Genomic DNA, 43,963 nt, shown 5'->3' with positions numbered 1-43,963 from the left:
GGGACCTCGCCGTCTCGCACGCGACCACCCTCGAACTCGTCGCCGCCAGCCTCGGCCACGACGACTGGAACACCGCTTCCGCCGCCCTCGACCGCCCTGCGGAGAACGTGCCACGATTCCTGGAGGCGGTGCCGATCTTACGTATCTTCGACGAGGCCAAAGCGCGCGAGTTCTACTGCGACTTCCTCGGCTTCGAGACTGGGTTCGAGCACCGGTTCGAGCCAAGTCTGCCCCTCTACATGGAGGTCGCCCGCGCCGGCTTACGGCTGCACCTGTCCGAGCACCATGGCGATGCCAGCCCTGGCTCGACGGTGTTCGTGCCAATGCGGGGTGTCCGTGCTTATCACCGCCAACTGACCGACAAGAGCTACGGCTATGCTCGGCCGGGCATCGAGCAGGCACCCTGGGGCGATGTGCTGGAGGTGGCAGACCCGTTCGGGAACCGGCTGCGCTTCTGCGAGCGCCGCGCCGGGTGACTGGAGAACCGGTCGCTTCGATCAGTCACTGACTGAAAGGAAGAGGGCAGCGATGGGCGTCAACATCGAACACGTGAAGACGCTCATCGCGACGCTTGAGGCGGTGACCTCTGGCCCACACTTCCACAGGACCGCGTTCCGGACGCCGCGCAAGCCATTCGCGACGCTGGTTGAGGCCGCCCTCGACATCAACCTGATGTTCGACCCGGATCATCGCGGTTTTTTCTGCGAGCTGGTGCCAGAGGCTTTCCGCCCGGTACCCGGCGGATGGGGGCGGATGGGGGCGACCAGATGCGATCTCTCTGCCGTCGATGAGGCGACCCTGCGCTCGGCTCTCGCAGCCGCCCATCGTCTGGCTGCCCCGAAGCCGCGGACGCGGCGCCGACGGGATGGCGGCGCGTGACGCCGTTGTCTCATCCCCGGAGGCCTTGGACGATATCATCCGTTGGGCAAACGCGAACTTGCAGGGGAAGAATGGTCCTGATGACATCGAAAGGAGCGTCAGATCGCAACTCCCGTTGTCACTGGCGATGGTCAGGCAAGCATGCCCCCCATCAACCAGCACTTCGGACCCGCCACGGTCAGCATCACGAATGATCGTAAAATCCCCATTCTCGTAGGAACTCGTGATAGCGCCTCTGCTCCGGCGTGAGCGGCGAAGCAAACACGGCATCCCGCCACATCATGACGCCGAAGCCGCTGATCATGATCCCACCGAACAGGCCGCCCCACCACAGGCTGTTGGACGCCCAGGCATCATCGGTCAGGATCAGGAAGGTTCCGCTAAAGAGCGTCCCCGTTGCTCCTACCGAAAGAAACCTTCGGCCCATCTTGCGAAGCTCATGACGGTTCTCGGGTAAATCCGGGTCGCACATGACGGAAGCTCTCCAGCGATCCGACTATGACTGCCGCTACGTCGCGGCACCTCAACGACAATCGAGATGGCTTTTTGAGACACGCCGAACGTCTTGCCTCACGCCAGGTAGACTGAAGCCTTTGGAACTGAACGCCGCAAACCGTGCCAAATTACCTGACGACCGAGAGTCCACCTTCAATTTTACCTCCTCAGAAGCAGACCGGCAAGAACCCACCCGACCCGGTCGTGCGGACGGTCAGGACCCGACCCAACTCAGCGGTGCGAGACGACATCCTCATGCCCGAGAAGCGGACGTAAGCCCCCGCTCACGCGGACGACAAGAAATCGCCGAAAGCCATTTGGCTGGGTTAGTAGCGCGATGTGCCAAAGCGGACACGCATGCATCGTCGCAACCACCATCCGAGACGCACGATCTGCCGACGTTTGAATAGCCGACGCGGGCTACCAACAGAGCTGCATCCGTTTTCGCCAGCGGAACTGCAACCTCGACGTGCCACACCAACCAGTCGATCTGATCGTCGCTACGCATGAGAGCTTGGGCGAGCCGCTCGGCATGTAGGCGCATCAGCGCTGCTTACGGCAGGGGATTACCCCTCAGATTGTGGACAATCTTCAGGCAGCCTCCCGCTCCTCGGGTTTGAGGACCGCCCTGGCGAGAGCGTCCACCATCGAGCGTTCGAGCTTGTCACCCATGCTGTAGAGGATACCGAAGGCGTCCTCGGGGCTCTTGGCGTCCTTGTACGGGCGCTTCTCGATGAGGGCCGCGTAGATGTCACAGATCGTCATGAGACGGACGGGATCGGCTATCCCGTCGCCGCGCAGCCGGTCGGGATAGCCGGTGCCGTCGAGCATCTCATGGTGGTGGAGGGCCGTGTTGAGCGTGAGTTCGTCCGTCACGCCGCCGCGGACGAGGATGTCATGGCCGATCTTGGCATGGGTACGCATCACGGCCCATTCGCCGTCGTCGAGCTTGCCTGGCTTGTTCAGGATTTTGAGCGGGATGCGCCCCTTACCGAGGTCGTGCATCAGGGCGGCGCGGATAAAGCGCTTCTGGTCGGCCTTCGGGAAGTACAGGTTCATCGCCACGGCGGCGGCCAGTCCCGCGACCTGGAGGGAATGCTGGTAGGTGGTGTCGTCGTGGACCCAGACGCTGTCGAGCCAGCGTGCGAGGCCGCCATGCCGGATGGCGTTGATGACGGGATCGACGCCTGCGTCGACGGTCGGCAGGTCGATGGCGCCGCCCGCATCGACGACTTTCAGGATGGCGCCCACCGCCAAGCCGGACTTGGCGAGCCCGCGGTTGACGATCCGATCTACGATGCTTTGATCGGGATGCGTCGTGTTCACGACCGCCGCCGCGAGTTTGCGCGGCGGCGTTGCCGCCGAGAGGCAGATCTTGGCGCCGACGGCCTTGGCGCGCATGAAGTTATTCTCGCCTTCGCTGCCGTCGACCTTGCGCAGCATGCTCATGAGCGGCGCCTCGCGCATGCCCTTGTTGCGCAGGATTTGACGTAGGGACTTGACTGAGGCCTCACGATTGAAGGCGATGTCCGTGACAACGCCCTCGCAGACGTCCCCTGAGAGGTCGCCGTGATCCTGGTTGTAGAAATCTGGCCCTGTCACGCGGACGTCCATGGCGATCCCAAGGGCCTCGGCAACTGCCTCGCCGCGGTCTAGTCGGTCCGTCACGAGCAGGATGTAGCCTTCCTTCGTCTCCATCACCGGTTGCCCCATCACAGCACCACATGTTCGTTGAAAGTGATCGGGCTGAAGGGGAGTTTGAACTGAACGGCGATCCCATCCGCGGTTTGTCGTACAACCGTAGCGAACCGCTTCCCCACCGTGACGGCCGACCCAAGATCAGGGCGTTCGCTCGTAGCGAGTGCTGCGCCAGACATCGAAAGATCAAGGATCTCAGCAACAATCGTCTGGCTGTTCGGAAGCCTTACGTTGACAGCCCTCTGAGCCGGTACGATCCGAGGATTACTTCGCTGGTCGGTCGTGTCGCCGGCACGGGCACGGAGCCACGTCAGTCGATCCTCAATCCTGGTCTGACGCTCTCCACTTGCTTCGACAAGCATCGTGAACCCGGCGGGGCTCACCTCACCAATCAGCCCAGGCACAACCCCGACTGCGTCAAGGTAGCAAGTCGCCTTCATGCCACGCCGAACCGGAAGCATTCCGCCGCGTCTTATTATCTCGAAGACTGAGCTTGGTGAGATCCGGGCAACGCAGAGTGCTTCGATGCCGTTCTCTAAAAGAAATCTTCCTTTAGTCTCAATCATTGAGGCTACAGCACGCAACTAGATTACTATCTGCACCCTATATAGCAGGCTATAGGTTTACAAACTATCTCAGGTTGAGAAAAATGCAAAATTCGCTAGGGAGCCAACCTTATTGTGGTGCCGGCATGGTGACCGTGACCGCGACGGCTCCGGCTCTGGCGGGATGCAACGGGGGCAACTGACTGGCCCCGGCGTTCTCTAGAGGCTGTTATGAACTGGCTGCCAGTCGAGCGGCTTGTTTGAGCATGAGGCAGACGAAGGCGACGATGTGGAGATCCGCGAGCGTGCTGGGATAGCGCTCGTAGTCCTTGACGAGGCGTCGGAAGCGGGTCGCCCAGGCGAAGGAGCGCTCCACCACCCAGCGCCGCGGCAGCAGGACGAAGCCGCGCTTGGCCTCGGGCAGTCTGACGACCTCCAGCTCGATACCGTGCGTGCGTGCGGCCTTAGCCGGCCTCTCCCCGGTGTAGCCCTGATCGACATAGGCGAGATCGACGGTGTCGCCGGTGGCGGCCTGGATCGCCTTGGCGAGCTGCCCGACCTGGGCGCGGTCGTCGGCGTCGGCGGACGTGACGTGCAGCGCCAGGAGGTGACCCAGGGTGTCGACGGCCAAGTGGACCTTCGAGCCCCGTCTGCGCTTGGCTCCATCGTATCCGGCCCGCTCGCCGCTCTCGGGCGTCGAGCGCAGGGTCCGACTGTCGAGGATCGCTGCGCTGGGCTCTAAACGACGCCCGGAGGCTAGGCGCAGCAGGGCGCGGAGGTCGTCGGCCAGTTGCTCGAAGCAGCCGGCCGCCAGCCAGCGTTGGGACTGCTGGTAGACGGCTTCCCAGGGTGGCAGATCGTTGGGCATCCACCGCCAGGGTGCCCCTGTCTTCACGACGTAGCGCAGGCCATTGAACACCTCGCGCAAGCTATGCTCGCGCTGCCCCGCATCCTCGCGCAGCAGGGTCAGATAAGGGGCGACCAGCACCCACTCATCATCGGAGACGTCGGATGGGTAGGATCTGCGCGAAGGGGTCATGCCCCCTCATCTGGAATCCCCAAGCCACGGGTCCATAACAGCCTCTAGAGAAGTGCGAGGCCAAGTTCCTCAGCGCTTGATCAGCGTGAGAGCGTTGTTCCCTTATGCGGAGGGCCGCCGCAGCCGCCACGTTGGGCGTCCGTCATTGAGGGTCGACTCCGGCTTCTTGGATTACCGAGATGGCGCGAAGCAGTCGACTTCTCCATTTCGCGCGAAGGTCTGCTTCCTCAATCACACGTCCCTAAAGCAGACCGGCAACAATCCACCCTTCTCGGACGTTCATGGAGAGGTGCCGAACGTCAAGTTCCTACCGCCAAGCTGCAGCGCCGTCTCCAATCTCTGGTCTATGAAGACAGATAATATGGCCTCTACGAGCAAGCTCACGCTCAATCAAATCCAACGAATCATGCTTAAAAATAGGTCGGGACCGGGTGGTATCAGCTGTTGAGACATGGCCACCCGGCCCCTGTCGAAGCGGGATCCTCGGGAAGGAATTCGCTTCGATATCGGTCGCGCCTGACTTCACTGCAGCAGCAGGGCCAGGGTCGCGAATTCGGTGATCAATACTTGCGCACCAGCGGCGTCGGAGCCGGAGCCGCAGCGGCGACCGAGTAGAGCGGTGCGATGATCCGGACGAAGCCGTCAGTGGACTCCGTCCCGCTCTGGCGGACCGCCACGTCGCGCGCCACCATCAGCTGCGCGGTGAAAGGTCCGAAATCGTAACCAATCAGGCCGCCAACGGCGAAGCGGCCGCCGCGCGCAGTTCCCTGCCCGGCGGCGATGGCCCGCAGAGCGTCGCGTCCTCCGAGCCCAAGGTCAGCCTCGCCGTAGGCGACGGCACCGATCTCGAACTTACCGAACTTCTTCGTCGCGGTCAGGTCGAGGAGCAGCGCATCCTGAAGGTAGAACGGCCCGAGCGCGGTGCCGACCCTGCCGCCGAACCGGCCGGGCGAGTCGTAGAAGTTGTGGGTCAGGTTGGCCGTGAGGTTCAGGCCGTCTCCGGTGTAGCTGATGGCGAAGCCCTGGCGATAGGTGTTCGAGGAAAGCTGCGGCAGCACTGGCGTTGCACCGAGCAACGAGCCACGGTCGCCGTCGAGGTCGTTCAGGTGGACGGCGGCGAGGTAGCTGACACCGACGTTGTTGCCGAGGTCCCAAGCGAAGATGGAGCCGACGAGGGTACCGACGTTGATGCTGATGTCCTGGTTCGGCCTGCCGGCGGGGCTCCGGCTGAAGCCGAACACCGTCGGCTGCGCGATTAGTGGCTCGATATTGGCGCCAAAGATCTTGTAGCCCGTGGACCAGACCAGCACCGGAACGTTGATCGCGGTGTCGGTTGAGAACCTCGTGTCGTTGCGACGATAGATGAACGTATCGATCGCGTAGACGCCCGGCGGCAGCGGTGCGCCAACGGCGAGACCGACCTGCTCGCCGGGGATGGTCGTCGACTGGGCGTACGACGCGGTCGCGCCCAGGGTGAATGCTGCGAATCCCCCCACCACAACTGCGAATTTCTTCAGCATCATCGGTCCCTTCTCGATGCGCATCGGTCAGCCGCCATGGTTCGTCGAAAAGCATCGGCGCCGTTGGCGTTGAACAGATTTTGGTTCAGATTATTTTGATTGCATGCAAATACATACAATCTGTATGTATTTGCATCAATGCTTATATTCTGCACCCAAAAATCGAAGAGTCTACAGAATAATGTTTGGGATATGCTTAGATGACCGCTTTGTTGCATGAACGGCACAGACTTTTGCTGGCCTGAGCGGTCTGGGCGGCTTCAACCCGGTAGATAGGCCTGCGTGACCCGCCGCGAAGGTTCTGCGCGACGGCGTTCGGAGTTCGGTCAGACCGCAAACTTCAGGGCGAAGCGCTCGGCACCGAGGCGTTTCTGGATCACCTGCACCACATGTTCGGCATCGCGACCGACGGCCCCGAACCGGCCAGAACCCCAGGTGTTCAGCCAGGGTAGACCGATGAAGTAGACGCCGTCCTCGTTCGTGACGCCGCGCTTGTGCTTGGGGCTACCCGCGCCGTTGAACACGGAGGCGTCGAGCCAGCGGAAGTCCGGCGTGAAGCCGATGCACCAGACGACGCTGGTGATGCCGGTTCCTTCGAGGGCGAGGCTAGTGACCGCCTCTCCCGGTTCCCAGACCGGCGTGTAGTGCGCCTGTGCCGGGGCATTGATACCATTCTCGGCGATGTACTTGTCGATGGCGGTGTTGATGCCGTTGTAGGTTCGGTCGGCTCCGTCGAGCGAGCGCTTGAGGCCGTCACGGAAACGCAGGCTGCCGTCCTGGAAATCCTCCAGCACCCCGTAGAGCTTCATGCCCTCGGTGGCGAAGCGGCGCAGGTCGATGTCGCGCCCGCCGTCGCGCCCGGTGACGTAGTGGTTGGTGTTGTCGCGGACGCCGTCGCGCAACGGATGGTCGTCCACCGTCATCTCGTAATAGCCCATGTCGGCCAGCCAGGTGACGACGTCGCGACCGCGGTAGAACCGGGCGCAGCGGGGCGCGTCGCCGACCGCGAGATGGACCTTGCGGCCGGCGAGGTGCAGGTCCTCGGCGATCTGAGCGCCGGACTGCCCCGAGCCGACGACGAGCACTTCGCCGTCGGGCAGCTGGGACGGCGTGCGGTACTGGTTCGAGTGGATCTGCGTGATCGTCCCCGGCAGCTTCTCGGCCATGCGCGGAATGATCGGGGTGTGATAGCCGCCGGACGCAACCACGACCTCGTCCGCCGAGTAGTCGCCCTCCGAGGTCTGGACCGAGAAGGTGCCGTCATCGCGCCGCTCGACCCGGCTGACCGCGACGCCTTCGTGGATCGGCGGGTCCACCTTGGCGACGAACGCCTTGAGGTAGGCGACGATCTCGTCCTTCTTCATGAACCCGTCCGGATCGGGCCCGTCGTAGCGGTGCCCCGGGAGATCGCATTGCCAATTTGGTGTCACGAGGCAGAACGTGTCCCACCGCTGCGTGGCCCAGGTGTGTGCGGCCGTCTGCTTCTCGAACACCAGATGATCGATGCCGCGCTGTTTCAGGTGGTAGCTGACGGAAAGGCCGGCTTGGCCGCCGCCGACGATGATGACCGGGACGTGACGGGTGGTGGAGGTCATGGCTCTCGCTCCGTGATGCCAGGGCAGACGTGTGATGTCAGGCGTCGAAGGACTCGACGGTGACTTGGCCGTCGGGGGGCTGCCGCTCCGCCGTGGCCTCGATGCGGGCGAGCTGGTCCATGGCCGATGAGCAGGCGAACCCGTACTTCTCGCGCACACGCTCGCTCGCGATGTTGAGGGCGGTACGGGTCTTCTCGACAAAGTCCTGGAGCGGGTAGCTCTCGCCCGGCGTGAGGAAGTCCTTCACGACGAGAGAGGGCGAGTAGCAGGCCTCGCGGCGCCCGTCGGGCCAGCGGACGTGGAAGTGCATCTCAGGCATGGATCGGCTCCTTGTGAACGCGGGCGCAGGCCGCGTAGGCGTCGAGGTGGCGTTCCGCGCAGGTGCGCCAGGAGTTGATGGCGGCGCGCGCGAAGCCGGCCACTCGAAGGCGGTCACGGGTGTCCGGCAGACGGGCCGCCGCCATGGCTCGGGCGATGTCGTCGGGGTCGGCGGGATCGACGAACAGCGCGTCCGTCTCGGCCAGATACTCGGTGAAGGGCGGCTGCCGGGACACGATTGCAGGCGTGCCGCAGGCCATCGCCTCCAGCACGCAGAGGCCGAACCCCTCCTTCAAGGAGGGGAACGCCAACGCGTCCGCGACCCGGTAGAGCGCCGGCATCTCGACCTGGGGAACCGGCCCCGTCTCGATCACGGAAAGCCCTTTGCCGATATCGAGACCGGCGGCGGACAAGGCCGCCCGGCATCGGGCGCGATACGATGCGTGGTCGAGCAGCGAGGCGCCTCCGGCGACCACGAGTTGCGCATCCGGATGATGTTCGCGCAGCCGTGCGAAGGCCTCGATGATGCCGAGGGTATTCTTGCGTTCTTCGAAGCCACCGATGCTGAGGATTACCGGTCCGGGCCCGAGGCCCCAGCGATCGCGCACGGCCTTGTCCAACTCGGACGGCTCGCTGCGGTAGGCCGACAGATCCACGCCGTTCCCGACGACATCGGCATCGGCACCGAGGTCGTCCCTGATCCAATCCGCCCAGGTGCGACTGACGCAAAGCAGGCGGGTGGCCTCGGAGATCGAGCGCTCCTGCCACTCCGCGAGCAGCGGGTCGGAGAAGCTGTCGACGTGATGGACCGTGCGCACGAAGCTCGGGATCAGACGCCGGTGCTTCAGGGTCGCGAGCGCGTTGCCGCCGATGCCGTCATGGGCGTGGAAAACGTCGAAATCGCAGGCGGCCGGCGTCGCGAAGTGGCGCAGGTAGTCGTTTATGCGGGTTCGCACCAGATCGACCGTCGTGCCGGCGACCGGTTTGGCGGCCACCGACATGGTCTGGCAGTCGGCGTTCCGGAAGAAGCCTCGACCGGACGGATCGGGAGCGTGAACCACGGCCGAATGCCCGAGCCGGCCCAAGGCCTCGGCTAGGGCGAGGCAATGCGCGACGCCGCCGCGCGGGTTGGTGGAATGGGTCAGGAGGGCAATGCGCAGGCCGTTCATGCGGCTGCGCCCGCCTCGGCCCGGCCGCAGCCGATCAGCGGGCTGGCCACGAAATCCCAGACCACGGCCTCTTCGCCCCCGGCATCCCGGATGCGGGCGACCCGGCTCGCGTCGACGCCTCCGATGACGTTTGCCGAGATGCCTCGTTCGGCGAAGCGCGCGAGGACGGCCGGCGTGCGGTCGGGATGTACGCTCAGGAGGTAGCCGAAGCTTGGGAAGGCCGTGAGCCAGCGCGTGAGCGGCACGTCGTCGGGCCGCGGGATCGCATCGAGATCGATGACGGCGCCGACATTCGAGCATTCGAGCAACATCAGCGCCGTGCCGACCACGCCCGCCATGCTGATATCCTTGGCGGCGCGGCAAAGCCGGTCCTCGGCAAGACCCGGCAGAAGTGCGAGGTCGCCGCGCAGGCGCTCGCCCGGCGAGCCGGTCGAGGCGTCCCAGTAGGGATGCGGATCCCGGAAGCGGCCGCGCAAGTCGATGGCCGCGACGAGGTCGTCGCCAGGTTCGGCATCGAAGCTCGTCAACAGGTGGGAACCGGCGCGGCCGAGCACGGCGACCGCCAGGCTGCCGTGCTCTGAGCGCGTGTTCGTATGACCGCCGACGACCGGTACGCCGTAGAGAGCCGCGGCATCGGACAGGCCGGCCAGGATCGGGTCCGCCGACGCGGCATCACGGCTCCAGAGGGCGTCTACCACCGCGAGGGGCCTTCCGCCCATTGCTGCCACGTCGCTGAGGTTGACCATGATCCCGCAATATCCAGCGAAGTACGGATCGGCGGATACAAAGCTGTCGATGAAGCCCTCGATGGCTAGGAGCAGGTGCCCTTCGCAATCGGGAATGGCGGCGCAATCGTCTCCGACCGGCACCGCGGCGTGCCGGGCACCTAGTCCCAGACGCACAACGACGGCATCGATGTCGCGCTTATGGGCGACGCCACGGGCATCCCGGATCTGGGCCGCCAGGGTCTGGAGGTCGACGGCGGCGGTCATCACGCCGCCCTGCTGAACGTGATGAGTCCGTGCTCGGGGTCGTGCATCGGCGGGTAGGCGGCGAGGTCCGCCTGCATCAGGCGATGTGGGCGCCCGTGCAGGTCCATCGTGTCGAGGCCGGCCCAGTGCAGGCTCTGGAACAGAGACACGTTGCGCTCCTGGACGTGGGCGAGGAAGCGGGTGCAACCCCGGGCATGGGCCGCCGAGACCGCGACCTGGATCAGTCCGGCCCCGAGGGCGGCCGTGCGGCGGAAGGCCGGGGCGACGGCGAGGCGGGAGCCCCACCACTCACCGGGCCGCTCGGTCACCGCGTGGATGCGCACCGTGCCGACGACGGCGTCGGCATCGCCGCCGAGGGTCGAAAGCGCGCAGATCGGGATGGCGTGCGCGTCGACATCGTCCCGGTCGTCCCCGGAAAAGATGCCCTGCTCGGTGCAGAAGACCTGGCGGCGCAGGGCTGCGCAGGCGCGTCGCTCCCAAGGCGCGACCGCGAGCTTCACTCGGAAGTGGCTCGGCTGGAACGGCGGCACGGGTTCGAGGATCATGCCGCCACTCCCGTGCGCTCGTAGGTGGAGAGCGCCGAGCAGGCCCCGCAGCGCCCGCACCCGGCCTTGATGTCGGTGGAGCGCAGATTCGCGCCGGCGAGCATGTCCGACAGCGGTTGCAGGATGCCGTGCATGAAGTCGGGGCCAGGCGCCGGATGGCTCTCCAGCGGCGTGCCCGAGATCGGAACGAACGGTACCACGAACGGGTAGACGCCCATCCCGATCAGGCGCTCCGCCATTTCCAGGATCGCCTCGGGCGCATCGCCGAGACCGGCCAGGATGTAGGTCGAGACCTGGCCGCGACCGAAGACCGGCACGGCCGCCTCGAACGCGGCGTAGTACCGCTCCAGCGGCACGCCGGCCTTCCCCGGCATGATGCGCGCGCGCACGTCGGGTGTGACGGCTTCGAGATGCATGCCGAGGGCATCGATGCCGGACGCCTTCATCCGCACGAACCAATGGTCGTCGTCGGGCGGCTCGCACTGGGCCTGGATGGGGAGGTCCACCGCGGCCTTCACCGCGAAGGCGCTCTCGCACAGCACCGCCGCGCCGCGGTCGGTGGCGTTCGGCGTGCCCGTAGTCATCACCATGTGCTTGACGCCGTCGAGTAGGACGGCGGCGCGCGCCACCTCGGCGAGTTGCTCGGGCGTCTTGTGCGCGACGGTACGGCCGGCCGCGAGCGACTGCCCGATGGAGCAGAACTGGCAGGTCTTGGCGCGGCTCGCGTATCGAATGCAGGTCTGCAGCACGGTGGTGGCGAGCACGTCGCGCCCGTGCAGCACGGCGATCTTCGAGTACGGCACCCCGTCGAAGGTCGAGAGGGCGTAGAAGCGCGGCTTGCCGGGGAAGGTGGCTTGGCCGATCACCACGCCGTCGTGCTCGATCACGGACACGCCGTTCGCATCCGGCCGACGGACCAGGAAGGGCGAGTCGAAGGCGGTCTCGGTGTGGACCGGTACCATCACGGTGCGGCCCGCGATGGTCATCGCCTTGTGGTCGGAAGGCCCGGCGCCGCCGCGGCGGCTCGGCGCCCCGGCACGGCTGTCGGCGAGCCTAACGCCGTAGGACTGCAACGCGTTGATCAGGCGTTCCGTCGGCATCCCGACCAGGGCCGCCATGACCGGCGGATGCGTGGGAAGGCTCGTCGGAAGCGGGCTGCTGCTCATGGTCGAGGCTCCGGGAAACGGTCTGGGAACGGTTCGGCTGGTGCACGAACGAGGCCGGTCGGTCGTCGTGAAGAAGGCTGAGGAGTTCCGGCCGGGCGTAGTGGCCGACCGAGTCCATCATCCGCTTGCGCTTGGTCACCAGCGCGAGGTCCATGTCGGCGATGAGGATGCCCTCGCCGGGTCCGAGCGGTTCGGCGAGGTGCTTGCCCTCGGGCGAGACGATGGCGGTGCAGTTGCCGCCGCGGCAGGCGCCGCGCAGGCGCTCGTCCGGACAGACCTGCGCCACCTGCTCGTCGGTGAGCCAGCCGGTGGCGTTGACGACGAAGCAGGCGGCTTCGAGGGCGTGGTGACGGATCGTCACCTCCATCTGGTCGGCGAAGATCTGGCCGACGAGGGAGCCCGGGAACTGGGCGGCGTGGATCTCCTCGTGCCTCGCCATCAGGGCGTACCGCGCCAGCGGGTTGTAGTGCTCCCAGCAGGCCAGGGCGCCGACCCGCCCCACGGCCGTCTCCACCACGGTGAGCCCGGCGCCGTCGCCCTGACCCCAGACCATGCGCTCGTGGTAGGTCGGCGTGATCTTGCGCCGCTTCAGCTTCAGGGTGCCGTCTGCATCGAAGATGAGCTGCGCGTTGTAGAGCGAACCGTAGTCGCGCTCGTTGATCCCGAGCACGATGACGGCACCGTGGCGCCGGGCGGCGGCGGAAACGGCCTGGGTGACGGGTCCCGGCACCGTCACGGCGCGCTCGTAGAGCTTGAGATGCTCCGCGCCCTGCATGGCCGGCGGCAGCACGAACGAGAAGTAAGGGTAGTAGGGCACGAAGGTCTCGGGGAAGACCATGAACCGCGCGCCCTTGGCGGCGGCCTCGTCGATGGCGTTGAGCACCCGCTCCAGCGTGCCCTCGGGACGGTCGAGGTCCGGCGCGATCTGGACGGCGGCAGCCCGCACGATCCGGTTGTCTGACATGGGCGATCCTCCGGCTGTGACGGCGGCCGCGTGGCGTGCGGCCGCCGGATGCGATGCGCGGGTCCTCAGACGGTCCAGGTGTCGATGATCACCGCGTTGTCGCGCTTGTGCAGGAGGATGCAGTCTAGGACGTCGAGCGGGTTGATCATGCGGATGCCCTCGATGAAGGCTGCCTCGCCGTGGCCGTAGAGGGCCTGGGTCGAGAACCGGCAGGCGTAGACCTTGCCGCCCTCGGCCATGAACTTCTCAAGCTGGTTGTTGAAGTTCAGGTGTCCCGGGAAGGCCTCGTCGCCGAGGCGCGGGAAGCCGCGCTGCACGCCGAGCGTGATGCCGGGGCCGTAGAGCAGGATGGACGTCTCGAAGCCCTTCCGCTGCAGGCGGGTGGCCTGGAGCAGGTTGACGAGGCCGATCGAGCCCTCAAAGGCCACCGTGTGGAAGGTAACGAGCGCCTTTTGGCCCGGTTCGGCCTTCACGTCCTCGAAGACCTTCTCTTCGTAGTCGACCAGGAAGTCGCCCTTCTTGTGGTGCTCGCGGTTCACGGCAGGCATTGTTCTCGCTCCTTGAAGGATGGGACCGCGACAGGCGAAGCTGCGAACGATCACCCGACATCCATGGCAAGCGATGTGCCAAACCCCGTCGATCAATAAACCGATCAATGAGCCGTAGCGTCCTGCATACAATTATACGATCAAAGCGAGCATCCATATTTACGAACGCCGCTCATCATCGCCCAGTTTTACAGCAGGTTATGTCCATCATGTCATCACAGACTGCGCGCCGATAGACCATCGATTGCCTGGATTGTATGGATATTTGGGTTCGCGCTACCGCGGCGGCTCCGCGGTATGGTGCTTGCAAGCCATACAATGTAACATTGAATGCATATTGACGGTGTGGGCGCTCGGCGAATGAATGCGAACGAACGAGACGGACGAGCCGGGGCCCAGAATGTGTCGGCCGGGACCTGGACGCCGGACCTGAAGCGGTGGGGCAAGCCGCACTATCTGGCGATCGCGGAAGCCTTGACGGACGATATCCGCACGGGGCGCCTGACGCCCGGTACGCGCCTGCCGACCCAGCGGGCTCTGGCCGAGGCGCTCGACCTGAACTTCACGACTGTATCCCGGGGATACGTCGAGGCGCACAAGCGCGGTCTGATCGAGGGACGCGTCGGCCAAGGGACGTTCGTGGTCGATCCCGCGCGCTCTGCCCGTCCGAGCGGCGGTGCCGGCGCCCCCCGGGTCGGGCCGGTCGACTTCACCATGAACCTGCCTCCCGAGCCCGACACACCGGCCCTGCAGGCGCGCATGCAGGCTTCGTTCGCGGAGCTATCTGGCGATCTCGCCAATTTGTTGCGGTACCAGGGTTTCGGTGGGACCGACGAGGACAAGGTCGCGGCGCTGCTGTGGTTGAGCGGCCGCGGGATCGACGCGACGCGGGAACGCCTGTTGATCTGCCCGGGCGCGCACAGCGCCTTGTCCAGCGTACTGGGACAGGTCGCCCAGCGGGGTGACACCATCTGCGCGGAGCGCATTACCTATCCGGGCATCCGTGCGCTTGCGGCGCATCTCGGGCTGCGCCTCGTTGATCTGCCCATGGACCGGCACGGGGTCGATCCCGACGCATTCGCGGCCGCATGCACCAAGGTCGCGCCGAAGGCCATCTACCTGAACCCTCTGCTGCAGAACCCCACGACGGCGACGGTCCCCCGGGCTCGGCGAGAAGCCATCATCGCAGTGGCGCGGCGCTACGCCGTCACCATCATTGAGGACGACGCCTACGCACGCATCTGCCCGACGCCACCCCCGAGCTTCTCGGAACTCGCGCCCGAGATCACCTACTACGTGGCGGGCGTGGCCAAGTGCCTGGGCGCCGGCCTCCGGCTCGCCTTCCTAGTGGCTCCGAGCGCTCGTGCAGCCCTCCCGCTCGCGGGCGCCCTGCGCGCAGCGACCGTCATGGCCTCGCCGATCTCGACGGCGCTGACGACGCGCTGGATCATGGACGGGACGGCCGAGGACATTGTCCGGTTCGTCCGCGAGGAGTCCGCAGCACGTCAACGGATCGTGGCCGCGCTGCTTCCGGTCGGAACCTACACAGCCGATCCGCACGGCTTCCATGTCTGGATCACGCTCCCGGACGGCTGGACGCGCTCGGCCTTCGCCAGCCAGGGGCGATCGGCGGGCCTGGGCGTCGTCGGCAGCGACCCCTTCTGTGTGGCGGGACCGCCGCCCGAAGCCGTACGCCTCTGTCTTGGCGGCCCGGCGACCCGGCAGCAGATCACGCAAGGCCTGGAAGTACTCGCCCACGCGCTCGAAGGCTCACCAGCTCTCGCCTCCAACTACATCTGAGACCAGTATGACGCATTCAGAACGAGCTTGGGATTGGGCGCTGCGAACCTGTCACCAGAAGGGCGGAGGCCAGGTTGACGTGATTGGTATTCGGACAGAACCAATCGGAAGGCTACTGCATGGCGGCGGCCATTGGTGGCACCGCGCTCATCATCTGCGCTCAGATTAATAAGAGCCGTGAACACGAGCATTCCGGCTGTCGATAGGCGTTGCGTTAGGATCTCGCTAGGGAAGCATCACAGGACCTGCAGCAGATCGCGACGCGTGAGGGACGATGGCACTGCGTCCGATCCGGTCGTCGGTTCAAGAAGAACCCGTGGAATGTCGCCGCGCTAGTGCTCGAAGCCTGACGGATCGTTCCGACACCTTGGGACCGCTTACGACCCAACACAGTCGTAGGGACCGCCATCAGCGCTTCCCGAAAGCGGCCATTCGCCGGCCGTCCGGCAACTTCGGCTCGGGGTGGGAAGCGGCAACTGCCTTTACGTTCGGGAGCGGACGTTCTGGGGCTTAGGTCAAGACGAGATCCTGCGGTCGATATCGTATCGGTTCCGGTCAAGCCTTCGCATGGTAGACAGCGAGGAAGATCCGGACCGCCTCGTCGACATGGCCTTGCATGCGCTCGGTACCATGTTCATCCCTATGGGGAATGAATAGGCGCACCGGGACGATCTTTCCGATGATCAGCCCGATGAACATATTCGCTGCGAGTTCCGGGTCGTCCCCGATGAACGTACTGCGAGCCTGGGCGTCCTTCAAGTATTCTGTCAGCTTGTGCAGCGTACGACCGGGGCACATGGCGTAGAAGGCTTCACCCAGGGCGGGATTACGCGAGACCTCGGCGACGATGATGCGTGCAAGCGCCGACATTTCCGGCATGACCATCGCTTCGTAGAGCTTCGTCCCGACAGCCTTAAGGACGGTTTGCAGCGGCCCGGTACTTTCGAGGTCGGTATCGATCCGCTGTCTGAGTTCGAGCGTACGATTGCCCACCACCTCGATGAACAGGTCATCCTTCGAACCGAAGTGGCGGTAAACCGTCTCGGTCGAAGCGCCGGCTTCGACCGCCACCAGTCGCATCGTGGTGTCCGAGAAGCCGTGCTTGAGGAACACCTGTTCCGCGACCGCCGCGATCTCCGCACGACGCCGATCGCCGCGTGGAACACGAACCCGCGAGCGCTTTTCCGAACCGACCGTTTCGCTTGACATAACCACCTGTTTCTAGATTAGAAACGAAACGTTCGGTTCAGATGTTCCTACCGGCTTCCGATGGGCGCGTCCACATTATCTCGCTGAGAGCTTAGCGAGAGCAGAGGCTTACGTCCCCCTCCATGCGCGAAGACGATGTAGACGACTTCCGATCGCCAAGGCGGTCCGCAAGCCGACGGGACATGCTTGATGTCGGCTCGATGCGGCGCGCAGGGGCCCGGTACGACGACAGCCATCCCGACGACGCCGACGGGCGGCGGCGCCCTCCCGACGAAGGTGCGCGTCCGAACCGGGACAGATCCGGCCGTGACGACGACGATCGATCGGCGCCTGATCGCCGTGACGACGAACGGCCCCGCCGCGGCCGCGACGAGCAGGATCGTCGCGACCAGAGGTCGGATGCCGGACGTGACCGAGGCCGGAGCGAGGATAGCGACGAGCAGGAGGACAAAAAGAACTCGGACGCGGACAAGGGCGACGACGGGGACGACCAGAGAGCCCGAAAGAAACGCCGGCCGCTGGTGATCGGGATCGCGGCCGTGGTCCTGCTGCTGCTGGCCGGAGGTGGCCTTTATTACTGGCTGTCGACCCGGGGGAAGATCAGCACCGACGACGCCTACACCGACGGTAACATCGTCAACGTCGCCCCGCAGGTCGCCGGTCAGGTCATCGCCCTCGACGTCACCGACAACCAGTTCGTGCACAAGGGCGATCCGCTATTCCGCATCGACCCGCGCCAGTTCGTCTACAGCCGCGAGCAGGCCCAGGGTCAGCTCGACGCCAACAACGCGCAGATCGCCAACCAGCGGCTCGGCGTCGAGATCGCGAAGAAGAACTTCCCCGCCGCGCTCCAGCTCGCGCAGGCGAACCTCGACTCGGCCAAGGCTAACCTCGCCCTGCAGCAGGCCAATTTCGACCGGCAGAAGAGCCTGCCCAAGCTGGCGACGACGCAGCAGGAGGTCGACACCACGGCGGCGAACTACCAGCAGGCCAAGGCCCAGGTCGAGCAGGCGCAGGCGCGCCTGGTCCAGGCCATGCCGGTCCAGCAGAACATCGGCCAGTCCGAGCAGCAGGTCGACCAGCTCAAGGGTCAGGCAGAGCAGGCGAAGGCGCAGGTCGACCAGGCCAACCTCAACATCGAGTGGAGCGTGGTGCGCGCATCCCAGGACGGCTGGGTCACGAAGCGCAACGTCAACGCCGGCGACTACCTCACCGCCGGGCAGCAGGTCATGTCGCTGGTCACCACCGACGTCTGGGTCACGGCCAACTACAAGGAGACCGAGCTCGACGGCATGCGCCCGGGGCAACGCGTCAAGGTCGCCATCGACGCCTACCCCGATCTCGACCTGCAAGGGCACGTCGACTCGATCCAGCGCGGGTCGGGCTCGAAGTTCTCGGCCTTCCCGGCCGAGAACGCCACCGGCAACTTCATCAAGATCGTCCAGCGCGTGCCGGTGAAGATCGTCATCGACAGCGGCCTGAGGAAGGACGAACCCTTGCCCCTGGGCGTCAGCGTCGAACCCACGGTGATGCTCAAGTGAGCGGCGCATCGGACGGCTGGAAGCCCGCCCACAACCCCTGGCTCATCGCCATCGCGGTGACGCTGGCGGCGTTCATGGAGGTGCTCGACACCACCATCGTCAACGTGGCGCTGCCCTACATCGCCGGGTCGCTGGCGGCGTCGAACGACGAGGCCACCTACACGCTGACGGCGTACCTGGTCGCCAACGGCATCGTGCTGACCATCGCGGGGTGGCTGTCCGACACCATCGGGCGCAAGCGCTACTTCCTGATCTGCATCGGCATGTTCACGGTCTCGTCGTTCCTGTGCGGGCTGTCGCAGAGTCTCGGGCAGATCATCGTGTTCCGACTGATGCAGGGCTTCTTCGGCGGCGGCCTGCAGCCGAGCCAGCAATCGATCATCCTCGACACCTTCCCGCCGGCCAAACGCGGCGCCGCCTTCGGGGTCACCGCGGTGGCGACTGTGGTCGCCCCGGTCCTCGGGCCGACGCTCGGCGGCTACCTCGTCGAGCATTCGACCTGGCGCTGGATCTTCTTCATCAACGTGCCGGTCGGGATCTTCACGCTGTTCGCAAACGCCTACCTCGTCCAGGATCCCCCGGCCGAGAAGGAGAAGCGCTCCCGCGGCCTCGACTACGTCGGCCTCGGCCTGATCGTCCTCGGCATCGGCTGCATGCAGATCATGATCGACCGCGGCGAGGACGACGGCTGGTTCGGCTCGCCCTTCATCCGGACCATGGCCGTCCTCGCCTTCCTCGGGATCTTCGGCGCCATCTGCTGGCTGCTCACCGCGAAGAAGCCGATCATCGACCTGGGGGTGTTCAAGGACCGGAACTTCGCCGTCGGCTGCCTGCTCATCGGCGCCCTGGGCGCGCTGCTCTACGCGGGCTCGGTCCTGATCCCGCAATTCTCCCAGCAGGTGCTCGGTTACCCCGCCCTCGATTCCGGCTTCATCCTGTCGCCTGGGGGCGTCGCGGTCATCGTCCTGATTCCCATCGTCGGCATGCTGATGAAGGTCGTGCAGACCCGTTACATCATCATGTTCGGGTTCGCCTTCATGGGCTGCGCGATGTTCTATTCGAGCCGGATCGCGCTCGACATCGACTTCCGGACACTGGTCCTCATGCGCACGCTGCAGACGGCGGCGCTGGCGTTCCTGTTCGTTCCGATCTCCACCGTGGCCTACCTGACGCTGCCGCAGAAGTACCGCAGCGACGGATCGGCCCTGTTCTCGATGTTCCGCAACGTGTTCGGCTCGGTCGGGATCTCCCTGTCGACCGCCGCCGTCACGGAGCGGACGCAGGCCGACCAGGCACACCTCTCAGGGTTCATGACGCCGCTTCGCCAGGGCTACAACACGCTGATCCAGGAGAGCGAGCACACCCTCAGGTCGCTCGGACGCGCCGCCTCGGTGGTGCATCAACAAGCCGTCGCGCACACCTACCAGACCTACCTGAAGCAGGCTCAGGTGCTCGCCTACAGCAACGTCTACCAATACACCGCGCTCCTGGCGTTCCTCGTCGTCCCGTTGTGCTTCCTGATATCGGCCAAGACCGCCCAGGGCGGTGAAGGCGGAGGACATTGAGATGACGCCCCGTCGATACCCCGAACGACGCGCCTACGCGGCACTCGTCGCTTCCGTGCTCGGCCTCGCCGGCTGCACGGTGGGCCCGGACTTCGCCACCCCAACGACCCCGCTCGCGGAGTCGAGCGACTACCTCGACACTGGACTTCCGGTCCGTCGGGCGGGACGGCTCCTGTCGCGCACGACCGAGGCAGAGCCTGACGTGGCGTGGTGGCAAGCCTTCCGGGACCCGGTCCTGTCCCAGCTTGAGGACCGCGTCGCCGCGCAGAACCTCGACGTGCAGACCGCGACCGCCCGCCTGTTCGAGAGCCGGGCCCAGCTCGGGAGCGCCGCCGCCGCCGGGCTGCCGACGCTCAACGGCCAGGGCAGCGCCTATCGCCAGCAGTTTAGCAAGAACGGAACGATCGGCCTTCTGTCGAACTCGCTCGGAAGCCTTGGCGGCGGTACCGGCGGCGGCAACCCCACGGCGCCGCTGACCAACGGGTTCGAGAGCTACACCCTCGGCTTCGACGCGTCGTGGGAGCTCGACCTCTGGGGCAAGGTCCGCCGCTCGGTCGAGTCCGCCCAGGCCCAGGCGGACGCATCGGCCGAGCAGCGCCGCGATGCGCTGGTCTCCAGCCAGGCGGAGTTGGCGCGCGACTACGTGCAGTTGCGCGGGACCCAGGAGCTGATCCGGATCGACCTCGCCAACATCCGGGTCAACGAGCAGATCCTCGACGTCGTCAGGGTGCGTCAGCAGAAGGGTCTGGTCACGGGCCTCGACACGTCCAACGCGGCCCAGCAGGTCGAGTCGATCAAGGCGCAGCTCCCGCAACTGCAGCAGCAGGAGATCCAGCAGATCAACGCGATCTCGCTGCTGCTCGGCGAGCCGCCGCTCGCCCTGTCCCAGGAACTCGTCGCCGGCCGCGCGATCCCGCCGGTCCCGCCGCGCGTGCCGGTCGGGGTGCCGTCGAGCCTGGTCCTGCGCCGCCCCGACATCCGGCGCGCGGAGGCCAACCTGCATTCGGCGGTGGCCGAGATCGGCGTGGCCGAGGCTCAGTTCTTCCCGAGCGTGACGCTGACCGGCAGCCCGACCGTGAACTCGGTCGATCCGGGCAAGCTCTTCCGCGGCTCGTCGCTGCAATACATGAACATCGGGCCGTCGATCTCGATCCCGTTGTTCGAGGGCGGGCGACTGAAGTCGAACCTGGTGCTCCAGCGCGCCCGCCAGCAGGAGGCTGCCATCGCCTATCAGAAGGCGGTGCTCCAGGGCTGGCACGACGTCGTCAACGCCCTGGCTTCCCTGCGCGGCGACGAGGCGCGCCGGGGCCGCTTGGCCAGGCAGGTCGCCGATGCGCGCCAGGCGCTGTCCCTGTCGCGGGCTCGCTACACTCAAGGCGTCGAGATCTTCACCACGGTGCTGCAGGCGTCGCAGACGGTGCTTCAGGCGGAGACCAACCTGTCTCAGGCGACGGCGGCGATCTCCACCGATTTCGTCGCCCTGTCCAAGGCGCTCGGCGGCGGCTGGGAGACTACGTTCCCGAGTGGCCGGACGCCTCCGCTCTCCCTGGCGAAGGTGGGGATCCCCGTCTCGGATGTCGTGCACGGCGCGCCCTTCGAGCAATGAGCGAATGCCGGGCGAAAGCGAGCGGGATGCACGCGCGGGACGGCCCGGGGCACCCGAGACGATGCCGTAAGCGTCACGTCTGAGGGGGCGGGACCATACGAGGCAAACATATCATGTTCTTCCGTCTAACTACCCCGATCTTACTCGCCGTGACCCTAGCGAGCCCGTCCCTGGCACAACCAGGATCTTCGTCTTCCCGACCAACTATGTTGATCCACGGCAACTATTGTGGTCCGGGCAACAAAAGTCCCCTGGCTCCCATCGACGTCCTGGACGCCGCCTGCGCCCGTCACGACGCCTGCACACCGGACGATGCCCTTCCGTCAAAGGCCTGCAATCGTCGCCTTCAGGTCGAGGCGGAGCGGATTGCGAACGACCCGGGTCAGCCAACCGAACTCCGGATGGTTGCCGGCGTCGTCGCTTCCGGTGCCGCCATGATGCCCTTCGCCGAGGCGGGACGGATGACACACCGTGCCGTCACGGGCGGAGGCGGCGACTGACCGGCGGCGATGCCCTGGGGCGAATGAAGCGCATCGCACCTGATGCTCCTCGTCATCTGGTCAGCCCCTCGATGGCGCTCCCCCGCCGGATGCCGAGGCTCCTCCGACGTTGATGCGTCGATAGGGGCGACGCGGAGCGGCCGGCTCCTCAAGCCGCCACGACCGGGATCTCGTCGAGTCGGGTCGTGTATCGCGGTGAGCGCATCTCGAATTTCGTGAACCACCCCCGCGTCGGAGCGAACCCTGCTGCTGCCGGAACGACCGTCCGCGCCCGAAGCGTCGGTTGCAGGCGTCGAGCGCAGCCATCAGCGCGGCATCCTGCTCGCGGTCGATCTGGCCAAGGCCGAGCATCGCCCGCTGCGAGGCATGGAGCGGCAGGAGGTCGGTCGTGACCACGCCGGCCTTGGAGTAGCGGAAGCCGCTCCGCCAGGTCCGCCGGACGCCGTGCGGCCTTCACCAGCACCAACGTGTCGTTGCTGGCTTCGGGCAGGGTCACCACCGTCGAGACCGAGCGTTGCGGTCCGGTCCGGTCGTGCTCCGAGGTGTGTGAGAAGACCGTGACGTGGTCCGTCCCAAGCCCCTCCCGGCGCAGCTTCTCTCCGAGCCGGCTCGCTTGGGTTGCGATCGCCTGCTCCATGGTGGTGAGATCCTCGACCCGGTCCGAGAAGCTGCGGGTGACGGCGCACACCTTGCGGGTGGCGGCTACCTCCTCAAGGTCGAGACAGGCGACGCCGCGCAGCTCCTGCACGAGGCGCTCGCCCATCACCGTCATGACCTTGCGCACCACCCGGGTATCGAGGTCGCGCATGTCGGCGGCGCTCTCGCAGCCGAGCGCCTCCAGCTTGCGGGCGTTCGCCGGGCCGATAGGCGCCCCCATGCGCGACGCCGTCCACGCTCCGCTTCACTTGGCGACCCGCAAGCGGACGTTTCCAGGTCCCGCTAAGGGTCGCGAGCGGTACCCGCGGTTATGTCCGCTCCGATCTATCCGCCACCCGAAAGCAGACCAGCGGAAATCCACCCGACCCGGCCGTAGAGCCGACCGACGGGTCCCGACCCAACTCGGTCGTGCGGATGACCGCCGTAGTTGCGCGAAAACAGACGTAAGCCCTGACCCAAGCAAATGACGGGCGCTCGTTGATAGCTGTACGTCCACTTCGAGGCACAAGACCGTTTTAAATCATCTTAGTAGTTGATCGAAACCAACTCCCACATGCGTTCCGCTGTTGGGCTCTGACGAGCGCGCGGGCGGTAAAGCCGGATCTCGACGGAGATATCGTCGGCGGCTCGGGAAGCCCTGACGAGGCTTCCTCGTTCAAGATCATCAGAGACGATACTGAGTGGCGCCCATGTCAGGCCGCGACCGTTCCGAGCCATCGCGACGAGAACGGAGGTCAGGTGCGACGCGAAGACGGGCTTCAGCGAAGCCCCGCTTTCCGCGATGACGTGCGTGCCCTCCAGGATGCGTCCGAGTCCAGAGTCGTTTGTAAAACTCAGGAGGGGAAGCGGGGCCGTGGGACTTCCCGGCAACTCGTACAGCGGTCCTGTTCCATCCAGGTTCGGTGCGCTCACCGGGAGCAGAGTGTCGGTCCCGAGACGGACGGACCGGAACTGGTCGCTCATCAGAAGGTGGGAGGTTTGCGGATGATGGTGGCACAGCAGGAACTGCGCTTCGCCCCTCAGCATCAGCTGCTCGCAGGCGGCCATGTGAGCGGCGGTCAGGTTGACCGTCGCCTGGAACTGCTCCCTCGCTTCCACGGCCTTCAACCAGTTCGGGAAGAAGGTCAGGGAAAGGACCTGAGTGGAGGCGAACCTGAGGGTCGACGCAGCCATCAGCCCGGCCTCCCGGGCCGCTTCCCGACCTTGAAAGAGACGTCGGAGGATCTCCTCCGCCACCGGGCGGAACCGTTCCCCGGCCGCGGTGAGCATGACCGGTTGTGCGTCGCGAACGAACAGTGGCGTACCGACCCAGTCCTCCAGTGCCCGGACCCGGCGGCTGAACGCGGGCTGCGTGATGTTGCGCTGCTCGGCGGCTCGGGAGAAATGTCCGAGATCGACGAGCGCCAGGAAGTCTTCGAGCCACGCCGCGTCCATCCTGCGAGCCCCCGTCCCTAGGGAAAGCCGTCCCCCACCGAAGCTCGGCGGCCTCGTTGCAAGGGAGGATGAGGGCGGCCCAAGCCTCGGTCAATGTTCCGGGCCGACCGGCGAAACCCTGCCTGTATGAACTGATGCCGGATCGGCATTGGCACTTTAGGCCTTGATGCAGGATCCCTGGATGCAATCAGTCATGACCGCCGGATGCGGAACGTGACGACAACCCCAACCAGGGAGAGACGCCATGCAGACCGCGGCCCAGGCCCAGCGAAAGCCACTGTATACCAGCCTTTATGTCCAGGTCGTCGCCGGCATTATCCTCGGTGTCGTGGTCGGCTACCTCGCTCCGTCCGTCGGCGTCGACATGAAGCCGTTCGGCGACGTCTTCATCAAGATGATCAAGATGGTCATCGGCCTCGTGATCTTTTGCACGGTTGTCGCCGGCATCAGCAGCATGAGCGACATGAAGAAGATGGGCCGCCTCGGCGGCAAGGCCCTGCTCTATTTCGAGGTGCTGTCGACGCTCGCGCTCGTCATCGGCGTCATCGTCGGCAACGTCGTCCGGCCGGGGGCCGGCATGAACGCCGACGTGACCAAACTCGATGCGGGCGCCGTCGCCAAATACGCCGGCCAAGCCAAGGAGCACGGCACCGTCGACTTCCTGATGAACATCGTCCCGAACACGGTGTTCGATGCACTGACCAAGGGCGAGATTCTACCTATCGTCTTCATCGCCGTCCTGTTCGGGTACGTGCTCTCGAAGATGGGCGAGTCCGGCAAGCCGCTGCGCGACCTCGTTGACTCGGCCTCGCACTGGATCTTCGGCGTCATCAACGTGCTGATGCGGTTTGCCCCAATCGGTGCGTTCGGGGCAATGGCCTACACCATCGGCAAGTTCGGGCTCGGCTCGCTCGGACAGCTCGTCGGGCTGATCGGCACCTTCTACCTGACCGGCGCGATCTTCGTGTTCGGCGTTCTCGGGCTGGTCTCGCGGTGGGGCGGCTTCAGCCTGCTAAAGCTTCTCCGCTACCTCAAGGAGGAGCTGCTCATCACCCTCGGCGCCAGTTCCTCGGATGCGGCGCTTCCGTCGCTGATGGAGAAGCTGGAGCATCTCGGCTGCTCCAAGTCGGTGGTCGGACTGGTAGTCCCGACCGGCTACATCTTCAACGCCGACGGCACCTGCATCTACATGACGCTCGCCGCCCTGTTCGTGGCGCAGGCGACCAACATCGACCTCAGCTTGACGCAACAGATGGCGATTTTCGGCGTATCGCTGCTGACCTCGAAGGGCGCCTCCGGCATCACCGGAGCCGGCTTCATCGCCCTAGTCGGAACCCTCTCGGTGGTCCCGGCGATCCCGCTGGCCGGGATGGCCCTGATCCTCGGGATCGACCGCTTCATGAGCGAGGGCAGGGCCATCGTGAACATCATCGGCAATGCCGTCGCCGCCATCGTGATGGCCAAGCTGGAGGGCGAACTCGACACCGGTCGCATGCAGGAGGTGCTCTCCGGCAGGCTCGTCGAAGATTACTCGATCGGCGGCGACGGGTCCGTCCCCCGTCGTCCCTCGATCGCAGCGCCTGCCACGGCCTCGCTCTGAGCCTGGCCCGTCGTCCAGGTACGGCGCATGCGCCGCGTCCTTCCCCTCCGAGAGAGGCCCGCACCCGATGCAACCGACGACCCTCTACGACAAGCTGATCGACACCCACACTGTGCGCCGCCTCGACGACCGCTCCGGCGCCGGCTCAGAAATCTTGCTCTACGTCGATCGCACGGTCCTGAACGAGTACACCAGCCCACAGGCGTTCAGCGGCCTGCGCGAGGCCGGCCGGCCGGTCTGGAGCCCGAAGGCTTCCCTCGCCGTCGTCGATCACGTCAATCCCACAGCCCCCCGGCGCGTCGCCGCGATGCCGGATGCCGGCGGCGCGCGCCAGGTCTCCTACTTCGACGAAAACTGCCGCGATTTCGGCATCGAGCTTCTCGACGTCCTGCACCCGCTGCAGGGCATCGAGCACGTCGTCGCGCCCGAGCTCGGCTTCATTCTGCCCGGAATGGTGGTCGCCGCCGGCGACAGCCACACCACGACCTACGGCGCCTTGGGCGCCCTCGGGTTCGGCATCGGGACGTCCGACATCGAGCACTACCTGGCGACGCAGACGCTGCAATACCGCCGCGTCCGCACCATGCGGGTGACCGTCGAGGGGCTGCTGCCGGCGGGGGTTACGGCCAAGGACGTGGTGATGGCCGTCATCCGCCAGATCGGGGCGTCCGGCGCCACCGGCTACGCGGTCGAGTTCGCAGGCGACGGCATCGCGGCCCTTGAGGTCGAAGGCCGGATGACGATCTGCAACATGATCGTGGAGGGCGGCGCCCGCGGGGTGATCATCGCCCCCGATGAGAAGGTGTACGCCTACCTACGCGACAAGCCCCGCGTGCCCCAGGGTGCGCTCTGGGACGCCGCCGTGGAGCACTGGTCGACGCTGCACAGCGATCCCGACGCCGTCTTCGACCGGGAGGTCCGCCTGGACGCGTCGGAGATCGAGCCGTTGGTGACCTGGGGCACGAGCCCGGACCAGGCCGTGCCGGTCGGCGGCATCGTCCCCGACCCGACCGAGGAAGTGGACGCCGCGCGACGCGGCGACATGAACCGAGCGTTGGCCTACATGGATCTCGCACCCGGCATGGCCATGGAGAGCGTGCCAATCCAGCGGGCGTTCATCGGCTCTTGCACCAATGCTCGCCTGTCGGACCTTCGCGAGGCCGCGGCGATCCTGCGCGGCCGCCGGATCGCGGTGGGCGTGCGGGGCATGGTCGTGCCGGGCTCCTCCAGCGTGCGGCGTGCCGCTGAGGCCGAGGGCCTCGACCGCATCTTCACCGAGGCGGGCTTCGAGTGGCGCCAGTCCGGCTGCTCGATGTGTCTCGCCATGAACGACGACGTGCTCGCGCCGGGGGAGCGCTGCGCGTCCAGCACCAACCGCAACTTCGAGGGCCGCCAGGGCGCGGGCGGACGCACCCACCTGATGAGCCCGGCCATGGTCGCCGCCGCGGCGGTCATGGGACACCTCACCGATGTCCGCCGTCTGGCGCAGGGAGCCTGACCGATGCAGCCCTTCACCACCGTCACCGGAGCTGCCGCGGCGCTACCGGCGGCGAACGTCGATACCGACGTGATCATGCCGAAGCAGTTCCTGAAGGGCATCGACCGTAACGGGCTCGCCCAGGGCGCGCTTCATGGCCTGCGCTTCGCCGAGGACGGTGCGCCCCGCGCCGACTTCGTCCTCAACCGGCCGGAATGGGCTGACGCACGATTCCTCGTTGTCGGTCCGAACTTCGGCTGCGGCTCCTCGCGCGAGCATGCCGTATGGGGCCTGATGCAGCTCGGCATCCGTGCCCTGATCGGCACCACCTTCGCCGGGATTTTCGGCGACAACGCCGCCAACAACGGCCTTCTGCTGATCCGACTTGAGGAAACGGACTTGGCCACGTTGCGCGAACGGGCGCTCGATCCAGCGAACAACACCCTCACGGTCGACCTCCCGGGGCAGGCGGTCTCGACCGGCGACGGACACAAGGTCCCGTTCGAGATCGCCCCCCTACGGAAGGACGCGATGGTGCGCGGCCTCGACGCAATCGGCAGCACACTCGACCATGCGGCCGACATTCGCGCCTTTGAGACGCGCTACCGCGCCGAGCGTCCCTGGCTAGCTTGAGATTGAGGAGGCCGTCATGCTCCGACCGGACCGGTTCCTTCCAGGTTTCGACCTGCACGACATCGAGGCCAGCGCAATCCGCATCCGCGCTTCGGTCGGCGGCGCAGGCCCACCGGTGCTGCTGCTGCACGGCCACCCGCAAACGCATGCAACTTGGCAGGCCGTCGCGCCGACCCTGGCCGAGCGCTTCCGCGTCGTGGCGTTGGACCTGCGCGGCTACGGTGATTCCGACAAGCCCGAAGGCGGGGAGCGCCACGTCAACTATTCCAAGCGCGCCATGGCGGCGGACGCGGTCGCGGTGATGCGTCGCCTCGGCCACGAGTCGTTCGCCGTCGTCGGCCACGACCGCGGCGGCCGGGTCGCACACCGCCTTGCCCTCGACCATCCGGAGGCTGTAACCCGGCTTGCGGTGTTCGACATCGCGCCGACCGCCACGATGTACGCGCGCACCGATAAGGACTTCGCCTCGCGCTACTTCTGGTGGTTCTTCCTGATCCAGGCTGCACCGTTGCCGGAACGCTTGATCGCCGCCGACCCGGAGTTCTTCCTGCGCACGCATGTGGACGGACAGTCGAAGACGTTAGGATCACCCAGCCCCGAACTCTTCGCCGAATATCTTCGCGTCTACCGCGATCCGGCAACGCGCCATGCGATCTGCGAGGATTACCGGGCAGCTGCGACCATCGACCTCGAACACGACGCGGTCGATGCCGACAAGCGCATAGAGGTCCCCCTCCTGGCGCTCTGGGGCGCCAGGGGTACCGTTGGCCAGACCTACGACGTGCTGGAGACCTGGCGCGAAAAGGCGCTCGACGTGCAGGGTCACGCGCTCGATTGCGGACACACCCTGCAGGAGGAGCGCCCGGATCTTGTGCTCACTGCTTTAGCGAGCTTTCTTGCTTGTGAGGCACGATAGGCCTTCGAAGATCTTGCTCGACCAGAATGGCCGCTTTGAAGATCCAGTGACTGTATTCAGGGGACCGAGCGCGGTGGGGAGCTGTCTACCAACCCAATCCGAGTGGACGTCCGGATTCCTGGCATCAATCCCTGTAGCCAGCCAGGCTGCCTTCCACCCAACCCAGTCGTAGAGCGGACGGACGGGCCCCGACCCAACACAGTCGCCTGCACTGCCGTCGAGGCTCCTCCGAAGCGGTCGTTCGCCGGGCCCCGTCTATTTCGGATCGAGATGGCAAGCGGTCCCCCGCCCGGCCGGATCAGAGATTTTGGACGGAGGCTGGCGGCTGCATGAACTCGATCGTCGCGCCGTCAGGGCCAACGGCGTAGATCACTCGCGTTCCAGCCCGTGCGCCGCTCGCGATCGACTGCGGAATGCCTTGAGCCTTCCATACCCGTGGGAGACGAGCCGATCCCGCCGCAGCGATCGGCGCTCTGCCTCCGCCAAGTCAGCAAGCGCATTCTCAACCACCCTTACCAGCGCGGCCCAGGCGTCACCGCGGGCAGCCCGGCGGTAGGCGAGCGCGATCGTCTCGGCCTCGCTCAGCCGGATCTCCACAGGCGGTTCATGCGGCTGGGGGTGCATCGGCGCTCCGACTTGTCCAAGAACATACAAGGAACAGACAGCAAGCAGACCAACGGTTCAACCATGGCGACGACGGCCAGGCGCGAAGCGGTGAGATGGTGTGGAGGGCGGGGTAGAAGGCCAATGCCGACACCGCTTTACCGCTTCCACTGCACGAACGGGCACGACCTTGTCGCCGATCGGCAGGGCAAGCGGCTGCCGACCTGGGCGCTGATGCGCGTCCACGCCGAGCGGGTCGCGCTGGACGTGATGCTCAGCAGCCCTCCACGCGACTGGTCGGCTTGGACCGTCGAGGTCTACGACGCATCAGGGTGGCATGTGGTGTCGAAGCCGTTCACCGACGTGCTGGCCACTCAGCAAGCACGGCAAGGGTGAGGACAGCGTTAGTCGCCACCGCCTCCACTACCTCCGTCACCGCAACCTCCGCCGCCATCGCTGGAGCCACCATTCGAGCATCCGTGACCGGAGCCATCCGACGAAGACGAACCGTCAGACGAAGATGAACTGCTTGAACCGGTAGCCCATGAAGGACCAGACCCCCAGGGATTTTTCGAGCGGAGCCAACTCGGCCGCAAGCTCCAAAACGTCATGAAGAGAGCGAAGCTGAAGATGAAAACTTCAAGGCCATGCTTCTGGTCCATCCACGCACCTCATCGGCTGTGTCCGGTCCAAGGATCGTAGCACAAAGGGGAGTGGCGGTGAATGGTGAGATCGGTTCGGCCCCGCTCCGATCTGCTCACGGAGCGGGGGAACCCCGGATCTCACCAGCTAGGCCGATGCGCAACTTGGCCCAGGTGCAGGATGCCGGCACCCGGTTACAGGCACGTCACCGCGACGGGTGCCGCGGTGTACCGGAATGGGGCGCGGAGCGGCCTCAAGCCGGTTCGGCGGCCTTCTTGCGGCCCTTCGCCTTGGGAGCCGCCTCGGAAGCCTCTGCGGCCTTACGCGGCCGCCCGCGGGTCTTGGGCGCCTCGGAGGCCGTCTCGCCCGTGTCCGCAGCCTTGGGGGCTACCTTCCGTCGCTGCTGACCGAGGCCGAGCGACCGGGCCAGCTCGGAACGCTGAGCGGAGTAGGCAGAGCAGGTCGAAGGGTAGTCCGAGGGCAAACCATAGAGCGCCCTGTAGCCGTCCATCGTCAGGCCATGCGTGGTCAGGTGGCGCTTTAGCGTCTTGTACCGCTTGCCGTCGATGAAGGAGATTAGCGCATCAGGCGTGATCGACTTCTTCACCTGGGCCGGCGTCGGCTTCTCCGGGCCGGCGGGCTCAGCGGGCGTTGGGTTAGCAAGACCTGCAACGGCAGCATGCACGCTGGCAATCACGCTAGGCAGCTCCGACACCGGCACGTTGTTGTTCGACACGTAGGCCGCCACGAGGTCGGCAGCGAGTTCGATGAAGTTGCTGGATTGAGTTTCGACTTGTTCGTCCACGGTGTTTCCTTCCATCAAGAGGATCTATCGCTCTACCGCCCGGGGCTGGTGGTCAAGCTACCTCTATGAAGAACACACTGGTGAATGCTACAGCACGGATAGAGATTTGTTGCTGCGCACTGCTGTTGCAGAGGTGGGCAACAGCCAAATGCAACGCGCCTGACGCGGTGCTGCCGCGGAGCACCGCGCAAAAGTCGGGGCCGCCCCGATGGGACGCCCTAGCCAGTCTTCACCGAAACCAAATCCTCACAGCATGCGTACAGGTCACGGCAGGCTCGCGCGATCTTGAGCGAGTTGTGCCTTGATCTAAATCTGAGATCGGTAGATCTCACGCCGGTAGCGTACACACAGGACGAACGAAGTGACCAAAGATAACCTGGGGTTGAACCCCGATATGCTCGCAATGGTAAGCGAACTGGTAGCGGCTTACGTTTCGAACAACCGCGTACCGGCGACTGAGCTTCCGGGATTGATCGGCACCGTCCATGCGGCCCTCAACGGCATCGCGAGCGGGACAGCCGCCGGTGGCGTCAGCTCCCCGGCCGAAGAGGTCGAGAAGCCCACCGCGGCACAGATCCGCAAGTCCATCCGGCCCGACGGGTTGGTCTCCTTCATCGACGGCAAGCCCTACAAGACGCTGAAGCGCCACCTGACGAAGCACGGCCTCAACCCGCACAGCTACCGCGCGAAGTTCGGCCTGCCGGCTGACTACCCGACGACGGCAGCCTCGTACTCGGAGGCCCGCTCCGCCCTCGCGAAGAACATCGGCCTCGGCCGGCCGGGCCGTATGGCCGCCTGAGCAGGCCTTAGAAGCCCGCCGCGATCTGCCGGCGGGCTTCGGCGTTCAGCACACACCGAACCGCATGTGGCTGGTGACGATCAACCCACCGCCTCTGCTGGCGGTCGCACCTCGTACGGGTCGAGAAAAGCAGCGAGATACCTGCTTGTCGCCGGATATGACCATTGCTCGCCCCCTTCGCGGTATGACTGTGCCGAACCTTCACCCATCCGTAGAAGGGATCGTGGGGGACGAGAAACCATGCTCGGACAGCCACAGAGCTGTAGGGCATGGATGGGAACAGCATCAGCAGTTCACGGCCACCGTATCGGCGCCAATCGACCAGGGGACGGCTCTTCAGCTGAACGCCTGACAGAACGCCGCCCGGGGTACAGATCACCAGGTCCTCACCCTCGATGTCCGCCTCCGGCCGGTATACGCGATAGCCGAAACGGATCAGGACGGCTGTCTGTGGTGGCACGGCAGGTCCACCGCCTTGCCGCCCTTCTCGAGCAGGCGCACCCACATCGATACGAGCCGTAGGCATTCCACCGGCTCGTATCACGCTGCCTATCCCAGATCAGTACGCTGCTTAAGAGCCTCAAACTCGATGCGTCGCCGCAGGATCTCTGCCAAGCCTTCAATGACGACGTAACGGTCGCCATCAAGGATTTCGCAGAGGTCCGCGATGGCATGCGCAAGGGGCTGAAGGTCCCCGAGATCAGTTTCGTCGGGAGGAAGCGAGAACATCACGCGGCTCCTCGGTTCAGGGCCGGAACGGACGTAAGCTCGGTCGGCGCAAATGCATCATGGTTCGGCATGAGCCGGTCGATGTCCACGACGGAGAGGTATCCGGCTTCCGCAAGCTCCGAGGCGATAGCATGCAGCTCCGTCGATCGTGCCTCCAGCACGGTGCGGGATCGGTCGCGCGCTCTTCGTAGGCGATCGGTTACCGCCTCGAGAAGCCCGTTCACGAGAAAGAGGTGGCTGTCCGAGGGCGCGACGTAGAACGGCCCGAGCTTGCCGAGCCCGAACCGAAGCTCGATGTCCCCAGCGATCGTCGTCGCCTGGGCAAGATCAGAGCCTGGACCGGATCCACTGCCGATGCAGGCAGCGCCAAGCTCGATCTCCTCAGCAACGCCTCCAGCCAGCAGCATTGCGAGGACCGCCTCGAGCTGCGGCAGCGTCGCGGAGCCATCCACGTCATGCTTGAATTGAGCCTGCCCACCGCCATCGTGAAGCAGCACATCGACGATCGTTCCGCAGCCAAGGACCCGACCTACGATCGCATGACCCGCCTCGTGGATCGCGGTACGCCACCGTGTCGCCGGGGGCATCGCGAGCCGTCCCTGACGAACCTCAGCTAGGACGTCGTCGAGACCGATCCGGCGCCCGGCGCGACGTGCCGCGCCTTTGGCGCGGCGCACGAACGCCTCGACATCGGCGCCCGTTCTGCCGCGCGCGGCCAGCGCGAGCGGCATCAACGAATCGCCGGCGAGTTCGTCGACACCGAGATGGTGCCGGAAGATCCTGGCGAGGCTCGTCGTATCCGGCCTCTCGATGGCAATCTCTCGGTCGAGGCGCCCTGCACGCTTCACGGCGGGGTCGATCCTGTCGGGATGGTTGGTGGCCGCGACGACGACCACGCCCGGGCGCTCCTCGACGCCAGCGAGCAGCTCGAGGAACAGGTTTACGATCTGTGTCCAGTACTGGACGTGATCGCCGCGGATCTGCGCACGGTCGGAGATGCCGTCGAGCTCATCGATGAACAGGATGCACGGCGCCTGCGTTCTGGCTTGCGCAAACACCCGGCGGATCGCCTGCAGGGTGCCGGAGAGGTAGTCCGATGCGCACCATTCCGCGACCGACGTCGCCACCAGCGGAACACGTGCGGACTTCGCCAGGGCGCGGGCAAAGCTGGTCTTGCCGACGCCAGGAGGGCCCGACAGCAGCAAGCCTCGATTGTCGATGTCGGCCCAGGCGAGGCGACCGACGCGATAGGACTGCAGATCGGTAGCGAGTGCGAGGCCCCAATCCTTGGCCGCTCCATACCCGTCGAGATCCTCCAGCGCCGGCCCCGTCTGAAGGTAGTCGGCCTTGGCTGCCGTGACCCGGGCGAGCGCGTCGATACAGGCATCGGGCGAGGTGGCTCCCCGGAATGCGATCGGCAGATCGGCGATGTCGAGGGTGCGAACCAGATCGGGATCGATCCGTCGGGTCGGGCATCCCCCGGTGACTGCTTCGATGACGAGGTCGAGTGCGCTCTGATCGAGGCAGGGGAGCACGATGCGATGCTCGGCAGCGCGCAAGAGATCGCGCGGCAGTTGGCGTGTCGGATCGGGCGCGCATCCGACGATCGGAACCCGCGCGTGGAGTGCCGAGGCCATCATGAGGTTACCGACATCCGGCCTGTGTTCTTTGTACGAGCCGTCTCGGATGAGCAGGCCAACCTGCGTCGGCTTCAGAGCGGCAGGCCTGCTGCCGCTCAGGTCCATCGCTTTGACGCCCGGGCGGAAGGCGCACTTCTCGAGAACGTCTCGAACCGGCTCGACGAGATCGGGCAGGTGGGTGGTGATGACGACGACCGGCGCCTCCCGCCGTAGACGACGGACGAGACCGTCTTCCGCCTCGATGGCGCGAGCGACGAGGACGGCCACCGCGGCAAGATCCGCGGGGATAGGCACGTGCTCGGTTTTCTTCTCGCCCTCAGTCTTGGCGAGGATCCGCTCGACGGGATCGTCGGCCTCATCGTCATGGCCGAGACCGAACCCGACATCGCGGAGTAGCTTGAGGTTTCCGCGCTCCTCCTTGGCGAGGGTTCGAAGGAAGGCACGGGCGAGCGCGTCTAACGGCCTGGTGTCTGGATGCTGATCAATCGAGTTTGTTGAGTTCGGCAACATGGCATGATCTCCCACGGCCGGGCAGCGGCGCCGGCCGTCAGCGTGAGGGCTGGATCGGATGCAGCGACGCGGCTGGCTCGAAGGAATCAGAGCACACGGCGGGCGTCGGCTTCAGGAGATCGCCTGCTTCATAGGCGACAGAATGGATGTAGAACAAATAAAGAACAGAGCGCAAGCTTCCGTTTGCATCCTGTCGGCTTGCCTGTGGATAGATACGATGGCCCAAGCGTGGTCCGTCACCGTTCACGCTAGCGATCAAGGCGGAATGCTGGATGGTCGAAATCCGTAGGCGACGCTGAACCAAGCAAGTCCCTGGTGCCACCTGTCACGATACGGCGTCACGACCCCGAGTCACTCGTTCCGGTCGAGACCTTGCCGCTCCCAGTGTCGACACGAAGATCGCAGTCGCATGCGGATATCCATCGCACGCATGGATCGCGATCGGGGCATGGGTGAAGATGCGAAGCGTGCGTAATCGCGCTCCTCATGATGCCGACGACGGTCCGCACCACCTCGCTTAGCTGCAGTAAGGTCGCTACCTGCACCTCGTCCTCGGCGGGGGCGCCTACATGAATTTCGAGTTTCGTTCGGTCTCCGCTCCGGGTCTTTCGATCGGCGGCATCGAGGAACTTGGATAGCAGCTCCTTGTCGGGGCCTGTGTCTTTGATCCGAATCAAGCCTACGATCCTACGATCAAAATTCGTGAATGTTACGACAATGCGGCTGCGCATCCTCAACGTCTGGATTTCGATTTGCCTATCATCGCGAGAAGCGAAACTATAATGATCATCGTAGACTCTAACGCCGAACCCGATAAGGTCGTAATCAGCAACGTCAAAGCCCGATGCTCCGTCAAAAATTGCTTGAAGTGAAGCGTCGCCGTTCTGGATACGTCTGATCAGCCTTTTGTCGGTCTGCTCGAAATCAGGAGTTCCGTGCCGCCGAACTCGGAGGATATGATATGTCGCCGGCTGCCGGACGCTGGGGGATTGCTTCCCGAACCCCATGGATCGAAACTCCCCGGCTGACCCTATGAAGGCTTCGTCGTTCCTTCGTTTCATGAGGGGGCGATCGTCTACAACGTGTTACGCATCGTGGCTTCTCATACGGTTCCTTCAAGGCGAAGCAGGTGGTTCGGCGGGTCATGACCGGATCAGAGTTCAAACATAGGCTGCGACTCCTGGGACGTACGCAGGTCGGCTTCGCTTCGGAGATCGGTGTCACCGAAAGAACGGTCCACAACTGGGCGAGCAAAGGTCCGCCTGCCGAGATCCGCTATCTCATCGACACGATGACGAGCTTGGAGATGCCTTTCGGCCCGCATCACGAAGTCGTTCGCGATCTCGCCGCAGAGAAAGCGTTCGCACGTTCGGCCACCATAGTCATGAACCAGCTGGCGGAGCAGGCAGCCCGCACCGGAGCCGGACGCGAATTCATCGATGCAGTTCGGCTCTGGATCGGTCAGACGACGGATCAGGCTAAATCCGAGCCAAGTGATTGATACCCTGCCTACATTAGCCGCCGCTACCCCGCGCGATAGCTGTGCCGCTCATAAAATGATTGAATATGTGTGCATGCCTTCGACATTTGTATGAGTATTCATCGATATCCCGCCCGGACCGACAAAAGAAGCTGACCCGAAAATTTTTCCTGTTTGCCCAACATATAGATTGGTAGAACAGAAGCACCTGAGTTCCGGGTCCAAGACTACGACCCACCGACGCCAGGACGGAGAGATATGGGCATCAAGTTCCAGACCGATCGCCGATGGCTGGGTCCAGGGCGATCGATCGAGACAAACGAAGGTCGATCGAAATGCAGGTTGAATCCATAGAAGCTAACGTACGCTCGATTTCAAATCAAACGGTCCGACATCCCGGATTTATCTCGTTCAAAACCGCTGGCCCGATCCCGTATGTATTTCGATGGCACCGAGATCTTTTGATACAGGTAACACTGGATCCGGCGATCGACGAAATCCACTATGAACATCCTACGACCGAGGGCGACGAATCGCTCAACCTTCGTCTGGTCGCCGACGGGACAGCCATTCATGTCATCGCGCTTCGCGATGCCGACGTCATGTCGCTTCGTCCGGGCCCACCCGGCGGGGCGCTTCTGCGACGCTCCTTCGTGCTGACCGAACCTCGGGCATCCGACGCCCGCGCCGTATGGGCGACCCGTAGATTGCTGGTCCAGATCGGCGACCGGCTCCGGGTCCTTCTCGCCGTTGGCGACGGTCGGCAACACAGCATCTCCGATCTCGTGCCCAGCATCCGAGATCAAGGATACGATCCGTTCGAGGCTATCCTATCCCTTGTCTGCAGGGGGGATCTCGCGATCGATCTGCGCGACGGCCTGCATCCGGACGCTCGCATCGCGCGATCGAAGCCGCGAGTTCGCGCGCTGCCATCCGATGACCAGCTAGGCACAGCGGATCGAGGCCTCACGATACGTTAACCGAACCGGAAGGTGTCGCCGGACTCCATTTGCCAACGACCGCCGTACCTGGCACAGATTGCGGACGGCCGATTGCTTTCGGAGGCGCTTAAAACATGCGCCGCGGCCGACCCTGAGGTCCCAGCACACCTGAGCATTCTCCGAGCTCGGGCGAGGCAAAAGCCGCATCGTCGGCCAGGACCACGTAGCCTGATGGCACCCCAATCATAGCATCCGACGCCTCATCTTTGAGGCTGGGTCGATCACGTCTGACGAACTCGCAGCGTTGCTGCGTAACGTCCAGTGCGCTGAGAGATTCTGTTGAAGGCGCACGCCCTAGCAGACCGCGCACCTTCAAGAGCACCCAGAGGATCTTCGGCCCAACAGCTGACAACTGCGCCGATAGATCCCGCCGCCGGGGCACCCGAGGGCTACGAACAGGCTTCCCGCCTGGACGACCGACGAGTCATGTCCGCGCTGCGGACGACTTCGGTATCTCACCTTCGGACTCCCCTCGCAACACGCAATGCGGGCTTAGCAGGCTCGCGTCGAGGCTTTCGGCCGCGCTGGTTAACGCGCGCCTGGTTATGGAGACCGACTTTGGCAATCGAACCTGTAAACCGCATCTCGGAACACGTCTTCCGGTACCCCTTGCCTTCGCTGGCAAGCCGAAAGCCGCCGTTGAAGTCCACCGCGTCGTTTCGCGGCCATACGGTCGGACTGGATGATCGTATTCGGTACTTCGAGTCCGAAGGAGAATCTAATATTTGCGACATCCTGTCCGTTCGTCAGGATGTCATCGAGATCGTCGAGCAGCCGTCCGCCATCCGATATATTGATCAAGAGGGCAAGGAATCGAAGCACACCTTCGACTTTAGGGTTCGTTATCTCGGGGATCACGTCGATCTGCTGGCCTATCGACCAATCGAAAAGCTTGTCGACGGCAGGTTCGAGAGCCGCATGCGCCTGCTTGCGCCGCAACTCCCCCGGTCGGCAGCCGACGAGGTCGCCATCGTGACCGAGGCGGACGCCGATAAGACGGACGTCTTCAACGCCAGACTGAAGCAGGCCTGTCGACGCGACCCGCCCTCGGATGTCGACGGGATCGTCGCCGAGATCGTGGACGGCCTTCTTGGCGTGGTTCCCATTGCCTGGATCGTAGGCCGCGCAGGCACGGGCTCGGCCTTTCGTTCTGTCGTGAGGTGCGTCGCGGCCGACATTCTCGTGCCAACGATCCCCGCGCGGATCACACCCGCGCTCAAAGTTTATCGCAAGAGTGGAAAGTAAGGAGCATCCGCCATGCCCGTATTCCCGACACCCATCGTTCTGATCCAGCGTCATGACCTCATCTCAATCCGAAATATTGAGTACTGCTTTCACGACACCTACCCGGATGGTTACGTCATGGAGCGGCGATACACTCCCGATCTGAAGGAGGAATTCTCCCATGACACCATCTGGCAGTACAAAATCGAGGGCCGTCTCGAGATCACGCGCGGCTACTTCTGCGATACGGCGGCGGGAGCGCGCCTGACCAGCGCCTTCGGGTCGTTCGCCGATCTGCCGCGCGAGACGCAGCTCAAGGTGCTCGAGAACCAGTGGTACTGCGACGAATTCCTGGCGTTGAACGGCAGCGATCGGGGTACCTTTCCGAAGACGCTTAAAGGCTTCCGGGCCGCCCTCGAAATCCTGATCCTGAAGCGGACTGGGCAGTACGTTGGCGCGCGGCGCTCCGAACCCCGCAACCCGAACGCAGCACCTTCCGCGAACGGTCCTCAGGAAAGCCGGCCGAGTGGAGGCGAAGAGATCATGTTCCGCCGTCCGCCGAGCGAATACACCCTCCAGCGGAAAACGAAGCTCTATATTGCAGCCGGCCGCAATCCCCTCGCTCTGGTCGATCACTACAACAACTGCGGGCGTCGAGAGTCGCCGGTCGATCCGGAGGTTCTCGCGATCATGCCGAGGTACGTTGCGGCCTATGCGGACGAGCGCCGCCCTTCGAAGGCGAAGTGCTACTTCGATTTTCTCGCCAGTATCGACAAGCTGAACGTCGCGCGGGCCGAGGAGAGGAAGAGGCCTCTCGTCCCGTGCAGCGAGAAGACTTTCCGCAAGGCGATCAACAAGCTCGATCGCTTCGACGTGCTCGCGGCCCGAAAGGGGATCGAGGCCGCGAGGCGGGAATATGCGATCGTCGGACCGGGGGTCGAGGCGCCCTATCCGGGGGCCTTGGCCTACATCGACGAGGGCCGCCTGTCCCTCATGACGCTACTCAAGCAGACGGGCGTCTGGGCGATGCTGAACCCGTATCGGCAGGAACTCCTTAAGAAGAGCGGGACGCTGTGGGTGGTCCCGGTGATCGACCATGCGAGCCGCTGCGTGCTCGGCCTTTCGGTCACCCGCACGCCCAACGCGGCAGCGGCTCTTAACGCGGCTCATCTCGCGGTCATCGACAAGAGCTTCCTCGCGGCGGCATCATCGTGTGGGGCACCATGGCCGATGCACACCGGGATCGAGACCATCGCCACAGATTCAGGCAGTGCGTTCATTTCTGACGAGTTCCGGTTGGCGCTTGCCGGACTTCGCGCGAAGCACCTGATCGGACCCGCGAAAAATCCTCAGTTCCGCGGCACGATGGAGCGCTTGCTCGGAACGCTGCACACCGGGTTCGTCACCAACTTCACGGGTCGCACTTTCCACAACGTCGTGGAGAAGGGCGACTACGATGCGGAGGCGCGCGCCTCGCTGAGTGACGACGAGCTGCCTCTCTCGCTCGTCCGCTTCATCGTCGACATCTACCATCACACCCCCCACGAGGGTCTTAACGGCGAGACCCCCATGGACGCCTGGAAGCGCCTCGTCTCGACCGTCGGGATGCCGCCGCCGCCGAACCCGAACGCGGTTCGCGTGATTTTCGGCATCCGCCTCACGCGTAAACCGAATGCTCGCGGAATCCAGGTTCTCGGAAACCACTACCAGAGCGATGCCTTGCAAAAGTGGCGTCGCGTGAATGGTGATGGCGTGCTCGAAGTGTCGCTCGATCAGTTCGATCTCGGCGTGGTCAGCGTCAAGTTCGGCGAAGACTGGATGGCTGTTCCTGCCGTGGACGAGACGCTGACGGGAGTCCCGCTGACGCTCCACGTGCAGGCGTTGGCAACGCTCCGGAAGAAGTTCGGTGCGCAGGCCGAAATCCATGCCGGCATCGTCCACGCGGCTCGCCGCGAGCTGATGGAAACCAGTGCCGCGGCAATCGCGCGCGCCGCTCTCGGACCGACGCGCCCCGATGCCAAGCTCGTCGCCTCAGCTGAGCGGCGCCTGGGGATCACCATAAGGTCGACGGAGGCTGCGAAGGCGGTCGTTCACGAAGGGGTATCCTCCCGGAAGGCGCTCAGATTCGCCACGTCTGCGGCGAAGAGCCCGATGCCCGCTGTTCAAGAGGTGCCGGTCCAGGCTGCCGTCGAAGTTGAAAAGCCGCCGAAGCCTCGCAAGTCCAGCTGGATCATAAAGGACGCCAAGTAGGATGGACCTGCGGAGCAAACTGATCGAGACCATCTCGGTCCAGAGCGTTCAACTCGGTCTTTTAAAGACCTACTCAGAGACGCTCAGAGCCCGGGGAAATCCCGGGCTCGCACAGATTGTCGAGGGCGAACACCGTTCCCTCTACGGACTCGTCTACGACGCGCCGTTGCCGGCGGAGGAGTACGACGCGTCCGATCTAGTTCCGGTGCCCGACCTCACCGCACCGGTCATGTTCGTGTCTGGATACTCCGGAGCCGGCAAGTCCTTCGCCATCAAACGGTCAATCCGCGAATTTCCTCAATTTTTCCCGGGCTACCGAGTGATGGGGTCCGATTGTCCGGTCAAGACAATCGACGTCCCCTCCGGATGCACCTTCAAGGGCCTGGGACTCCACATCCTCTCGGCGCACTTCGACATGTCCCTGCCGCAGTCGCAGAGCGAAACTGTTGTCTGGGAGAAGTGCATCCGAGCTCTCCGCGCCAGCGGCACGCACATCCTCCACTTCGACGAGTTCGCACACGTCGGACGCATCAAGACGGATGCCGAGTTGAGGAAGGTCCGCGATAAGATCAAGGAGCTGCCGGACCGGATGGACTGTCCGTTCGGTTTGATTCTTTCAGGGCTCCCGGAGATCGACAGGATCATTGAGGGCGACGGGCAGGCCTTCAGGCGCGTCATCGCCTCAATCGAAATTCCGGAAATGTCCGACGACGAGCTGGCCGAGTTGCCTGCCCTCATCATTGAGTTGGCCAAACTCGCCGGAGTTGCGATCGACATCGACTTCGAGGAGGACGAATTCCTTCATCGTCATCGTCATGTCTGCCGGGGCATGTTCGGCAGAAACGTCGATCTGATCAGATACGCGATCGACGCCGCAAAACTGTCGCCGGACCGGACGTTGCGCGTCGCCAGTTTCGCTGCGGCGGTCCACACCGCCGTCGGTTGGCCCGACGAGCTCAATCCTTACATCTGCAGCGGGTGGCAGACTGTCGAGACCCTCAAGCTATTCGATCACGGGCGCCCGGCAGACCCGTTCGCTCAAGGCGCGGTATAGGGGGCGTCATGTTCCAGAAGATGCATCGCAGCTTGCCACTCGGCTACGGTGAGAGTGCCAGCAGCTACGTCTCGAGGCTTGCCCGTCGCTACGGCGCCGTATCGGCGTTCGACTTCTGTAGGGACATGGGAACGAGCTTCCGAGACGTTTTTGATGGAACCGAGATCGTACTTGACTCGCTGGCCCAAGGCTCCGGTATCGATGCGAACGAGCTCCGCCTGCATTCCATCAGGCGTACGGCCCGAAATTCGTTTGTTTTCCAAGGTGTCGAACTGCCGCTTTCGGCTCTGGAGCGGACGGATATTCGTGCTTGCCCACTTTGTATCCAAGAGGATGTCGGCCTCGGCAGGGACGCATGGGCACCGGTAGCATACGGGCGAGGACGGTGGCAGATCTCGTCATTGAGGACCTGTGCCAATCATAGGTGCGCGTTGGTAGACATTGGTCACGAGAGCAGACCCGAGCGAGCACATGATTTTACGCTTGTTTTGAGACAAGCCCTTGGCCGCCTCCCCGAGATCGTAGCCGGCGCTTCCAAACGCGAGGCCTCACATCTCGAACGCTATCTCCAGGCACGTCTGGACAGCCGCGGCGGTTCGAACGCTTTTCTTGACGCCCTCCCCTTCCACGTTGTCGCAAAAACATCCGAAGCGATCGGAGCGGTCGACGTCTTTGGCCGCGATGTCTCCTTCCGTAGTTTGAGCGGTGAAGACTGGTGGCATGCGGGCTACGCCGGCTTCGCGATTTTAGCTGCAGGATCCTCGGGGCTCGATGCCTGGTTGGCGAGCCAACGCGACAACTATCCTCGGAGGCATACCCTGACCCAGAAGGCTCAAGCCTACTTCGGCTCGTTCATGGGATGGCTCCAAACCGCACCCGAATCGTTCGATCCTATTCGCGATATCGTGGCCGAGCATTGCTTTTCGACGATGCCGTTGGAACCGGGCAGCATTGTTTGCGGTCGAGTTCTAGCGAACAGACGTATCTATTCGGTCTATACAGCATCGCGCGCGACAGGTCGGGTTACGAGATCCTTGCGGAAGATGCTCATTGAGGCCGGCGTCGTCGACGAGCGGCCCGACCTCAGGGATCACGAACTGCTGTTCCCTGCTGATGAATCGACCGAGGCCTTCCTTGCTAAGGCTGCGAATTGCCTTTCTTTGAAGGCAACCCAAGCCTACCTCGGCATCACCAGAACGCACGTCGTTTCATTTCTTGCACATGGTCTGATCCGACCATTCCAGCGGCCGACGCCGGACATCAGCTCGTTCTCGTTCGAACGAGGCCACATTGAGGAGCTTCGTCAAGCCATACTTTCAAAGGCGAACTACCGCGAACGGTCGAATCAGGAAGGCAGTTGGATCGACGTAATGCAAGCCTCCCGCAGAGCGAACTGCTCTCTGGCCGAAGTCATGCAACTGATATTGGACGGCCGCCTGTTGGATGTTCGGAGACCACCCGGAGAAGGAGGGCTTCTCGCCGTCGAAGTCGATCCCGTCGAAGTAAAAAATCTTGTTCGAAGAGACGCGCTCCCCGGACTTACAAAGAGTTGCCTGGAGCGGCGACTCGGGATCTCCGACAAGACCGGTACGAAACTCTTGGCGACTGGTGTTCTGCCGACTGTTGACGCCCGTCATCCTGTCAAAAGACAGTTGATAAAAGTCGTACCATATCATGCTCTCGAAGCGTTCGAGCGCGAGTATATTTTGTTGACGGCTCTAGCGCGTCAGCTCTGCATAGCTCCTCGAACATTGAGGCTCGGGATTCAGCGAACGAACATTGCTCCAAAATTCACGCGAGAAAAAAACGGTAGCGATATCTATAAGAGAGTTGATATCGAAAGTTTAAAAGGGATTGAAATCAACTTTCGAAGAAATCGTCCGACTAGAAGGTTAGATAAATACGGAGATAAATCTATAATATTTTAAAGTTATAGTATGCCTGCCAAAAACCCGCGGCTTCGGCCGCGGGTTTTTTATTGCCTTGATCCGGCCTGATAGAGCAGGATGAGGCCGGCCGCGCTCCTACGTTCCAAACTTTCGTATCTACAAGGATTGATCCTCATGACGCATCTGGGGTGAGAGCGCGGAAAAAGCCGAGGTTTGTTAGGTACTTAGAAAAACAAGCGAACGAACTCCGCTTCCGCTCACAGCTGTTGCGGCGTGAGGCAGAAGATAGTCGAATTTGCTTCTCGGTTAGTCGTCATTGAGAAGCATAATTTGTAAAAAACGATTTGAGGTTGGTTCCTATGATCGCTATGGAGGTAAGATTTGTGCATCGCTCAAGGTAAAAGTCGAAAAATTGCCTTGAGGGTCGGTACCTGACGATTTCCAACCTTACCTGCCCAAATCCGGATTGAACCTACGAGCGTATGGACCGGGAGATGACATGGAGGACGTCGGACCGGCGTCCTCCCCGCGCTACGGGGAGCAAATTGAGTACTTCTAAGCTTGTGGCGAGCGTGGCCCGTCCCCTGAAGAGTGATCCTCCCTGAGATATGGCTTCGAGCCATGTTTGGAATTGACCCCGTTTGTGGCCCACGGCCTATGCAAGTTCCCGGGCTGTGACAGCTTGGTTGGCGAAGGCTCGGGGTGTCACGCCGCCCAGGGCCGCAGGGGGTCGATGTTAGTTATAGTGGCGCCTCCAGTCCTCGATGCGCTCGCGGGCTTCGGCCAGCGACAGGAACCACCAGGCGTTCAGGCACTCCGCCCGTAGGCGGCCGTTGAACGCTTCGATTTAGCATTACAGTTGCATTTTCGACGAGGTTCTGACTCTCTGCGTCACCATGATTCGCGCATCATGGACATCGGGGACC

37 protein-coding genes and 2 pseudogenes are annotated in these 43,963 nt (G+C 64.2%); 18 read left to right on the top strand and 21 right to left on the bottom strand.

Annotated features, from left to right (window positions below; all coding sequences use genetic code 11):
* Together MFF40_RS24855 and MFF40_RS24850 are read left to right on the top strand one after the other, a co-directional pair.
* Positions 1 to 476: glyoxalase superfamily protein (locus MFF40_RS24855; protein WP_238262642.1), on the top strand; the 476-nt coding region annotated here is incomplete at its 5' end.
* A gap of 52 nt (positions 477 to 528) precedes the next feature.
* Positions 529 to 879, top strand: coding sequence for an MmcQ/YjbR family DNA-binding protein (locus tag MFF40_RS24850; protein ID WP_238262640.1), 351 nt, complete (start codon positions 529 to 531; stop codon positions 877 to 879).
* A 184-nt stretch (positions 880 to 1,063) separates the two neighbouring features.
* Here the strand turns inward: MFF40_RS24850 and MFF40_RS24845 are convergent, their stop codons facing one another.
* The 13 genes from MFF40_RS24845 to MFF40_RS24785 all read right to left on the bottom strand — a co-directional run bounded on the left by MFF40_RS24845 (position 1,064) and on the right by MFF40_RS24785 (position 13,473).
* A complete protein-coding gene (locus MFF40_RS24845; RefSeq protein WP_238262638.1) occupies positions 1,064 to 1,351 on the bottom strand; it encodes a hypothetical protein in 288 nt (95 codons plus the stop codon).
* A 614-nt stretch (positions 1,352 to 1,965) separates the two neighbouring features.
* Complete coding sequence (locus MFF40_RS24840) at positions 1,966 to 3,087, bottom strand: HD-GYP domain-containing protein (RefSeq protein ID WP_238262636.1); 1,122 nt, start codon at positions 3,085 to 3,087, stop codon at positions 1,966 to 1,968.
* Complete coding sequence (locus MFF40_RS24835; protein ID WP_238262635.1) at positions 3,087 to 3,638, bottom strand: PilZ domain-containing protein; 552 nt, start codon at positions 3,636 to 3,638, stop codon at positions 3,087 to 3,089. The genes MFF40_RS24840 and MFF40_RS24835 overlap by 1 nt, the downstream gene beginning before the upstream one ends.
* 208 nt (positions 3,639 to 3,846) lie before the next feature.
* Positions 3,847 to 4,656 carry an IS5 family transposase gene (locus MFF40_RS24830; RefSeq protein WP_238262633.1) on the bottom strand — a complete coding sequence of 270 codons (810 nt, stop codon included), beginning with the start codon at positions 4,654 to 4,656 and terminating at the stop codon, positions 3,847 to 3,849.
* Between the two features lie 560 nt (positions 4,657 to 5,216).
* Entirely contained in the window at positions 5,217 to 6,176 is a 960-nt protein-coding gene (locus MFF40_RS24825; RefSeq protein ID WP_238262648.1) for a transporter, read from the bottom strand.
* A gap of 326 nt (positions 6,177 to 6,502) precedes the next feature.
* Entirely contained in the window at positions 6,503 to 7,771 is a 1,269-nt protein-coding gene (locus MFF40_RS24820; protein ID WP_238262631.1) for an MSMEG_0569 family flavin-dependent oxidoreductase, read from the bottom strand.
* A gap of 37 nt (positions 7,772 to 7,808) precedes the next feature.
* On the bottom strand, positions 7,809 to 8,090 hold the full coding sequence (locus MFF40_RS24815; protein ID WP_238262629.1) for an MSMEG_0570 family nitrogen starvation response protein: 282 nt from the start codon (positions 8,088 to 8,090) through the stop codon (positions 7,809 to 7,811).
* Positions 8,083 to 9,258 (bottom strand): MSMEG_0565 family glycosyltransferase, encoded by a 1,176-nt coding sequence (locus tag MFF40_RS24810; RefSeq protein WP_238262627.1) that lies wholly within the window; start codon positions 9,256 to 9,258, stop codon positions 8,083 to 8,085. Before MFF40_RS24810 ends, MFF40_RS24815 begins: the two co-directional genes overlap by 8 nt.
* Positions 9,255 to 10,250, bottom strand: coding sequence for a sll0787 family AIR synthase-like protein (locus MFF40_RS24805; protein ID WP_238262625.1), 996 nt, complete (start codon positions 10,248 to 10,250; stop codon positions 9,255 to 9,257). The genes MFF40_RS24810 and MFF40_RS24805 overlap by 4 nt, the downstream gene beginning before the upstream one ends.
* On the bottom strand, positions 10,250 to 10,795 hold the full coding sequence (locus MFF40_RS24800; protein ID WP_238262623.1) for an MSMEG_0567/Sll0786 family nitrogen starvation N-acetyltransferase: 546 nt from the start codon (positions 10,793 to 10,795) through the stop codon (positions 10,250 to 10,252). The genes MFF40_RS24805 and MFF40_RS24800 overlap by 1 nt, the downstream gene beginning before the upstream one ends.
* On the bottom strand, positions 10,792 to 11,895 hold the full coding sequence (locus MFF40_RS24795; RefSeq protein ID WP_238262646.1) for an MSMEG_0568 family radical SAM protein: 1,104 nt from the start codon (positions 11,893 to 11,895) through the stop codon (positions 10,792 to 10,794). The genes MFF40_RS24800 and MFF40_RS24795 overlap by 4 nt, the downstream gene beginning before the upstream one ends.
* Positions 11,849 to 12,925: a Nit6803 family nitrilase gene (locus tag MFF40_RS24790; protein WP_238262621.1), complete on the bottom strand. Its 1,077-nt coding sequence runs from the start codon at positions 12,923 to 12,925 to the stop codon at positions 11,849 to 11,851. The genes MFF40_RS24795 and MFF40_RS24790 overlap by 47 nt, the downstream gene beginning before the upstream one ends.
* Before the next feature lie 65 nt (positions 12,926 to 12,990).
* Positions 12,991 to 13,473, bottom strand: a complete 483-nt coding sequence (locus MFF40_RS24785; protein ID WP_007558304.1) for an MSMEG_0572/Sll0783 family nitrogen starvation response protein — start codon at positions 13,471 to 13,473, stop codon at positions 12,991 to 12,993.
* 360 nt (positions 13,474 to 13,833) lie between these two features.
* On the opposite strand from MFF40_RS24785, the gene MFF40_RS24780 reads away from it, so the two are divergent.
* Positions 13,834 to 15,273 (top strand): aminotransferase-like domain-containing protein, encoded by a 1,440-nt coding sequence (locus MFF40_RS24780; RefSeq protein ID WP_238262619.1) that lies wholly within the window; start codon positions 13,834 to 13,836, stop codon positions 15,271 to 15,273.
* Between the two features lie 555 nt (positions 15,274 to 15,828).
* Here MFF40_RS24780 and MFF40_RS24775 read toward each other — a convergent pair.
* Positions 15,829 to 16,482: a TetR/AcrR family transcriptional regulator gene (locus tag MFF40_RS24775; protein ID WP_147812730.1), complete on the bottom strand. Its 654-nt coding sequence runs from the start codon at positions 16,480 to 16,482 to the stop codon at positions 15,829 to 15,831.
* Between the two features lie 521 nt (positions 16,483 to 17,003).
* On the opposite strand from MFF40_RS24775, the gene MFF40_RS24770 reads away from it, so the two are divergent.
* Genes MFF40_RS24770 through MFF40_RS24760 form a run of 3 tightly spaced genes read left to right on the top strand, consistent with a single transcriptional unit; the run spans position 17,004 to position 21,194 of the window.
* Entirely contained in the window at positions 17,004 to 18,023 is a 1,020-nt protein-coding gene (locus tag MFF40_RS24770; protein ID WP_238262617.1) for an HlyD family secretion protein, read from the top strand.
* Positions 18,020 to 19,588, top strand: a complete 1,569-nt coding sequence (locus MFF40_RS24765; protein ID WP_147812729.1) for a DHA2 family efflux MFS transporter permease subunit — start codon at positions 18,020 to 18,022, stop codon at positions 19,586 to 19,588. The genes MFF40_RS24770 and MFF40_RS24765 overlap by 4 nt, the downstream gene beginning before the upstream one ends.
* 1 nt (position 19,589) lies before the next feature.
* On the top strand, positions 19,590 to 21,194 hold the full coding sequence (locus MFF40_RS24760) for an efflux transporter outer membrane subunit (RefSeq protein ID WP_147812728.1): 1,605 nt from the start codon (positions 19,590 to 19,592) through the stop codon (positions 21,192 to 21,194).
* 648 nt (positions 21,195 to 21,842) lie between these two features.
* Here the strand turns inward: MFF40_RS24760 and MFF40_RS24755 are convergent.
* A pseudogene (locus MFF40_RS24755) lies at positions 21,843 to 22,559 on the bottom strand (DUF4113 domain-containing protein); the annotation flags it as partial.
* Positions 22,560 to 22,876: 317 nt separating this feature from the next.
* Entirely contained in the window at positions 22,877 to 23,785 is a 909-nt protein-coding gene (locus MFF40_RS24750) for a LysR family transcriptional regulator (RefSeq protein WP_238262616.1), read from the bottom strand.
* Between the two features lie 244 nt (positions 23,786 to 24,029).
* Between MFF40_RS24750 and MFF40_RS24745 the strand changes: the two genes are divergently transcribed.
* The 5 genes from MFF40_RS24745 (at position 24,030) to MFF40_RS24720 (ending at position 29,410) form a co-directional block, all read left to right on the top strand.
* On the top strand, positions 24,030 to 25,385 hold the full coding sequence (locus MFF40_RS24745) for a dicarboxylate/amino acid:cation symporter (RefSeq protein WP_238262614.1): 1,356 nt from the start codon (positions 24,030 to 24,032) through the stop codon (positions 25,383 to 25,385).
* Positions 25,386 to 25,452: 67 nt separating this feature from the next.
* Positions 25,453 to 26,883 (top strand): 3-isopropylmalate dehydratase large subunit, encoded by a 1,431-nt coding sequence (gene leuC, locus MFF40_RS24740; protein ID WP_238262612.1) that lies wholly within the window; start codon positions 25,453 to 25,455, stop codon positions 26,881 to 26,883.
* Positions 26,884 to 26,886: 3 nt separating this feature from the next.
* Entirely contained in the window at positions 26,887 to 27,495 is a 609-nt protein-coding gene (gene leuD / locus MFF40_RS24735; RefSeq protein ID WP_238262610.1) for a 3-isopropylmalate dehydratase small subunit, read from the top strand.
* A 16-nt stretch (positions 27,496 to 27,511) separates the two neighbouring features.
* The gene (locus MFF40_RS24730) at positions 27,512 to 28,411 is read left to right on the top strand and encodes an alpha/beta fold hydrolase (protein ID WP_238262608.1); all 900 of its coding nucleotides are present in this window, start codon (positions 27,512 to 27,514) and stop codon (positions 28,409 to 28,411) included.
* A gap of 747 nt (positions 28,412 to 29,158) precedes the next feature.
* Positions 29,159 to 29,410 carry a DUF6894 family protein gene (locus tag MFF40_RS24720; RefSeq protein WP_238262605.1) on the top strand — a complete coding sequence of 84 codons (252 nt, stop codon included), beginning with the start codon at positions 29,159 to 29,161 and terminating at the stop codon, positions 29,408 to 29,410.
* A 499-nt stretch (positions 29,411 to 29,909) separates the two neighbouring features.
* On the opposite strand, the gene MFF40_RS24715 is transcribed toward MFF40_RS24720, so the two are convergent.
* Positions 29,910 to 30,461, bottom strand: coding sequence for a Ros/MucR family transcriptional regulator (locus MFF40_RS24715; protein ID WP_238262603.1), 552 nt, complete (start codon positions 30,459 to 30,461; stop codon positions 29,910 to 29,912).
* A gap of 403 nt (positions 30,462 to 30,864) precedes the next feature.
* Between MFF40_RS24715 and MFF40_RS24710 the strand changes: the two genes are divergently transcribed.
* On the top strand, positions 30,865 to 31,260 hold the full coding sequence (locus tag MFF40_RS24710) for a Ros/MucR family transcriptional regulator (protein WP_147829742.1): 396 nt from the start codon (positions 30,865 to 30,867) through the stop codon (positions 31,258 to 31,260).
* Between the two features lie 549 nt (positions 31,261 to 31,809).
* Here the strand turns inward: MFF40_RS24710 and MFF40_RS24705 are convergent.
* The 3 genes from MFF40_RS24705 to MFF40_RS24695 form a co-directional block, all read right to left on the bottom strand.
* On the bottom strand, positions 31,810 to 31,989 hold the full coding sequence (locus tag MFF40_RS24705) for a hypothetical protein (RefSeq protein ID WP_147829687.1): 180 nt from the start codon (positions 31,987 to 31,989) through the stop codon (positions 31,810 to 31,812).
* The gene (locus MFF40_RS24700; RefSeq protein ID WP_238262601.1) at positions 31,989 to 34,139 is read right to left on the bottom strand and encodes an AAA family ATPase; all 2,151 of its coding nucleotides are present in this window, start codon (positions 34,137 to 34,139) and stop codon (positions 31,989 to 31,991) included. Before MFF40_RS24700 ends, MFF40_RS24705 begins: the two co-directional genes overlap by 1 nt.
* A gap of 338 nt (positions 34,140 to 34,477) precedes the next feature.
* Entirely contained in the window at positions 34,478 to 35,200 is a 723-nt protein-coding gene (locus MFF40_RS24695; RefSeq protein WP_147829683.1) for a hypothetical protein, read from the bottom strand.
* Between the two features lie 83 nt (positions 35,201 to 35,283).
* On the opposite strand from MFF40_RS24695, the gene MFF40_RS24690 reads away from it, so the two are divergent.
* The 6 genes from MFF40_RS24690 to MFF40_RS24665 all read left to right on the top strand — a co-directional run bounded on the left by MFF40_RS24690 (position 35,284) and on the right by MFF40_RS24665 (position 43,076).
* Positions 35,284 to 35,640, top strand: coding sequence for a helix-turn-helix domain-containing protein (locus MFF40_RS24690; RefSeq protein WP_147829681.1), 357 nt, complete (start codon positions 35,284 to 35,286; stop codon positions 35,638 to 35,640).
* 314 nt (positions 35,641 to 35,954) lie between these two features.
* Positions 35,955 to 36,599, top strand: coding sequence for a hypothetical protein (locus tag MFF40_RS24685; RefSeq protein ID WP_238262599.1), 645 nt, complete (start codon positions 35,955 to 35,957; stop codon positions 36,597 to 36,599).
* A 660-nt stretch (positions 36,600 to 37,259) separates the two neighbouring features.
* The gene (locus tag MFF40_RS24680) at positions 37,260 to 37,865 is read left to right on the top strand and encodes a hypothetical protein (RefSeq protein ID WP_147832002.1); all 606 of its coding nucleotides are present in this window, start codon (positions 37,260 to 37,262) and stop codon (positions 37,863 to 37,865) included.
* 12 nt (positions 37,866 to 37,877) lie between these two features.
* On the top strand, positions 37,878 to 40,094 hold the full coding sequence (locus MFF40_RS24675) for a TnsB C-terminal domain-containing protein (protein WP_238262597.1): 2,217 nt from the start codon (positions 37,878 to 37,880) through the stop codon (positions 40,092 to 40,094).
* A gap of 1 nt (position 40,095) precedes the next feature.
* Positions 40,096 to 41,148 carry an ATP-binding protein gene (locus MFF40_RS24670; protein WP_147832006.1) on the top strand — a complete coding sequence of 351 codons (1,053 nt, stop codon included), beginning with the start codon at positions 40,096 to 40,098 and terminating at the stop codon, positions 41,146 to 41,148.
* A gap of 8 nt (positions 41,149 to 41,156) precedes the next feature.
* The gene (locus MFF40_RS24665) at positions 41,157 to 43,076 is read left to right on the top strand and encodes a TniQ family protein (protein ID WP_147832008.1); all 1,920 of its coding nucleotides are present in this window, start codon (positions 41,157 to 41,159) and stop codon (positions 43,074 to 43,076) included.
* Between the two features lie 616 nt (positions 43,077 to 43,692).
* Here the strand turns inward: MFF40_RS24665 and MFF40_RS24660 are convergent.
* A pseudogene (locus MFF40_RS24660) lies at positions 43,693 to 43,884 on the bottom strand (integrase core domain-containing protein); the annotation flags it as partial.
* Positions 43,885 to 43,963: the final 79 nt, after the last annotated feature.

The sequence above is a fragment of the Methylobacterium mesophilicum genome, assembly GCF_022179445.1.
GTDB lineage: Bacteria > Pseudomonadota > Alphaproteobacteria > Rhizobiales > Beijerinckiaceae > Methylobacterium > Methylobacterium mesophilicum.
This window is presented reverse-complemented; position numbering and strand designations above follow the sequence as displayed.

What these genes read in the sequence shown, in the direction of transcription:
- MFF40_RS24675 (WP_238262597.1), top strand. Translation starts at nt 37,878, where the DNA reads ATGCCCGTATTCCCGACACCCATCGTTCTGATCCAGCGTCATGACCTC.
- MFF40_RS24730 (WP_238262608.1), top strand. Translation starts at nt 27,512, where the DNA reads ATGCTCCGACCGGACCGGTTCCTTCCAGGTTTCGACCTGCACGACATC.
- MFF40_RS24820 (WP_238262631.1), bottom strand. Translation starts at nt 7,771, where the DNA reads ATGACCTCCACCACCCGTCACGTCCCGGTCATCATCGTCGGCGGCGGC.
- MFF40_RS24775 (WP_147812730.1), bottom strand. Translation starts at nt 16,482, where the DNA reads ATGTCAAGCGAAACGGTCGGTTCGGAAAAGCGCTCGCGGGTTCGTGTT.
- MFF40_RS24670 (WP_147832006.1), top strand. Translation starts at nt 40,096, where the DNA reads ATGGACCTGCGGAGCAAACTGATCGAGACCATCTCGGTCCAGAGCGTT.
- MFF40_RS24780 (WP_238262619.1), top strand. Translation starts at nt 13,834, where the DNA reads ATGAATGCGAACGAACGAGACGGACGAGCCGGGGCCCAGAATGTGTCG.
- MFF40_RS24710 (WP_147829742.1), top strand. Translation starts at nt 30,865, where the DNA reads ATGGTAAGCGAACTGGTAGCGGCTTACGTTTCGAACAACCGCGTACCG.
- MFF40_RS24695 (WP_147829683.1), bottom strand. Translation starts at nt 35,200, where the DNA reads ATGAAACGAAGGAACGACGAAGCCTTCATAGGGTCAGCCGGGGAGTTT.
- MFF40_RS24720 (WP_238262605.1), top strand. Translation starts at nt 29,159, where the DNA reads ATGCCGACACCGCTTTACCGCTTCCACTGCACGAACGGGCACGACCTT.
- MFF40_RS24745 (WP_238262614.1), top strand. Translation starts at nt 24,030, where the DNA reads ATGCAGACCGCGGCCCAGGCCCAGCGAAAGCCACTGTATACCAGCCTT.
- MFF40_RS24665 (WP_147832008.1), top strand. Translation starts at nt 41,157, where the DNA reads ATGTTCCAGAAGATGCATCGCAGCTTGCCACTCGGCTACGGTGAGAGT.
- MFF40_RS24800 (WP_238262623.1), bottom strand. Translation starts at nt 10,795, where the DNA reads ATGATCCTCGAACCCGTGCCGCCGTTCCAGCCGAGCCACTTCCGAGTG.
- MFF40_RS24700 (WP_238262601.1), bottom strand. Translation starts at nt 34,139, where the DNA reads ATGTTGCCGAACTCAACAAACTCGATTGATCAGCATCCAGACACCAGG.
- MFF40_RS24825 (WP_238262648.1), bottom strand. Translation starts at nt 6,176, where the DNA reads ATGCTGAAGAAATTCGCAGTTGTGGTGGGGGGATTCGCAGCATTCACC.
- MFF40_RS24835 (WP_238262635.1), bottom strand. Translation starts at nt 3,638, where the DNA reads ATGATTGAGACTAAAGGAAGATTTCTTTTAGAGAACGGCATCGAAGCA.
- MFF40_RS24790 (WP_238262621.1), bottom strand. Translation starts at nt 12,925, where the DNA reads ATGTCAGACAACCGGATCGTGCGGGCTGCCGCCGTCCAGATCGCGCCG.
- leuC (WP_238262612.1), top strand. Translation starts at nt 25,453, where the DNA reads ATGCAACCGACGACCCTCTACGACAAGCTGATCGACACCCACACTGTG.
- MFF40_RS24815 (WP_238262629.1), bottom strand. Translation starts at nt 8,090, where the DNA reads ATGCCTGAGATGCACTTCCACGTCCGCTGGCCCGACGGGCGCCGCGAG.
- MFF40_RS24690 (WP_147829681.1), top strand. Translation starts at nt 35,284, where the DNA reads ATGACCGGATCAGAGTTCAAACATAGGCTGCGACTCCTGGGACGTACG.
- leuD (WP_238262610.1), top strand. Translation starts at nt 26,887, where the DNA reads ATGCAGCCCTTCACCACCGTCACCGGAGCTGCCGCGGCGCTACCGGCG.
- MFF40_RS24845 (WP_238262638.1), bottom strand. Translation starts at nt 1,351, where the DNA reads ATGTGCGACCCGGATTTACCCGAGAACCGTCATGAGCTTCGCAAGATG.
- MFF40_RS24805 (WP_238262625.1), bottom strand. Translation starts at nt 10,250, where the DNA reads ATGACCGCCGCCGTCGACCTCCAGACCCTGGCGGCCCAGATCCGGGAT.
- MFF40_RS24840 (WP_238262636.1), bottom strand. Translation starts at nt 3,087, where the DNA reads ATGGGGCAACCGGTGATGGAGACGAAGGAAGGCTACATCCTGCTCGTG.
- MFF40_RS24795 (WP_238262646.1), bottom strand. Translation starts at nt 11,895, where the DNA reads ATGCCGACGGAACGCCTGATCAACGCGTTGCAGTCCTACGGCGTTAGG.
- MFF40_RS24685 (WP_238262599.1), top strand. Translation starts at nt 35,955, where the DNA reads ATGCAGGTTGAATCCATAGAAGCTAACGTACGCTCGATTTCAAATCAA.
- MFF40_RS24810 (WP_238262627.1), bottom strand. Translation starts at nt 9,258, where the DNA reads ATGAACGGCCTGCGCATTGCCCTCCTGACCCATTCCACCAACCCGCGC.
- MFF40_RS24785 (WP_007558304.1), bottom strand. Translation starts at nt 13,473, where the DNA reads ATGCCTGCCGTGAACCGCGAGCACCACAAGAAGGGCGACTTCCTGGTC.
- MFF40_RS24850 (WP_238262640.1), top strand. Translation starts at nt 529, where the DNA reads ATGGGCGTCAACATCGAACACGTGAAGACGCTCATCGCGACGCTTGAG.
- MFF40_RS24750 (WP_238262616.1), bottom strand. Translation starts at nt 23,785, where the DNA reads ATGGACGCGGCGTGGCTCGAAGACTTCCTGGCGCTCGTCGATCTCGGA.
- MFF40_RS24705 (WP_147829687.1), bottom strand. Translation starts at nt 31,989, where the DNA reads ATGTTCTCGCTTCCTCCCGACGAAACTGATCTCGGGGACCTTCAGCCC.
- MFF40_RS24760 (WP_147812728.1), top strand. Translation starts at nt 19,590, where the DNA reads ATGACGCCCCGTCGATACCCCGAACGACGCGCCTACGCGGCACTCGTC.
- MFF40_RS24830 (WP_238262633.1), bottom strand. Translation starts at nt 4,656, where the DNA reads ATGACCCCTTCGCGCAGATCCTACCCATCCGACGTCTCCGATGATGAG.